The organism is Streptomyces sp. NBC_00557 (assembly GCF_036345995.1).
In the GTDB taxonomy this organism is placed as follows: Bacteria; Actinomycetota; Actinomycetes; order Streptomycetales; family Streptomycetaceae; genus Streptomyces.
In genome coordinates this window covers 8,145,175-8,201,378 of record NZ_CP107796.1, presented here as the reverse complement: position 1 = coordinate 8,201,378, position 56,204 = coordinate 8,145,175, and the positions used below count along the sequence as shown (strand labels likewise).

Annotated in this window: 50 protein-coding genes and 8 pseudogenes (2 of these 58 only partly in view); 27 read left to right on the top strand and 31 right to left on the bottom strand. The window is 69.1% G+C overall.

Annotation, left to right across the window (positions count from 1 at the left end; all coding sequences use genetic code 11):
* The 5 genes from OG956_RS36550 to OG956_RS36530 all read right to left on the bottom strand — a co-directional run.
* A protein-coding gene (locus OG956_RS36550) for a LacI family DNA-binding transcriptional regulator (RefSeq protein WP_330342311.1) crosses the window boundary here: on the bottom strand, nt 1–959 show its 5' portion. Its footprint begins 109 nt before the window's first position; 959 of the gene's 1,068 nt are visible here — the first part of the coding sequence; the start codon lies at nt 957–959; its stop codon lies off the left edge, out of view.
* A 44-nt stretch (nt 960–1,003) separates the two neighbouring features.
* Nucleotides 1,004–1,774 carry an amino acid ABC transporter ATP-binding protein gene (locus OG956_RS36545; protein WP_330342310.1) on the bottom strand — a complete coding sequence of 257 codons (771 nt, stop codon included), beginning with the start codon at nt 1,772–1,774 and terminating at the stop codon, nt 1,004–1,006.
* Complete coding sequence (locus OG956_RS36540; protein ID WP_330342309.1) at nt 1,771–2,520, bottom strand: amino acid ABC transporter permease; 750 nt, start codon at nt 2,518–2,520, stop codon at nt 1,771–1,773. The genes OG956_RS36545 and OG956_RS36540 overlap by 4 nt, the downstream gene beginning before the upstream one ends.
* Nucleotides 2,521–2,522: 2 nt before the next feature.
* Nucleotides 2,523–3,374: an ABC transporter substrate-binding protein gene (locus OG956_RS36535; RefSeq protein ID WP_330342308.1), complete on the bottom strand. Its 852-nt coding sequence runs from the start codon at nt 3,372–3,374 to the stop codon at nt 2,523–2,525.
* Nucleotides 3,375–4,675: 1,301 nt separating this feature from the next.
* A complete protein-coding gene (locus OG956_RS36530; protein WP_330342307.1) occupies nt 4,676–5,269 on the bottom strand; it encodes a TetR/AcrR family transcriptional regulator in 594 nt (197 codons plus the stop codon).
* Nucleotides 5,270–5,393: 124 nt separating this feature from the next.
* On the opposite strand from OG956_RS36530, the gene OG956_RS36525 reads away from it, so the two are divergent.
* A complete protein-coding gene (locus OG956_RS36525) occupies nt 5,394–6,503 on the top strand; it encodes an FAD-dependent oxidoreductase (protein WP_330342306.1) in 1,110 nt (369 codons plus the stop codon).
* A gap of 294 nt (nt 6,504–6,797) precedes the next feature.
* On the opposite strand, the gene OG956_RS36520 is transcribed toward OG956_RS36525, so the two are convergent.
* The gene (locus OG956_RS36520; RefSeq protein ID WP_330342305.1) at nt 6,798–7,706 is read right to left on the bottom strand and encodes a LysR family transcriptional regulator; all 909 of its coding nucleotides are present in this window, start codon (nt 7,704–7,706) and stop codon (nt 6,798–6,800) included.
* A 137-nt stretch (nt 7,707–7,843) separates the two neighbouring features.
* Between OG956_RS36520 and OG956_RS36515 the strand changes: the two genes are divergently transcribed.
* On the top strand, nt 7,844–8,662 hold the full coding sequence (locus tag OG956_RS36515) for an inositol monophosphatase family protein (RefSeq protein ID WP_330342304.1): 819 nt from the start codon (nt 7,844–7,846) through the stop codon (nt 8,660–8,662).
* A gap of 42 nt (nt 8,663–8,704) precedes the next feature.
* A complete protein-coding gene (locus OG956_RS36510; RefSeq protein WP_330342303.1) occupies nt 8,705–9,301 on the top strand; it encodes an NADPH-dependent F420 reductase in 597 nt (198 codons plus the stop codon).
* 201 nt (nt 9,302–9,502) lie between these two features.
* On the opposite strand, the gene OG956_RS36500 is transcribed toward OG956_RS36510, so the two are convergent.
* Nucleotides 9,503–10,081 (bottom strand): hypothetical protein, encoded by a 579-nt coding sequence (locus OG956_RS36500; protein ID WP_330342302.1) that lies wholly within the window; start codon nt 10,079–10,081, stop codon nt 9,503–9,505.
* Nucleotides 10,082–10,252: 171 nt separating this feature from the next.
* On the opposite strand from OG956_RS36500, the gene OG956_RS36495 reads away from it, so the two are divergent.
* Nucleotides 10,253–10,885: a TetR/AcrR family transcriptional regulator gene (locus OG956_RS36495; RefSeq protein WP_330342301.1), complete on the top strand. Its 633-nt coding sequence runs from the start codon at nt 10,253–10,255 to the stop codon at nt 10,883–10,885.
* A gap of 268 nt (nt 10,886–11,153) precedes the next feature.
* Here the strand turns inward: OG956_RS36495 and OG956_RS36490 are convergent.
* Nucleotides 11,154–11,321: pseudogene (locus tag OG956_RS36490) on the bottom strand (aldehyde dehydrogenase); the annotation flags it as partial.
* Between the two features lie 534 nt (nt 11,322–11,855).
* Here OG956_RS36490 and OG956_RS36485 point away from each other — a divergent pair.
* Entirely contained in the window at nt 11,856–12,737 is an 882-nt protein-coding gene (locus OG956_RS36485; RefSeq protein WP_330342300.1) for an alkaline phosphatase family protein, read from the top strand.
* A 603-nt stretch (nt 12,738–13,340) separates the two neighbouring features.
* Here the strand turns inward: OG956_RS36485 and OG956_RS36480 are convergent.
* The 4 genes from OG956_RS36480 to OG956_RS36465 all read right to left on the bottom strand — a co-directional run bounded on the left by OG956_RS36480 (nt 13,341) and on the right by OG956_RS36465 (nt 16,792).
* The gene (locus tag OG956_RS36480) at nt 13,341–13,874 is read right to left on the bottom strand and encodes a hypothetical protein (RefSeq protein WP_330342299.1); all 534 of its coding nucleotides are present in this window, start codon (nt 13,872–13,874) and stop codon (nt 13,341–13,343) included.
* Between the two features lie 192 nt (nt 13,875–14,066).
* Nucleotides 14,067–14,243 carry a hypothetical protein gene (locus OG956_RS36475; protein WP_330342298.1) on the bottom strand — a complete coding sequence of 59 codons (177 nt, stop codon included), beginning with the start codon at nt 14,241–14,243 and terminating at the stop codon, nt 14,067–14,069.
* 1,046 nt (nt 14,244–15,289) lie between these two features.
* A complete protein-coding gene (locus OG956_RS36470) occupies nt 15,290–16,456 on the bottom strand; it encodes an AI-2E family transporter (RefSeq protein ID WP_443065644.1) in 1,167 nt (388 codons plus the stop codon).
* 159 nt (nt 16,457–16,615) lie between these two features.
* Entirely contained in the window at nt 16,616–16,792 is a 177-nt protein-coding gene (locus tag OG956_RS36465; protein WP_330342297.1) for a hypothetical protein, read from the bottom strand.
* 512 nt (nt 16,793–17,304) lie between these two features.
* Between OG956_RS36465 and OG956_RS36460 the strand changes: the two genes are divergently transcribed.
* From OG956_RS36460 to OG956_RS36445, 3 genes are all read left to right on the top strand, one after another.
* Nucleotides 17,305–17,754, top strand: coding sequence for a hypothetical protein (locus tag OG956_RS36460; protein ID WP_330342296.1), 450 nt, complete (start codon nt 17,305–17,307; stop codon nt 17,752–17,754).
* Nucleotides 17,755–17,784: 30 nt separating this feature from the next.
* On the top strand, nt 17,785–18,243 hold the full coding sequence (locus OG956_RS36455) for a transposase (protein WP_443065643.1): 459 nt from the start codon (nt 17,785–17,787) through the stop codon (nt 18,241–18,243).
* Nucleotides 18,244–19,402: 1,159 nt separating this feature from the next.
* Nucleotides 19,403–19,546 carry a hypothetical protein gene (locus OG956_RS36445; RefSeq protein WP_330342295.1) on the top strand — a complete coding sequence of 48 codons (144 nt, stop codon included), beginning with the start codon at nt 19,403–19,405 and terminating at the stop codon, nt 19,544–19,546.
* Between the two features lie 95 nt (nt 19,547–19,641).
* Here OG956_RS36445 and OG956_RS36440 read toward each other — a convergent pair whose 3' ends face one another.
* Genes OG956_RS36440 through OG956_RS36420 form a run of 5 tightly spaced genes read right to left on the bottom strand, consistent with a single transcriptional unit; the run spans nt 19,642 to nt 24,585 of the window.
* Entirely contained in the window at nt 19,642–20,970 is a 1,329-nt protein-coding gene (locus tag OG956_RS36440) for an LLM class flavin-dependent oxidoreductase (protein ID WP_330342294.1), read from the bottom strand.
* Entirely contained in the window at nt 20,967–22,025 is a 1,059-nt protein-coding gene (locus OG956_RS36435; RefSeq protein WP_330342293.1) for an aliphatic sulfonate ABC transporter substrate-binding protein, read from the bottom strand. The genes OG956_RS36440 and OG956_RS36435 overlap by 4 nt, the downstream gene beginning before the upstream one ends.
* Nucleotides 22,026–22,070: 45 nt before the next feature.
* A complete protein-coding gene (locus OG956_RS36430; RefSeq protein WP_330342292.1) occupies nt 22,071–22,802 on the bottom strand; it encodes an ABC transporter ATP-binding protein in 732 nt (243 codons plus the stop codon).
* Nucleotides 22,799–23,692: an ABC transporter permease gene (locus OG956_RS36425; RefSeq protein WP_330342291.1), complete on the bottom strand. Its 894-nt coding sequence runs from the start codon at nt 23,690–23,692 to the stop codon at nt 22,799–22,801. Before OG956_RS36425 ends, OG956_RS36430 begins: the two co-directional genes overlap by 4 nt.
* Complete coding sequence (locus tag OG956_RS36420) at nt 23,689–24,585, bottom strand: TauD/TfdA dioxygenase family protein (protein WP_330342290.1); 897 nt, start codon at nt 24,583–24,585, stop codon at nt 23,689–23,691. Before OG956_RS36420 ends, OG956_RS36425 begins: the two co-directional genes overlap by 4 nt.
* 943 nt (nt 24,586–25,528) lie before the next feature.
* Here OG956_RS36420 and OG956_RS36415 point away from each other — a divergent pair.
* The 3 genes and pseudogenes from OG956_RS36415 to OG956_RS36405 form a co-directional block, all read left to right on the top strand.
* On the top strand, nt 25,529–26,293 hold the full coding sequence (locus OG956_RS36415) for an LLM class flavin-dependent oxidoreductase (RefSeq protein ID WP_330342289.1): 765 nt from the start codon (nt 25,529–25,531) through the stop codon (nt 26,291–26,293).
* Entirely contained in the window at nt 26,272–26,634 is a 363-nt protein-coding gene (locus OG956_RS36410; protein ID WP_330342288.1) for a hypothetical protein, read from the top strand. The genes OG956_RS36415 and OG956_RS36410 overlap by 22 nt, the downstream gene beginning before the upstream one ends.
* A pseudogene (locus tag OG956_RS36405) lies at nt 26,631–27,347 on the top strand (LLM class flavin-dependent oxidoreductase); the annotation flags it as partial. The gene OG956_RS36410 and the pseudogene OG956_RS36405, both read left to right, overlap by 4 nt.
* On the opposite strand, the pseudogene OG956_RS36400 reads toward OG956_RS36405, so the two are convergent.
* Nucleotides 27,314–27,472 (bottom strand): annotated as a pseudogene (locus OG956_RS36400) (IS256 family transposase); the annotation flags it as partial. The pseudogenes OG956_RS36405 and OG956_RS36400 overlap by 34 nt on opposite strands.
* A gap of 258 nt (nt 27,473–27,730) precedes the next feature.
* Here OG956_RS36400 and OG956_RS36395 point away from each other — a divergent pair.
* Nucleotides 27,731–28,602 (top strand): annotated as a pseudogene (locus OG956_RS36395) (IS5 family transposase).
* Here the strand turns inward: OG956_RS36395 and OG956_RS36390 are convergent.
* Both OG956_RS36390 and OG956_RS36385 read right to left on the bottom strand, forming a co-directional pair.
* Nucleotides 28,562–29,104 (bottom strand): nuclear transport factor 2 family protein, encoded by a 543-nt coding sequence (locus OG956_RS36390; RefSeq protein WP_330342287.1) that lies wholly within the window; start codon nt 29,102–29,104, stop codon nt 28,562–28,564. The pseudogene OG956_RS36395 and the gene OG956_RS36390 sit on opposite strands and share 41 nt — an antisense overlap.
* Nucleotides 29,105–29,293: 189 nt before the next feature.
* Nucleotides 29,294–30,118 (bottom strand): IS5 family transposase, encoded by an 825-nt coding sequence (locus OG956_RS36385; protein ID WP_330342286.1) that lies wholly within the window; start codon nt 30,116–30,118, stop codon nt 29,294–29,296.
* 355 nt (nt 30,119–30,473) lie between these two features.
* Here OG956_RS36385 and OG956_RS36380 point away from each other — a divergent pair, with 355 nt between their 5' ends.
* The 7 genes and pseudogenes from OG956_RS36380 to OG956_RS36350 form a co-directional block, all read left to right on the top strand.
* Nucleotides 30,474–30,728 (top strand): DUF6332 family protein, encoded by a 255-nt coding sequence (locus OG956_RS36380; protein ID WP_330342285.1) that lies wholly within the window; start codon nt 30,474–30,476, stop codon nt 30,726–30,728.
* Nucleotides 30,729–30,771: 43 nt separating this feature from the next.
* A protein-coding gene (locus tag OG956_RS36375) for an IS5 family transposase (protein WP_443065705.1) occupies nt 30,772–31,571 on the top strand; the annotation gives its coding sequence in 2 pieces (ribosomal slippage) (nt 30,772–31,107 and nt 31,110–31,571; 798 coding nt in all).
* 87 nt (nt 31,572–31,658) lie between these two features.
* Nucleotides 31,659–32,555, top strand: coding sequence for an IS5 family transposase (locus OG956_RS36370; RefSeq protein ID WP_330342284.1), 897 nt, complete (start codon nt 31,659–31,661; stop codon nt 32,553–32,555).
* A gap of 898 nt (nt 32,556–33,453) precedes the next feature.
* Complete coding sequence (locus OG956_RS36365) at nt 33,454–38,037, top strand: cation-translocating P-type ATPase (protein ID WP_330342283.1); 4,584 nt, start codon at nt 33,454–33,456, stop codon at nt 38,035–38,037.
* A gap of 700 nt (nt 38,038–38,737) precedes the next feature.
* On the top strand, nt 38,738–39,277 hold the full coding sequence (locus tag OG956_RS36360) for a hypothetical protein (protein ID WP_330342282.1): 540 nt from the start codon (nt 38,738–38,740) through the stop codon (nt 39,275–39,277).
* Nucleotides 39,278–39,759: 482 nt separating this feature from the next.
* The gene (locus OG956_RS36355; protein ID WP_443065704.1) at nt 39,760–40,074 is read left to right on the top strand and encodes a BON domain-containing protein; all 315 of its coding nucleotides are present in this window, start codon (nt 39,760–39,762) and stop codon (nt 40,072–40,074) included.
* A gap of 499 nt (nt 40,075–40,573) precedes the next feature.
* Nucleotides 40,574–40,720 (top strand): annotated as a pseudogene (locus OG956_RS36350) (integrase); the annotation flags it as partial.
* Between the two features lie 69 nt (nt 40,721–40,789).
* Here OG956_RS36350 and OG956_RS36345 read toward each other — a convergent pair.
* The 6 genes from OG956_RS36345 to OG956_RS36325 form a co-directional block, all read right to left on the bottom strand.
* Nucleotides 40,790–41,383: an SMI1/KNR4 family protein gene (locus OG956_RS36345; RefSeq protein ID WP_330342281.1), complete on the bottom strand. Its 594-nt coding sequence runs from the start codon at nt 41,381–41,383 to the stop codon at nt 40,790–40,792.
* Between the two features lie 118 nt (nt 41,384–41,501).
* Nucleotides 41,502–42,608 (bottom strand): alpha/beta hydrolase family protein, encoded by a 1,107-nt coding sequence (locus OG956_RS36340; RefSeq protein WP_330342280.1) that lies wholly within the window; start codon nt 42,606–42,608, stop codon nt 41,502–41,504.
* 748 nt (nt 42,609–43,356) lie between these two features.
* Nucleotides 43,357–43,689, bottom strand: coding sequence for a hypothetical protein (locus OG956_RS36335; RefSeq protein WP_330342279.1), 333 nt, complete (start codon nt 43,687–43,689; stop codon nt 43,357–43,359).
* A gap of 121 nt (nt 43,690–43,810) precedes the next feature.
* Nucleotides 43,811–44,233 (bottom strand): ATP-binding protein, encoded by a 423-nt coding sequence (locus OG956_RS36330; RefSeq protein WP_330342278.1) that lies wholly within the window; start codon nt 44,231–44,233, stop codon nt 43,811–43,813.
* Nucleotides 44,234–44,328: 95 nt separating this feature from the next.
* Complete coding sequence (locus OG956_RS40330) at nt 44,329–45,024, bottom strand: TspO/MBR family protein (RefSeq protein ID WP_443065703.1); 696 nt, start codon at nt 45,022–45,024, stop codon at nt 44,329–44,331.
* Nucleotides 44,960–45,682 (bottom strand): TetR/AcrR family transcriptional regulator, encoded by a 723-nt coding sequence (locus tag OG956_RS36325; RefSeq protein ID WP_330342277.1) that lies wholly within the window; start codon nt 45,680–45,682, stop codon nt 44,960–44,962. Before OG956_RS36325 ends, OG956_RS40330 begins: the two co-directional genes overlap by 65 nt.
* Nucleotides 45,683–45,771: 89 nt before the next feature.
* On the opposite strand from OG956_RS36325, the gene OG956_RS36320 reads away from it, so the two are divergent.
* Nucleotides 45,772–46,632, top strand: a complete 861-nt coding sequence (locus OG956_RS36320) for an SDR family oxidoreductase (RefSeq protein WP_330342276.1) — start codon at nt 45,772–45,774, stop codon at nt 46,630–46,632.
* 269 nt (nt 46,633–46,901) lie between these two features.
* Here the strand turns inward: OG956_RS36320 and OG956_RS36315 are convergent, their stop codons facing one another.
* The gene (locus tag OG956_RS36315; protein ID WP_330342275.1) at nt 46,902–47,300 is read right to left on the bottom strand and encodes a gas vesicle structural protein GvpA; all 399 of its coding nucleotides are present in this window, start codon (nt 47,298–47,300) and stop codon (nt 46,902–46,904) included.
* A 168-nt stretch (nt 47,301–47,468) separates the two neighbouring features.
* Between OG956_RS36315 and OG956_RS36310 the strand changes: the two are divergent.
* Together OG956_RS36310 and OG956_RS36305 are read left to right on the top strand one after the other, a co-directional pair.
* Nucleotides 47,469–47,582, top strand: a pseudogene (locus OG956_RS36310) (IS5/IS1182 family transposase); the annotation flags it as partial.
* A gap of 1 nt (nt 47,583) precedes the next feature.
* A pseudogene (locus OG956_RS36305) lies at nt 47,584–48,197 on the top strand (SDR family NAD(P)-dependent oxidoreductase); the annotation flags it as partial.
* A 486-nt stretch (nt 48,198–48,683) separates the two neighbouring features.
* Here OG956_RS36305 and OG956_RS36300 read toward each other — a convergent pair.
* Nucleotides 48,684–49,961, bottom strand: a complete 1,278-nt coding sequence (locus tag OG956_RS36300; protein WP_330342274.1) for a glycoside hydrolase family 3 N-terminal domain-containing protein — start codon at nt 49,959–49,961, stop codon at nt 48,684–48,686.
* 144 nt (nt 49,962–50,105) lie between these two features.
* A complete protein-coding gene (locus tag OG956_RS36295) occupies nt 50,106–50,522 on the bottom strand; it encodes an ester cyclase (protein WP_330342273.1) in 417 nt (138 codons plus the stop codon).
* A 392-nt stretch (nt 50,523–50,914) separates the two neighbouring features.
* Here OG956_RS36295 and OG956_RS36290 point away from each other — a divergent pair, with 392 nt between their 5' ends.
* From OG956_RS36290 to OG956_RS36270, 4 genes are all read left to right on the top strand, one after another.
* Complete coding sequence (locus OG956_RS36290; protein ID WP_330342272.1) at nt 50,915–51,055, top strand: hypothetical protein; 141 nt, start codon at nt 50,915–50,917, stop codon at nt 51,053–51,055.
* 1,010 nt (nt 51,056–52,065) lie between these two features.
* Nucleotides 52,066–52,317 carry a LapA family protein gene (locus OG956_RS36280; protein WP_330343039.1) on the top strand — a complete coding sequence of 84 codons (252 nt, stop codon included), beginning with the start codon at nt 52,066–52,068 and terminating at the stop codon, nt 52,315–52,317.
* A 208-nt stretch (nt 52,318–52,525) separates the two neighbouring features.
* Nucleotides 52,526–52,999 (top strand): SRPBCC family protein, encoded by a 474-nt coding sequence (locus OG956_RS36275; protein WP_330342271.1) that lies wholly within the window; start codon nt 52,526–52,528, stop codon nt 52,997–52,999.
* 931 nt (nt 53,000–53,930) lie between these two features.
* Nucleotides 53,931–54,575 (top strand): hypothetical protein, encoded by a 645-nt coding sequence (locus OG956_RS36270; protein ID WP_330342270.1) that lies wholly within the window; start codon nt 53,931–53,933, stop codon nt 54,573–54,575.
* Here the strand turns inward: OG956_RS36270 and OG956_RS36265 are convergent.
* Nucleotides 54,569–54,820, bottom strand: a complete 252-nt coding sequence (locus OG956_RS36265; protein ID WP_330343063.1) for a hypothetical protein — start codon at nt 54,818–54,820, stop codon at nt 54,569–54,571. The two genes, OG956_RS36270 and OG956_RS36265, sit on opposite strands and share 7 nt — an antisense overlap.
* Here OG956_RS36265 and OG956_RS36260 point away from each other — a divergent pair.
* Nucleotides 54,810–55,048: pseudogene (locus tag OG956_RS36260) on the top strand (long-chain fatty acid--CoA ligase); the annotation flags it as partial. The gene OG956_RS36265 and the pseudogene OG956_RS36260 sit on opposite strands and share 11 nt — an antisense overlap.
* Before the next feature lie 23 nt (nt 55,049–55,071).
* Here OG956_RS36260 and OG956_RS36255 read toward each other — a convergent pair.
* Nucleotides 55,072–56,204: the 3' portion of a PQQ-dependent sugar dehydrogenase gene (locus OG956_RS36255; protein WP_330342269.1), read on the bottom strand. It continues 898 nt past the right edge of the window; only the last 1,133 of its 2,031 coding nucleotides appear in the window; its start codon lies off the right edge, out of view — the gene reads right to left on this strand; the stop codon is at nt 55,072–55,074.

Here is a 56,204-nt window from a genome sequence, read left to right as displayed (position 1 = left end):
TCCGCTGCGGCGCGGCCCATGGCCAGCGGTGACTGGGCCACCACGGTGAGCGGCGGGTCGACGAGCGTCGTCCAGTCCAGGTCGTCGAAGCCGACCAGTGAGAGGTCGCCGGGGATGGCCAGCCCGCACCGGCGCGCCGCCATGAAAAGGCCCTGCGTGGTGACGTTGTCGGTGGCGAAGACGGCGGTGGGCGGCTGCTCCAGCTTCAGCAGGGTCTCCGCATGGCGCTGGGCCTGCGCCGTGTCGCTGAGCGGCGTGTACTGGATCAGCTCGGCCGAGGAGGTCGCCCGGTGGTCGTCCACGGCGGCGAGGTAGCCCCGGATACGGTCGATGGACGGACGGGCCGCGCCCAGCACCGCCAGCCGCCCCGTGCCGCCGCGCGCCACCAGTTCCGGGCTCTCCTCCGGGTCGACGCAGGCCAGCAGACCGACGCGCCGGTGGCCGAGCTCGAGCAGGTGCGACACCGCCTCGTAGGCGGCCGCCTCGTTGTCGATCACCACGCTGTCGGCGTCGAGCGTACCGATGGGCCGGTCGAGCAGGACGATGGGCACACCCAGTTCCTGCGCCCGCTTGAGGTGGGCGACGTCGGTGACCGAGGTCGGTGCCACGACGATGCCCTCGACCTGCTTGTCCAGCAGGACGTTGACGGCGGCGCGCTCCACCTCGAGCCGGTCGTCGCTGTTGGCCAGGATCGGCTCGTAGCCCTGCTCACGGGCCACGTCGCACAGGCCGCGCATCGCGGTGGCGAAGTAGGGGTTGGAGATGTCGGCGCCGACGAAGCCGATGCTGCGCGTGCCGCCGGAACGCATGCTGCGCGCCACGGCGTTGGGCGAGTACCCCAGCCGGTCCGCGGCCGCTTGTACCCGGGCGCGCAGGTCCGCCCGGACGCGGCCGTAGTTGCCCAGCGCCCGGCCGGCCGTGGCCACCGATACCCCTGCCTCGCGGGCGACGTCGGCCACCGTGGGACGCCGGCGCCCACTCGAGGCTCCTGTACCGGCCGACATCACAGCACCTGGGAGAGGAAGTTCTTCAGCCGCGGCGACGTGGGCGCGTCAAAGATCTGTTCGGGCGTCCCCGATTCCACCACGACCCCCGCGTCCATGAACACCACCGTGTCGGCGACCTTCCGGGCGAACCCCATCTCGTGCGTCACGACGATCATCGTCATGCCACCTCGTGCCAAGTCTGCCATCAACTGGAGGATTCCCTTGACCAGCTCCGGGTCGAGCGCGCTGGTGACCTCGTCGAAGAGCATCACCTGCGGCTCCATGGCCAGTGCCCGGGCGATGGCGACCCGCTGCTGCTGGCCGCCGGACAGCTGGGCCGGCCGGTGTCCCGCGCGCTCGGCCAGGCCCACGTCCCGCAACCGCCGGCGGGCGATCGCCTCCGCCTCCTGCTGGGGCATCTTCTTCACATGCCGCAGCGCGAGCGTGATGTTCTGCTCCGCGGTCTTGTGGGGGAAGAGGTTGAAGTGCTGGAAGACCATGCCGACCCGCTGGCGCAGCATGTTGACGTCCATGGTCGAGGTGTCCTCGCCGCCGAGCAGGATCTGCCCCGACGAGCGGGTCTCCAGCCCGTTCAGGCAGCGCAGCAGCGTCGACTTTCCCGAACCGGACGGGCCGATGACGCACACCACCTCGCCGGCCGGGGCGAGCAGGTCGGCACCGCGCAGTACCTCAACCGGCCCGAACCGCATCCGCACATCGCGGGCTTCCAGCGAAGTTCCCTCGTAGCGCCGCGAGTCGGGGGGAACTGTCACGTCCGGCGTCGTCATGCCAGCGCCTCCTTCGGATCGACGAGGGACGGCTCCTGGACCGCCGCGGCCGGGCGGGAGCCCTCACGCAGCCTCCGGTCGATGTAGTTGACCAAGTGGGTCAGCGGCACCGTCAGCAGCAGATAGCACAGGCCGGTGGCCAGCAGCGGGGAGAGGTTGCCGGTCGTCATCGAGTCGTCCTGACCGATGCGGAACAGCTCTCGCTGGCTGGTGACCAGGCCCAGGAAGTACACCAGGCTGGAGTCCTTGATGATGGCGATGAACTGGTTGACCATCGCCGGCAGGACCCTGCGCACGCCCTGCGGCACCACCACCAGGCGCAGCGACTGGCCGTGCGTGAGCCCGAGGGCCCGGCAGGCCTCGCCCTGGCCCTTGTCCACGCTCTGGATGCCCGAGCGGAAGATCTCGCCGATGTACGCACCGGACATCAGGCTCATGGCCAGGACGGCCACCGGGTACGGCGAGGTCAGCCAGCTGATCTGCGCGGAGAAAACGCCCTCGCCGACGATCAGGATGGTCAGTGCCGCAGGCAGACCTCTGAAGAGGTCGGTGTAGACCCGTGCGGGCAGACGCAGCCACCAGCGGTGCGACAGGCCCATGATCGCCAGTACCATCCCGATGACGCTGCCCAGCAGCGCGGAGGACACCGCGAGGACCAGCGTGTTGCGCAGCCCGTAGGTGAGCAGGTCCGGCAGCACCTGCCCGATCAGCTGCCAGTCGAAGAAGTTGTGCAGGAGTGCGTTCATGACTACCCCTTGGCGGTGTACGGGGGCAGCTGGCTGCCGGTGGGGACCGGATCCTGCGGGAAGTACTTCTTGTACAGCTTCAGCCAGGTGCCGTCACCGACCAGCTGCTTGAGCGCGCCGTTGAGCCGGCCGGCCAGCTTGGTGTTGCCCTTGCGTACCGCCCAGCCGGCGGGGAACGCGGTGGCCGGGATGGTGATCGGCTGCTTGAGGTGCAGGTCGGAGTACTTCTCGGCGATGCCGAGGTTCGGTTCGAAGTCGTTGAAGAATCCGGCGACCCGGTTGTTCTTCAGCGCCAGGTCGGCGGAGTTGTCGTCAGGGAACCTCACGATGTCCGCGCCCGGAAGGAACGTGCCGGCGTTGGCGTCCTCGATGGAGCCCTGCAGTACGGCGATCCGCTTGCCCTTCACGCTCGCGACGGCGGAGGTGATCCCGCTGTCCGGTCTGGTGAGGACGCCGAAATAGCCGGCGAGATAGCCGTCGGAGAAGTCGACCATCTTCTTGCGCGGCGCGGTGATGCCGATCGCCGCGGCGGCCACATCGAACTGCCGGTTGCTGACCGCGGGCAGCAGTCCCGAGAAGTCCAGCGACACGATCTGCGGCTGAAGCCCGAGCCTCTTCGCGGCTGCCGAGATGAGATCGATCTCGAAGCCGGTCAGCTTGCCGTTCTCCTCGTACGCGTAGGGCTTCATGTTGTTCGAGGTACCGATCTTCAGGACACCCGCCTGGGCGACCCCTGCCGACGTCGCGGACGACCCGCCCGTACCGGCCGCCGAACCGGCACTGCAGCCGGTAGCGGTGAGCAGCGACAGGGCGACCGCGGCGATCACCCCCCGTGCCGAACCGAACTTCGTCATTGCTCCTCCAAGCAGGCTGGGACATGGTGCGCGGGCTGACGTCCGATTCCGAGTCGTGGAACGGACGGTGGTGCGAGTGAGATGACATGGGCGCTGGAGCTGGAAGGCAGCGGCCGGCGTCCGAGACCGTGACACCTGAGTGATCGCGAGTGCAGCGCGCCGCCCTTCCCCTACATCGGAGAACGTTCTCCCATCCGGGGGGTGAGAGAACGTTCTCACTGGGCCTGTGAGGCGTCAAGTCCCCCTGTTCGGCTTTTTCAGCCGCACCGAGCCATCGCCGCGAAACCGGCAGGACACGCCGCGCAGACCCACCCCGCACTGGACTGGTTCACGACAGAAGCCCCCACGCCACCACCCCGGAAACCATCCACGGGATCCGGCACTTGCCACGGCGCCCTCCTCGCCGCCACCGGCGAGATGGACGCCTTACCCCTGCTCGGAGCCAGGCCTCTACGACCTCGCCGCCCCGATCCCCTTCGTCCAGGAAACCAACCTTCCGAGCCGTACCCGGGCGCGATCCGACCCACGACGAGCCGGCCCGGCTGTACGCCGCGCACCTGCGGCACCCGGAGGCGACATCAGGGCCTCGGAGCACTACCGAGTCCTGGACGGCATCGAGGAGACACTGACGCGGATCACGGACGCCGGGGGGTGATCCTGGGCATCCTGTCCGGAGCCATGGGAGGCACCGCGCGGACCAAGCCGGAGCCTGCGAGCCTGGGCAGCTACGCCATCTTCAGTGCCTACGGCTCGGACTCCCCAGACCGGACGCAAGTGACCTGGCCGGCCGTCCCCGAGGCCGCACGACTGCATGGAAGCGATTGACGGTCCACGACGTGGACGTGGTCGATGACACCCCGCTCGCCGCACAGGCAGCACAGGCCGCGCGCATGCCACTGCTGTCACGGTGACCAGCGGGGAGGCGATCGAGCCGACGTACCCGAAGGTCCGCAGCAGACCGGCGGCGGTGCGCGATCAACGAGCTGTTGACCGGGTTGAGCGCCGAGCCGACGTACAGCGGCGTGAGGAAACGCCATGAGCCCCCGACGCCGGCCTCCGCGCGCCGAACCCCCGATGCAGCGCAAAGTTCCGAAACGACCCGTCAGGGCTTGCGCAGATCGGCGGACGCCTCGTCACATCTCGTTGTCGGGCACGGCGACCCGCCCCGGGAGAAGTCGATCCGGTTCCGGTCGTCTTACGCCGGCCAACGGGGTATCGAGGGAGGACACCTCGCGGAGGGCCTCACCGAGGGTCCCGAGCGTGCACCGCCACCGCGCACAGCGGGGCGCCTGGCAGCCCGGTCAGTTGCTCGGATGGGAGGCTGCCCAGCCGTGTTCGAGCAGCGCGAAGACCTCGTCGGCGGCTCGGCGCGGTTCGGCATGCTGCAGGATGAGGCTGCGGGCCTCAAGGGCGAAACGGGCCAGGGCGGCGCAGCTGACGTCATCCTCGGGCGCACCCACCGCCTCGGCGACGGCCCTGGCCAGGGCCGCTTCGTGGCGCGTCCACATGCGGTGGGCGTAGTCGCGCAGCGCGGGGGTCTCCTGCACCAGGCGCGTGAAGTCGGCGAACCGCGGGTCGGTGGCGTGGACGGCGAGTTGGGCCTGTTTCAGCAGGAGGTGCTCGCGCAGCGCCTGCGGGATCGACTGGCCCGGGGGGCGTTCGCGCACGGCGGCGACGAGTTCTGCCTCCAGTTCGTCGTCCTGATCGAAGACCAGGGCTTCCTTGCAGGAGAAGTGTTTGAACAGGGTGGTCACCGAGACGTCGGCACGGTCGGCGACGTCCTTGACGCCGACCTGGTCGTAGCCGCGCTCGAGGAAGAGCTCAAGCGCGGCGTCGGCCAGGGACTGGCGGGTCTGGGCCTTCTTGCGCTCGCGGCGCCCGGTCGGTTCGGTCACTCGCCCACCGTACCTCGAAGTGCAGTCGCTGCAAAAGTTTAGTCATTGCGCTTATTTACCGAGTGTGCTTTCTTGGTCGTGCCGGGCCTCCCGGCGGCTCACCCACCTCCCGAGGGGCACTCCCATGAACCCTGCTCGTGATCCCCGCATCGCGATTGTCGGCGCCGGCCTCGGCGGCCTCACCTGCGCCCGAGTCCTCCAGCAACACGGCCGCTCCGTCACCGTCTTCGAACGCGAGGCATCCGCCGATTCCCGCCCGCAGGGCGGCTCCCTCGACATGCATCCCGACACCGGCCAGGCCGCCCTCGGTGCGGCGGGGCTCCTCGACCGATTCCACGCCCTCGCCCGCCCCGAAGGAGACGAGTGGCGCGTGCTCGACTTCGCCACCGCCGCCCTCCTGGCGCAGCAGGGGCCGTCCGCCGACGGCGGACGGCCGGAGATCGACCGAGGCCAGCTGCGTGGTCTGCTCCTGGACTCGCTCACCGAGGGCACGGTGCGGTGGGACCGTGCCGTCACCAGCGTCGCCCCGCTGCCGGACGGCACCTGCCGGCTGCTGTTCGGTGACGGTACCGCCGAGGACTTCGACCTGGTGGTCGGTGCCGACGGCGCCTGGTCACGCGTGCGCCCGGCTCTGTCGCCCGCCGCACCCGGCTACACCGGTGTCACCTTCGTCGAGACCGGGTTCGACCACTGCGATACCCGCCATCGCGACCTCGCGCGGCTGGTCGGCAACGGATCGATGCTGGCGAAGGGCGCCGGCAGGTCCTTGGTCGCCCAGCGCAACAGCAACGGCCACATCCGCGCCTACATCGCGCTCCGCGCGCCCAAGGACTGGCATGAGGCCGCCGGTGTCGACCTCGGCGACCAGCGGGCCGTGCGGACATATCTGTTGAGGTTGTTCGACGACTGGGACGAGAGCCTGCGCTACATCCTGCGCAACGGCGACCACGGGTTCATCCACCGGTCCCTGTTCGTCCTGCCCGCCCCGCACACCTGGGATCACGTTCCCGGCGTCACGCTGCTCGGCGACGCCGCGCACCTGATGCCACCCGTCGGGCTGGGCGCCAACCTCGCCATGCTCGACGGCGCCGACCTCGCCCACGCACTGGTCACCGAGTCCAGCGTCGACGACGCCGTCCGCGCCTACGAGAGCATCATGCTGCCGCGCTCGATCGAGGCCGCGACGGGCAGTGCGAAGGGACTCGACAACCTCGTTCCCGCGACGGCCTCCTGAAGCGACTTGTACCGACCGACAGACCGAGCAGGGCGAACAGGTCAGCGATCGTGAGCCACAGGCATCGATCCGGCCACCCCACGGCCGACGCAGCATGGGGGTAGGCGGCCAGGAGTCCGTCGAGACGTTCGTGTCCTGCCTTCTCGGCAAGCTCGGGCTTCGCGGCCCCGTTCAGCTCGGTCGTGCACGCCTACCGGCGGGGTTGGTTCTCTGATGCGGGTGCGGACAGCGGCCGGCCGTGCGGCATCGAGGTGGTCGCCTGGACGTATGGGTGAAGCAGCCGGCCGGCGCCGGCTACGACGACGCTCCGCCCATGGCCAGCGCGGTCCGCGCCAGCCCGCGCAGCCAGGCGTGGGCGTGGTCGGTGTCGTAGCGCTGATGCCATGACAGGTATACCGGCGCCGACGGCAGTTCGAGCGGGAGGGGGAGCACGGCCAGGCCGAGGCCGGCGACCGCGGACCCCGCGGTGGCTTCAGGGACGCTGATCAGGAGATCGGAGTCGCGCGCGAACTCCAGCGCGGCCGCTTCCGTGGGCGCGGTCGCCACCACGCGGCGGGTGAGGCCGAGCCGCGCGAGGGCGTCGTCGACGGCATTGCTGAGGTTTCCCCGTCGCGAGACGGTGACGTGCTCAGCGGCGGCGTACCGCTTCGCGGTGATGGTCCTGACACGAGTGAGCGGGTGCCCCTGCCTCACCACGATGACGAGGCGGGTCTCGCCCACCTTCTCGGCACGAATGTCCGGTGCGCTCGGCCGGTTGGCGTTCGCCTCCAGGTCGACCTCTCCACGCCGCAACTCGGGGGTGTCAATGCTCGATTCCGCGACGAAGCGCAACCGCACGCCCGGCGCCTGTCCGCGCACGGCCGAGAGCAGCGCGGGGCCGCCCAACGCGACCAGGGAATCGTGCCAGCGGAGTGTGAAGGTGCGCTCCAACGTTGCCAGATCGAGTTCACGGCTCGGTGCCAGCACCCTCTGGACCTGGTGCAGCAGCTCGTGCACCTGTTCCCGGACGGCGATCGCGTATGGCGTCGGGGTCATCGTGCGGCCGGTGCGCACCAGGATCTGATCCCCGGTCGTGCGACGGATTCGGCCCAGGCTCCGGCTCATCGCGGGGGCGGTGACATGCATGCGTGCGGCCGCCCCGGCCACACTGCCCTCCTCCAGCAGCGCGTCGAGCGCGGCCAGCAGATTCAAATCCAATTGCATGTGAGTAATCCTAGCCGTGCTTTACATGCATTTGAGGTTAATCAAGGGGCTGTATACCGTCGAGACCAGAGCGCTGAACCGAGCGCACAGTCCGGCTCGAACGGCCTCATCACCCCCTACTCACAAGGGAGTTCACCATGTCCGAAACGCTTCAGACCACTGACGCCGCCGCCTCCGACGCCGATCTGCTCGCCCAGACCGCGATCGCCGTGCGTGCGGCCGGTTCGGCGCTGCGCGAGCGCTTCGGCGAGGTGGTCCGCTACCAGAGCCGCGAAGAGCTGATGCACGCCCTCGCCGCCAACGACGACACGGCCCTCGACATCCTGCGCCCCCGCCTCACGCGCCTGCGCCCGGACGCCGGCTGGGTGGAGAACGAGCTCGACGGCGGGGCGCTGCCGCCCGGCGAATGGTGGGTCGTGGATCCGGCCGAAGGCAACGTCAACCACCTGCACACCCTGCCGGAGTGGGCGGTGACCGCCACCCTCGTGCGCGACAACCAGCCCGTGCTCACCGCGGTCCACCTGCCGTTGACCGGCGAGACCTACACCGCGCTCACCGGCGCGGGCGCCCACCTCGACGGGCGGCCGCTGCATGTCTCCCAGAGCGCGGACCTCGGCCTGAGCATCGTGGCCACCAGCCAGGCCCGGCCCGATGAGGACGAGCAAGTCGTGCGCCGCGTCGGCTCCTCGATCACCGCGATGCTCTTCGACGCGCTCGTCGTCCGCACCGCCGTGCCCGCGACCCTGCACCTGACCAACGTGGCCGCCGGCCGCATCGACGCCTTCTGGCAGTTCGCCGGCGCCCGCGCGGACCTGCTGCCCGGCGCACTGCTCGTCACCGAGGCCGGCGGACAGATCTCCGACGCCGAGGGCCGCCCCTGGACCCCACAGAGCGAAAGCCTCCTGGCCGCCGCCCCCGGCATCCACGCCCAGGCCGTCGCCACGCTCTCACGCTGACCGCGCACCACAACCCGCACCCACGACAAGGATCACATCACCATGACCACGATCGCAGTACTCGGAAACGGCCGCGTCGGCGGCAACCTGACCACAGCGCTCACCCGGGCAGGGCATGAGGTGACCGTGGCGGACCGCACACCGGGCGCCACCGCTGACGCTGCCCGGACAGCCCGGATCGTCATCAACGCCACCCCGGGAGCCGGCTCGCTGGACCGGCTCGCCGCCCTACGGGAGGAACTGCGCGGCAAGATCCTCGTCGACGTCTCCAACGCCACCACCGACGGACCGGACGGACTACCCGCCGACCTGATCTACCCCGGCTCAAGCCTCGCCGAGCAACTCCAGGACGCCCTCCCCGAAACCCGCGTCGTCAAAACCCTCAACACCATGCTCTTCCCGGTGATGACCGCGCCGGCCACGCTCACCCAGGCACCAACCGCGTTTCTCTCCGGCGACGACCCGCAGGCCAAGCAGACCGTCGGTGAACTGCTCACCGACCTCGGCTGGCACAAGGAGTGGATCACCGACCTCGGCGGAATCCAGACCGCCCGCGCCGCCGAGGCCGCGGTACTTTTCGTACCGCACGTGATTCGGTCCACCGGATTCGCGCCCTTCGCGATCTCAATCGCCCGCTGATCCGCTCACAGTGCACCGCTCCCTGCGGGCCCAGCGTCTTGGTGAGGGTGCAGGCCCAGCAGGAGCCTTCACCACCAACGAGATCCTGCTCGATCATGGCCGCGCTGAGCCCGGCGTACGCCACTCGGTCGGCGACGTTCTTCCCGGCCAATGACGATGACGGCGAACATGCTGTCGACGCTGGTGGTGTGGTCGGTCATGTCAGTTGCTCCCACCGGTGCTCCGGCTGGCGTTGTGTCCGAGGCGCAGGGCAGAGACGAGGAAGAAGATGCCGCCAAGCAGGGCGTAGCCGGCCAGACTGCTTAGCGAGGAGTGAGGGGCAGCGGCCTGCTGGAGGAACGAGATCCCGGCGAGCGTGGAGATGCTGCCGCTGGCGATCATCGCCCACTGGCCTCCGAGGTCGCGTCGCCGCAGAGCGACGAGGAGCTGGACGAGGCCCGCCACGACGGCCCAGACCCCCCACACGCGCAGGACCCCCGGTATGCCGGAGGTGACCGCGAAGACCAGTCCGACGGCGGCGATCAGGCTGATCGCGATGTTGACGTAGAGACCAAGAGCGGACCGGCTCGCTCGGGAGGAGCGGGCATCGACGACGGCGGCGCCCACGTCGAACAGCGGGTAGATCACGAGCAGGGTCGCACTCACCGGCCCGATGCTCGACGCGGTCAAGAAGAGCACGACGGCCCAGGTCAGGGCGAACCCGAAACGAATGAGGTAGAGCCGGCGAAGCGCTGACGCGACGGTGGCAGGGGCAGGGGCGGGGGCAGTAGTCGTGGTCATGACTGTTCCTTTCCAAAGAAGACCGCTGACTCTGGTCTTTGCTGACGTGGAGCGGGCAACGGCTGGCCGCCGGACTCCTAGTAGAAAGACCGTTCTCTCTCGCAGAGTGGAGCCTGACACGACTTCCCGGGCGGACGCAAGACCGATCGTTCTTTCTGCTACGGTGGGGTCATGGCCACACGGACACGACCCGCGCCCGGCACCCCGAACGGCGGCTCATCGGTCGAGCCGGTCCGGTCAGAGGCGCGAGAGCGGCTGCTGGCCACGGCCAGCGGGCTCTTCTACCGCGAAGGCATCCGGGCGGTCGGGGTCGAGCGGATCCTCGCCGAGGCCCCGGCCACGCGGGCGACGTTCTACCGGCACTTCCCCTCGAAAGAAGACCTCGTCATCGCCTACCTGCGCGGTGTCGACACCGACATGCGGGCCGGCATCCAGGCCGCCATCGAGGCCGCACCGTCCCCGGCCGACGCCCTGCGCGCGATCGGGACCGCCGTCGCCGACAGCCTGGCCTCGCCGGAGTTCCGCGGCTGCGCGTTCCTCAAGGCCGCCGCCGAGTACCCCGACCCCGAAGACCGGGTGCGCCAGGTGATTCTCGATCACCGCGCCTGGTACATGGCCACGCTCACCGAACTCTTCACGCAGGTCTTCGGGAACTCACCGCGTCGCGGCAAACCAGAACACGCCGCCCGGCACTTCGTCATGATGCGCGACGGCGCCATGAGCGGCGCCCACCTCGACGGCGTCGACAGCGTCGGCGCCGCGTTCCGCCGCGGAGTCGAGGGTCTGCTCACCGTCCTTCACTGAGCACCCACACCGCATCGGGCCAGGAAGCAACACCCAGCGACTTCGGCCGCCGGGGCCGGCTGACGTGGTCTCGCAGCCGTTCCGATTGCGCTTCACCACCGAGGCATTCCTGCGGGACGTCGCCTTGTCGAAGGTGAGCTTCAGCGGGGCCGCTTTCGAACGGGCTCTGGAGCCCTCGAAGCTGACTATGACGCAACCACCATCGACGGCCGCCCAGCTTGAGCTTCAGCATGGACTCCGCGCTGTTCTACGTCTCCGCCGCGAGGGAGAGCTCGGCGAATCCGTAGGCGGCTCCCGCAAGGGCCGGTTCCGGCTGCGTGGTCAGGCAGGAGTTGGTCAGGCTCCGATCGGACTGCTGGCAGAAGCCGCAGGCGACGTTGAAGGGCAGGACCACATACTCGCCGGCCTGGACCTGGCGGACGGCCGAGCCGACCTCACGACCTGCCGTACGCCAGGCCACCCAGGCATGCCGCAAGGGCGGCAGCGTATTCATCCTCCGGGCCGTCTTCCAACCCGGCCGGTGATTGGACGATCCCGGCACAGGCTCGTCGCGGGGAGCAACGCCCGGGGGCCGCGGGTGGCAGGCCTGCGGCACCCGTGACGAGCACCCGGGCTGCGTGTGAATGGCTCCACTCTGCCTCGGCCATGTACCACCCGACGGGTACGAACAGGCGCACTGGTCGCAGGTGAAAGAGGCCCGCAGACCGCTTGATCACAAGATCGCGAACTCCACGAGACCCGGGGCGCTCACGCCCGTTTCAGCGCGGTACCCGGGCATCCCCTGACACATGAACGCAGTGTACGACGTCACTTACCGGCTGACGACAACTGTTTGGCGGGCCTTCATCTCAGAGAAGCTGAAGACCTCGAGAGCGGCCTCCTAGTCTCCTACTGCCCGAAGCAAAGACGACCACCTGAGCAGTAGACAACCCCCCAGCGCTGTCCCAACCGCTCCCACAGGAGGTCCACCGTGTCCTTGCTCTCCCGCAGGAAGCGCTCGAGCCGGGCGCTTTCCCTCGCCGCCCTTCCCGCCGCCCTGGTCGGATTGTGGGCCGCTGCCCCGGCTGCACAGGCCGCCGCTCTCCCCGCCCCCGACCACGTGGTCGTGGTGGTGTTCGAGAACCACTCCTACGAGCAGGTCATCGGCAGCACGAGCGCCCCGTACCTCAACAACACTCTGGTGGCCGGCGGCGGCAACCTCACCCAGTCGTACGCCATCACCCACCCCAGCCAGCCGAACTACCTCGACCTGTTCTCCGGCAACAACCAGGGCATCACCAACGACAACTGCTACACACCGCAGTTCAGCAGCGCCGCGAACCTCGGCTCCGAGCTCATCGGCGCCGGCAAGACATGGGGCAGCTACAACGAGGGCCTGCCCTCCCAGGGCTCCACTGTGTGCACCAACTCCGCCACCAAATACGCCCGGAAGCACAACCCGTGGTTCGCCTTCAGCAACGTCCCGCTGAACACGGCGCACACCTTCACGCAGTTCCCGACGGACTACACGACCCTGCCCAAGGTCTCGTTCGTCACCCCGAACCTGTGCAACGACATGCACGACTGCTCCATCAACACAGGTGACACCTGGCTGAAGAACAACCTCGGCGCCTACGCCACCTGGGCCAAGACGCACAACAGCATCCTGGCCGTCACCTTCGACGAGGACGACAGTTCGCACAGCAACCACATCGCCACCGTGTTCTACGGTGCGCACGTGGCTCCGGGTAGCTCCACCTCGAACCGCTACAACCACTACGACACCCTGCGCACCATCGAGGACCTGGCCGGCCTGACCACCCACGCAGGGGCCGCGGCCAACGCATCCGACATCACCGGCATCTGGAACTGAACCTCGGTGGGCGTCAACTGCTCCGCACGTAACCGGCCACAGTGGTGAATGGCGTCAGGGCCGCTGCCTCGCAGGAGGCGGCGGCCCTGACGTACCGGGAGAAGTCGGGGGGCGACACCCTGTTCGTGGAGTACTTCTCCTGTCGGGCGGGGCGACGGCAGGATCGCATACCCGATGAACCTGTTCCTGGATGGCCGCGGAGCCCGGAGTGCGGCTCACGCAGCAGATCTCGTCCGGTTGTACGAGGCGATCACTCGCCGCCGACCAGTTCGGCGTAGCGCCGGCCGGGCCGCCGGCACGGGGCAGCGTGGTCGGCGCCGTAGACACGGCCGCGCAGCAACTGCTCGTCATGACCGCCCAGTTCGGCCTGACAGTCACCACTGACAACCAGGCCCGGTCCCCTCAGCCAGGCAACGGCAACAGCCAGCTCCCGGCCTTCCGTCCCGGCACGACCTGGTCCTGCTCCTGGCACTCCTGCTCGTCCCCGCGCGCGGCCTCGCCGGCCCCGTCCTCGCACCCGTCGCACAGCGTTGGACGCCACCGCGCCCCGGCCTCCGGTACGCCGCCGTCATTCCCGGCGTCGGTATGGGCGGGGCGCCGCTTCTACGGAGCCATGTCCAGCGCTTTGCTCGCTTCGTCGGTGAAGCGGGTGATCGAGTGAGAGAGAACTGCAGCCTTCACCGTATGGCGCTCGATGTACTCGGTCAGGGACTCGGAGGCTGACCGACGAGCGAGTCGCCATGTCACCAGGTTGTTGTCAACCACCTGCAACGCGTTGAGCATTGCGTCGGCAGCCGTCGCCACATCTTTCGGACCTTCCAGGGACAGCCGAGCGCAGGATGCCCGAAGCGTGTGGATCAGTTCGTCAAGGCGGCCCAGCAATCGCTTCACCTCCGCTTCGGCGCCTTCACGGACGAGGGCACGGGATGCCTGACGTGCGACCTCGCGCGCCTCAGTGATCGGAACGAGCGTCGCCGTGTAGGCGTCGCGGCGAATCTCGCGTCGCCATCGCGCGTGATCCATACGGGCTTGGTCGCGTGACTGCTGGCGAGCATGCCAGCCGGTGAGCATCGACGTCGTAGTGGCGCCGGCGACACCGACGAAGGCTCCGAGCAGGGCGGCAAGTCCTTGGTCCACGCCAGGCATTATCGGATGTTTCCCGGTGCCTGATGGGCACAGTGACGCCATGCGCGAGAGCAATGCTCAAGACCTGTGGATCGGCACCGGGTCGGATGCCAAGGGCGCATACCTTCCCAATGATCTTCTGACGGTCTCCGAGCAGGCCCCGTCGCAGCGCGGGTCGGGAAGGTGCGCCCGTGCTCAGCGTAGTCAGCTCGGCAGCACGGCCCGGCTGTCGCCCGCGACGGGACCCGGCTGACGAAGCAGTGGCAGGACCACCACGCCCCCTTCCCCCGATGAACGTTCCACCCGGCCCGGCTCCTTGATCGACGAGATCGTCAGGAACCGACCGAGCGCCAAGGTGGCGTCAACCAGCGCGACTGCCATCACACGCGTCGCCGACCCCACGCCTCGCCCCCCGCCTCTTCCACAGCGCCACTCGCCCTCCCCAAGGCCGACAGCGAACAGTCGACGACGACCGCGGGAACCGTCAACCCTGCGAAGGGCGAGCGTCTGGACCAGAACGCGTCACCCGCAAACGCTCCGGCCAGGCACGATGACCACCCTGGGTGAGGGCGGCGACCTCGGCGGTCAGGACCGTCACACGCCGACGGCCGCGGATGACTGGCGGGTGGTCGGCTGGCTCGTTCAGGCGGCTGCAATTGGTCGAAAACAATTCCCTTCGGAAGCACCAAGTGCTCCCCCGGCGGCCGAACCGGGAGCCGCGGTCCCGATCGGCGGCGACCTGTTGGAGCTGGGTGAGCCTGGTACTCGATGGACTCGGATTTTCGGAGGCGCGAACTCGACCGGACCCTTTTCCGGCTCTTCGACGGGGTCTACGCCTTCATCAGCGCCGCCGTCGATTCCTCATGGCCTGGAGCCATGCGGCACGGCGCCGGGCGGAAGCCCGCGACAGCCAGGCATCCTCAATGAGCTCGCTTTTTGAGCTCCTGCTGAGTGAGCTCCCTGCTCTGGCTCACCCGCAGCAACACCGACGGATGCCGTCGAAATGCGCTGTGGTGAAAAACGGCGAGCGGGGGTCCTTGCACAAGCACCTGCTGAGGCGCCCCCAACGGCGGCCTTCTGAGAATCGCCGCGTCTTCCGAAGACGCGCAGGGCGTAGGTGCTGCTGTCGAAGTCGCGCATACAGCCGCACCGGTCCTGCGTGGGGAAGGCTGGTGTGGCCACGGTGCGTCGCGGGGGTCGGCGCGGGCGGTGTCGCCTTTGCGACGGTCGGCTTGGGCGTGCACGGGCAGCGACGTTCTGGGCCGCCGGCTACTCGGCCTGGCCGTCGTCGCCGTCACTCCGGTGTCTTCCAGGCGTGGTGTGTCGATGCCGGTCCGAGGCATCCGCCGGTGAGTGAGGGCCTGGAAGCCGAGCCCAGAGAAGCCACGCCTGAGCGGGGCCGGTCACGCCAGTGGGGGCTCGGGCGGTCAGGATGCGTCGGTGCGGGGGAAGACGTACTCCTCCAGCAGGATGCCGATGGCGACGGCTGCTGGTACGGCGACCAAGGCGCCGATGATGCCCAGCAGCGCGCCGCCGACGAGGACACCCACGACCGTGACTACGGGGTGCACGTCGACGGCGTACTTCATCGCTCGAGGCATGATCAGGTAGTCCTCCGCCAGGCGGAAGCCCACGTAGAAGCCGGCTGTGGCACCCGCGACCGGCAGGGAGACCGACAGGGCGACCAGGCTCACGGCCACCCCGGCCACGGTCGAGCCGACGACCGGGATCAGATCCATCAGCGCCACGAAGAAGCCCAGCGCAGCCGGATAGGGCACGCCGATGGCCGCGCACCAGGCGAAGGTCGCGAGCCCGGCGATGCCCGACGTCGCCAGGTTGGCCAGCATGAACCGGCCCGTCCGGGTCAGGATCTCGTCCGTCACCGTCTCGACCCGCGCGCGCCTGCTCGCGGCGACGAAGCGGAATCCGAACTCCTTGATCTCGGGCAGGGCGACCATCAGGTAGATGGTCACGACCACGACGATGACCGCCGATGTGACCAGACTCAGCACTATCTTGCCCGCCCCCAGCAGCCCGCCGAGCACACTCGAGCCGCCGGACATCAGAGCGCTGCGGACCTTGGTGATCAGGTGGTAGCGGTCTTCCAGATGGCCGAGGAAAGTGTGCCGGTCGTGCAGCTGGGTGAGCCATTTCGGAATCGCCTTCACCAACGAGTTGACCTCGTCCGTGACCGGCTGGGCGATCAGAGCGACGAACCCCGCCAAGCACAGCAGGAACGCGAGAAGCACGATCAGAACCGCCCAGCCGCGACGTACGCGGTGCCTGGTCAGGAGGGCGACCAGCGGTTCCAGGCCGATCGCGATGAAGACGGCCGCCAAGAACAATGACAGCAGCTGTCCGATCTGCAGAACGGTGCGGACGAGCAGCCAGGCCAGAGTCGCACCGAGCCCCAGTGCAAAGCCGGCCCGCAGCCACGACCGGCTGCGTTCGAAGGGTCGTGACTGGATGGATTCGGGGCCTCCCCTCTCCTGCCCGCCACCTCTGGGTTCCCCGGCAGTGCTCTGGGTTCCCCGCACCGATCCCTTCACCGCCCGCCCACGACGGCGTGCGCGGGGAGTGTGGATGCGTGCCATGAGCAGCCCTCCTCGGCGCGCGTCAGACGGTCATTTTCGAGCCGCGGCAGGTGCCAGCGCCGTCTCCCTTCTTCCCGATCGTGTGTGTCTCAAGTCTTGTCCGCACGTCCGTAGCGGGTGATCGGGCAGGTGCCGGCAGCGGCGATCCCGGAGAGGTCTTCAGCGTCTGCGGCCCCGGACGGTCCAGCGGCCTCCCAGTCCCGCGAGGTGCAGGGCCAGAACCGTGAGACCGAGGAGCATGAGGTTGGTCGAGGTGAAGGTGTGGTTGGTCGTGATGTCCGCCGCGTTGATCAAAAAGGCGATGAAGAACAGGGCAGCAGAAACTATGGCCAGCATGGCTTTGGGCCTCCAGGTCGGGTGACGTCCGTGGTGCACTGCACTGCGAATTCCCGGCACCTGGCAAGTCACACCGGCGGTGACCAAACCCGCCGAGTGTCATCGACACCGAGGCGGTTGGCCGGAGCCATTTCCGGGACAGCCCGATGCTTCACGGGTGTGACCTGAGTACCGTGAAAAATGGTGGGCAAGGCGTGGGGTGTCCGGTTTCCCCTTCCATCATGAGGGTCCATTCCGGCCACTGTCCGGTGACTTCCATCGGGCACGGCATCTTGAGTCCATGACGCTGAGGAAGATGCCGCATCACCCCTTGGAGGACGCCTCGGCGGCAATTCGAGGAATGAGAGAAATACCAGCATCAGACCAAGGGCAGTAGCACCCGGATGACCGAGCGATTCTGCATATTATTTACCTCCCTTCCCAGCTCACGGCCTTTTCGAACGCAAGGGCGGGGCTGACGGCCTGTCGGGCGGGTAAGCGCGTACTCGACGGCATCGAGGAAGGGAAAAACCATGTCAGTGGAACCCGAACGTGCCGAAGCGAGCCCTGCTGCGGAACACGTAGCCGAAGCGATGATCGAGTTGTGGCGGCAGGCCCATGAGGACGTCGCCCCTACGGTTTCGGAGGAGCAGATGCGCATCCTCCTCTCCCTGGGCAGCAAGCCGGCGGATCCTCACCGGATTGCCGGGGACCTGTGCGTCAGCGCCTCGTCAGCGGCCCGGTTGCTCGACAATTTGGTTCAGCGCGCGCTGGTACGGCGCCTCCCGTCCGGCGAGTTCTCTCTCACCGGCGCGGGAAAGTGTGTGCTCGAGGCGACACGTCAGCGCCGTCGGCAACTTCTGGAACAGACCATGGTGACCGCCGCACCACCGGACCGCCCGGTACTGCGGGACGCGTTCAACCAGCTGTACGGGGTGGTAAGCCCCTTGGCGCGTGTGCCGCGTAGCCGCTCGCCGCTCTGATCCGAGCGTGGTGAGCGGTGCAACGCGGGCATGGCGCTGCTCGCCCCTTACGCCAGGGCGATCGAGGACGATGCCGAGTGGAGCGAGGCACTGTTCCTCATACCGGAGGCGGTGCCCGTGCGGGCCAGGAGACGCTGCCGGAGGGTGTGGTTGTCGCCCACGAGAGGCCGGCCACGCACGAAACCCGACAGTCTCGCGGCCGACAAGGGATACAGCAACAGTCCGTGCCGCACCTACCTGCGGCGCCGGGGCATCCGGCACATCATCCCGGAGAAGGCCGACAGTCAGGCCGCCCGCGTGCGCAGAGGCTCACGCGGCGGACGGCCACCCGGCTTCGACGAAGAGCGGTACAAGAAACGGAACACCGTGGAGCGGGCGATCAACAGGCTCAAGCAGTCCCGGGCCGTGGCTACCCACTATGACAAGCGCGGCTACGTCTTCCTCGGCACTGCCACTGCGGCGGCCCTGGTCATGTGGCTCCGTACATGATCGGCCGGACCTAGTCACGGGGTTCTGCGAGAAGGTCGTCCACCACATGACATCGAATTGTGGGGAGGTGCTCAGCGATCGCCTCACTCATCATGGCTTCCCCTTCGGGGTCCACGTCTGGGCACCCCTCGCGAGTGGCGGCATCCGGCCACCGTGCGTACGCCACCCAGGTGCCGTCATCGGCCTGGTGCAGACGTGATCCGTAGCTGCCGCAGTGCTTGTGCATCGCGCGTGTCACCCGGTGCCAACCAGCTGCGAACTGCTGCTCCTTGCCTTCGTGCAAACGCCACCGGTAGATCACCGCAAACATGACACGACCTCCCCCTTTGACCTCCGCGCCTCCGGAATCCGGTGGGCGTGCCCTGCATACCCACCACACTCCAGATCGGAACTGTACATGCCAGCCTATGGGGTTGGGGGCGGTCTCTGACGATCGCAACAAGGCCACCGCCGCAGCCGGCGGATCCGGCTCTGGACATGATCGCCGGACAAGTCCTAGTGGCCGAAGCCTTCCCGGTCGGCGTCAATCGCCAGTTCAGCCCCTCCTCCAGCGGCACTGACGGCTCCCAGTCGGCCAGGTCACGGGCGCGGGAGGCGCTGGAGAGCAGCCGCTGCACCTCGCTGCCCGCCGGGTGCAGCCGGTCGTGCGCGACGGCGCTCTCGGCGTCACGTCCGGAGGCCGCGATCAGCGCCTTGGCCAGGTCGCCGATGGAGATCTCCTGCCCGGCGCCGAGGTTCACGCTGTGGCTCACCGCCGGGTCGCCCGCGGCCAGCGCGAGCAACCCGGCGATCGTGTCGGTGGCGGAGGCGAAGTCCCGGGTCGGGGGTAAGCGAGCTGTACCTCGGTCCATGGAGCCGCTCCCCCGCCGAGCATGCAGAGCCCGTCGACCTGGGCATGTGTCATCGGAGACCACGACAGCGTGACGTACTACGCCGCTTCGATCGGCACTCCGGTCCTCCTGGGGACATTCCCGGAGCACAACCTGGACCCGCATCGGCCGGTGGCCGCACTCGGACGAACAGCTCCGAGGATCCGCCGCGCCCACAGCCTGCGCGCGCCCATCGAGCAGGCGATCCCCGCGCACGCCCCGGCGGATACCGGCACCTGTGTGAACAGACCCGTTCCGCTCCAGGCGGGTACGGAGCACTCCTGCGCCGCATGCTTTACGACCTCATCGGCATACCAGAGCCCGTCGAGCACCCGGCGCTGCTCGACCCGCTGCCCCTGCCGCCGTACTCGCCGGTCCGGCGCACGGCGCCCGTGCACGTGCTGACGCGCGTGCTCGGGCGCCCGCCGGCCTGAGCGGCATTCATCGCCGCCCAGGCGCCCGCGCCGCAGGACCACCTCCCATCTCAAACTCGGGACGGGAGTCGAGCGGACCGCCCAGGGAAAGCGGTTCAGCCATGGAACTGGTTCGCCGGTACCGGGAGACCGTAGTGCTCGCGCAGGGTCGTTCCCTCGTACTCCTCGCGGAACAGGCCCTTGCCCCGCAGGAGCGGCAGCACGTGCTCGGCGAAGGCCGCCAGGCCCGAGGGCAGGGCGGGCGCCATGATGTTGAACCCGTCCGCGGCACCACCCTCGAACCACGCGATGATGGTATCCGCGACCTGCTCCGGCGTGCCGACGAACTCGAAGTGACCGCGCCCGCCGCCGAGCCGGGAGATGATCTGCCGCACCGTCAGCTGCTCGCGCACCGCGAGATCGGTGATCAGGTCGGAACGGCTCTGCGCGCCTTCCAGTTTCGGTCTGGAGAGGATGAAGTCCGGTAGTGGTTCGTCCAGTTCGAAGACCGACGGCTCTGTCTCGAACACGGCGGCCAGCTGGCGCAGACCGTACTCCGGGACGCGCAGCTCATCGAACTCCCGCGCGAGCGCCCGGGCCTCCTCCTCGGTCGACCCGATGTACGGGACGATGCCCGGCAGAACGATGACACCGTCCGGGTCGCGCCCCGCGGCCCTGGCCCGTGCCTTGATGTCGGCGTAGAAGGCGGCCGCCCGCTCGTACGTCGTGTGCGCGGTGAAGACCGCCTCGGCGTGGCGGGCCGCGAAGTCCTTGCCGTCCTCGGAGGAGCCGGCCTGGACGAGCAGCGGGTAGCCCTGCGGTGGACGCTCCACGTTGAGCGGGCCGGCCACCTTGAAGTGCCTGCCCCGATGGTTCAGCCTGTGAAGCCGCTCGGGGTCGGCGTAGCGTCCGGTGGACTTGTCCGCGACGACGGCCTCGGACTCCCAGCTGTCCCACAGTGCCTTGGCGACCCTCAGGAACTCATCGGCTCGGGCGTAGCGTTCGGCGTGGCCAGGGCGGTCGTCGAGGCCGAAGTTGGCGGCCTCGTCGGCGCCGGCCGAGGTGACGATGTTCCAGCCGGCGCGGCCGCCGCTGACGTGATCGACGGAAGCGAGCCGGCGGGCGAGGTTGTACGGCTCGTTGTACGTCGACGACACGGTCGCGATGAGGCCGATCCTCCTGGTCGCCTGGGACAGCGCGGTCAGCAGGGTCAATGGTTCGAGCTGGCCCGGCGGACGGAACTCGCCGGTGCCGACGAGGGCCGGCCCGTCCGCGAGGAAGAGCGAGTCGAACTTGGCGCTCTCGGCCAGCTGCGCCAGCTCGATCCAGTGCCGCAGGCCGAAGGCGGCCCGGGGATTGCTGTGCGGAAGCCGCCAGGCTGCCTCGTGGTGGCCCGCTTCCATGAGGAAGGCATTGAGGTGGAGCTGTCGCCGTGTCGCGCTCATGAGGTGACCTTGAGCTTGGAGCTGTCGTAGCCGGCCGGGAGGAGGTTGTCGGTGATCGACTTGACGTCGACCTTCTTGGTGATCTGGCCCGCCTCCAGGAAGGCGTCGGCGAGCTTCTGCTCCAGTTCGATGTCCGACTGCTGCACCGGGGTCACCCGGTTGGAGTAGGCGGCCAGGGACGCCTTGGCGTCGTCCAGGGGAATGCCCTGCTCTCGCGAGAGCGCCTGTGCGTACGTGTCGGGGTTCTTGACCGCCCAGGCGAACTCCCGGGAGAGCCTCTTCAGGACGTCCGTGAGAGCCGCGCGTTTGGTCTTGTCCTTCAGTGACGCGTCACTGGCGACGTAGTAGCTGCTCGTCTGGTCGATCGGCGGCAGACCCTTCACGAGGATCCGCGCGCCGTGCTTGACCGCGATGGCCGACTGCGGGTTCCAGATCGACCAGGCGTCCACCTTCCCGGTGTTGAAGGCCGTCGCGGCGGCCGCCGGGTCGAGGAAGACCAGCTTGGCGTCCTTGGGGGTGAGGCCGACGCTCTTGAGCGCGTTCAGGGCCAGGCCGTGAGCCGAACTGCCCTGTGGGACGGCGATCTTCTTGCCCTTGAGGTCGGCAGCGGTACTCAGCTTCGAGCCCTTCGGCACGATGATGTTCTCGACCGCCTGGTCGGGCGTGAGTGAGCGGTTGACGGCGACGACCTTGAAGCCGTACTCCTTCGCGGCGCCGGTGATCGGCGGTACGTCGCCGACGCTGCCGAGGTCGATGTCGCCCGAGGCGGCGGCCTGCACGAGCGGCGGGCCGTAGGTGAAGCGGGCGAACTTCACCTTGTAGGGCGCGTTGTCGAACACGCCGGTGATCTTGGCCAGTTCCTGGCTGCCGTCACCGCCGTTGTCGCCGATGGTGAAGGTGTACTTGCTCCACTCGGGGTGCTTGGCGTCGCTCGCCGCGGCGGCGTTGCTCAGCGGCGCGGCCGTGTCCGACGACGCTCCTCCGCAGGCGACGAGGGTGCTCGCGAGGGTGAGCGAGCCGACGGCTCCGACGAGTCTGCTGGTTGTCTTGCGCATGGGATGTGGGCTGCTTTCTGTGCTGGGTGAGGTCTTGGGGGAAGGTCAGTGCTGGCCGGCGAGGCCGAGGTCTTCCAGGAGCCGGGCCCGGAGTTCCTCGCGTGCGACGCTCGCCTCACGGTCCGCGGCGGAGAGGTGCACCTCGTGCGAGGTGCCGATGCGGCCGTTGCTCATGACGACGATGCGGTCCGCCAGGGCGATCGCCTCGTCGACATCGTGGGTGACGAGCAGCATGGCAGCGTGGTGCTTGGCCCGCAGCGCGCGCACGAGGTCGTGCATGCGCAGCCGTGTGATGGCGTCGAGGGCCGCGAACGGCTCGTCGAGCAGCACGAGTTCGGGCTCCGAGACCAGTGCCCGGGCGAGCGACACCCGCTGGGCCTCGCCGCCCGAGAGCTCCTTGGGCCATGCCTTCTCACGGCCCGAGAGTCCGACCTCGGCAAGCACCTCGCGGGCCCGCGCCTCCGCATCGGCTCCGTACAGGCCGAGCGTGACGTTGCGCAACACCCGCTGCCACGGCAGCAGCCGATCGGCCTGGAAGACGATCGCACGCCGTGCCGGGACCTCCACCCGCCCGCCGTCGGGCCGGTCGAGTCCGGCGAGCAGCCGCAGCAGGGTGCTCTTGCCGCAGCCCGAGGGGCCGAGCAGGATCACCAACTCCTCGTCGGCGATGGTGAGGTCGAGGTGGTCGAGCACCACCCGGTCACCGAACCGGCGGACCACCTGCTCGACGACCACCCCGGTCTGCCGACGGGGCTCCGTCGCGATCACGCTGCTCATGACGCCTCATAACTGGGTCGCCACCGCAGCAGCACCCGCTCGAGAGCCCGGACGAACTGGTCGGCGAGCAGACCGAGGAGCGAGTAGATCACCAGCCCCACGAAGACCTGGTTGGTCTGCAGATACGTCTGCCCCTGAGTGATGAGGAAGCCGAGTCCCTTGTCGGCGTTGACCGTCTCGGCGGCGACGAGTCCCAGGACGCTGTAGGCGAGGGAGAACCGCAGGCCGACCAGGAACCCCGGCAGGGCTCCGGGCACCAGCACGCGCGTCACCAGGCGCCAGGTGCCCGCGCCCGTCGTGCGCGCCATCTCGATCAGCCGCTGGTCGACGCCCCGGATCGCGGCGAACAGGTTGAGATACATCGGGACACCGGCTCCGAAGGAGATCAGCAGGACCTTCGTGAGTTCGTCGATGCCGAACCACACGATCATCAGCGGCAGCACCGCCAGGAGCGGGATCGTGTTGAGCACCTGCACGAGGCCGTTGAACAGGTATTCCCCGCTGCGCAGCAGCCCGCCGAGCACTCCGGTGACGATGCCCACCGTCAGACCGATGGCGAGGCCGATGCCGGCCCGCTGCAGCGAGACGGCCAGGTCGGGCCCGAGGACGCCCTGCTGCCACAGATCGGCGGCGGACTTCACGATCGAGGTCGGTGCCGGTGCATAGGTCTTCGCCAGCACTCCGGCCCGGGCGAGCACCTCCCAGGCGACGAGGATCGCGACGGGAGTCGTGTAGATGCCCAGCGGCCAGCGCAGGCGTTCGCGGAGTGTGCTGAGCGGCGTTCGGCGTCGGGCGTCGCGCGGTAGGAACACCTCGCGTTCCGGCGCGCTCGTCGTCGCGGTGTCCGGGCGCTCGGTGCCGGCGGGCGCCGTGAGGCTGAGCTCGGTCATGCCGCCGCCTCCAGCACGCTGCTGTAGTGCGTGGCGTCGCCGACGAGTTGCTCGCTGTGGCGTCCGTCGACGCCGACGGGAATGTCTCCCGCCACTGTCACCCGGTTGAGGCGGCGCGGGTGGTCGTCGTAGTTGTCCACCCCGTAGTGCTGGGTGATCCGGTTGTCGAAGATCAGCAGCTGGTTGGGCGACCAGGTCCAGCGCAGGATGTTCTCCGGACGTGTCACGTACGACTGGAGGATGCGCAGCAGATCGGCCGACTCGTTGCTCGACAGGCCGACGATGCGCTTGACGAACCCGCCGATGAACAGTCCGCGTTCGCCGGTCAGCGGATGCACCCGCACGACCGGGTGCTCGGCCTCGTAGGGCGTCGAGACGAAGACGCGGTCGTACTCCTGCCGCTGGGCCGTCGTGGACGCGGGGCGCGCGTAGTCGTACTGGTTGGTGTGCACCGCGCGCAGCGAGTCCGCGAGGGCGCGCAGCGGTTCGGGCAGATCGCGGTAGGCCGCCGCGGCGTTCGCGATGAGCGTCTCGCCGCCGTACGGCGTGGTCACGACCGACCGCAGCGTGGTGGCCTGCAGCGGGTTGACCACGAAGGAGACGTCCGTGTGCCACTCGTTGGCCTTGGACGTCTCGCTGTCGACGGCGAGCACGCTCGTCGTGCCTTCGGCGGCCGGGACGTTCGGGTGAGCGGTGGTGAGCTCGCCGAACCACCCGGCCACACGCTCCTGACCGGCATTGTCGAGGTTCACGTCGTTGAACACGATCGCCTTGTGCTCGTTGAGGGCGTCACGGAGCGCCGTGACCGTCAGGGGGTCAGGCGGCGCGGTGAGGTCGACGCCCTCGACGACCGCGCCGATACGGCCGGTGAGTTTGCGGATGGATGGAGACATGAGGGGATCCCTCCCGGGCAGACGCGGCACGCCAAGGGGTGCCGGCAATCGGGCGTTGGGCAATTGGGCTGGTACTGCGCAGGACTGATCGAAGACACCCGGAACGCTGGCCTGAGCGGACCGCGAGAAGAGCGCGTGGCCGCAGGACCGCTACAGCCGCGTTCTCAGCGACCGCGTCGGCGTGCGTGCACAGGCTCCCGGCTCATAGAGAAGGAGAGGAGGCGGCGAGCCCTCAGCAGGTGGACACGACGATCCCGCGGGGAGGCATCGCAGTGTCGGCGGCTTCGCAGCGCCGCTGCCGGGCACACACCATGGGCGCACACCGGCCGGTGCCGGGGAGCGCTTCCCGGGTCAGCGACAACAAAACGCGCTGGAGACGTGCGCCAGATCGATGTGGCGCCGCCGGGTCAGGTCCACGCGCGGGTTCATGGTTCGGGAGTTCAGCAGATGCCCACCAGACTGGTCAAGAACTGCCAGGACGGGTCTTGCATTGCGGACACCGAGAACGTGTCCACTTCTTCGGGAGACGCTCACGCCACCTGTGCAGCGGCGCCCAGGCCGGGTCGGGATCGATGCGCAGCGGCTTGGTGGAGAGGGTGAGGGAGGAGCCGAGCCGGAAGGTGCGGTCTCGGTCTGGTGAGCGCTGGCGCACCGCGCTGAGGTGCCCCTCCGCCCTGTGCGACCTTGACACTCACCGGGGCGGGCGACGTACGTTGAATGGGAAATTTTCTGACGGGTGGAGGCTCTGATGCACGTGCTGGGCGCGGCACCGCACGGTGCGTGCACTGGTGCGCGGCTCATCACCCGGCGGCATGCCGACTACTGCCGTACCGCCTCCGCCGTCTGTCCTTCCGTACACGCCTGACCCCTGCCGGCCGTCCCGCCGGCCGTCTCGTCGTGGCCCTGTGGCCGCGAGTCCCCGTGTTTCCCGGAAGGAACCCCATTGACCGGCACTGCCCTGCACCTCGCCGTCGAGATCGACGGCGATGGTGCCCCACCCGCGGCCTGGCGCCGCGCCGCCCACTCCCCCGATCAGCTGCTCACCCCGCGCCGCGTGGCCCGGGTCGCCGCCATCGCCGAGAACGCCGGGTTCACGCTGATCACCCTGGATGACGGCGTGCTGCCGCCCGGAACTTCACCGAATCCGGTGGGCCGTGTCGGCGCGGTAGAGCGTGCGGCCTTCGTCGCCGCGTCCACGAGCACCATCGGAATCGCTCCCGTCGTCCCGGTCACGTACGCCGAACCGTTCCATGTCTCCAGCCAGTTGGCGTCCCTGGACCACATCTCCGGCGGTCGCGCCGGGTGGGTGGTGGCGGAGGAGGAGCGTCCCGAGGCGGCCCGTGCCTGGGGGCGGCCTCCGGTCGCCGACGCCGCCGCGCGGGCCCGGGAGTCCCGGGACGGCGTGGAGGTGGCTCGCGCCCTGTGGGACTCGTGGGAGGACGACGCGGTCATCCGGTCCGTGGCCACCAGCCGTTACCTCGACCGCGAGCGGCTGCACTACATCGACTTCACGGGCGAGACGTATGCCGTCAAGGGCCCGGCGATCGTGCCGCGTCCGCCTCAGGGGCAGCTTGTCGTCCTGGGCCGACCGGACCGGGTTCCCGCCGCACAGCTCGACGTCGCTCTCGTCGGGGGCGCGACCTCGCGTCGGTCGGCACGGCCGCGGCTGCCGCCGGTACGCCCCGCGTGTTCGCCGAGGTCGACGTAGCGCTGAACACGCCGGACGCCACGGCCGCCGAGCGTGTCGCCGACCTGGAACGGCACACGTCGTGGACCGACCGGGGGCTGCTGCGGCACGTCGGCTCGGCGGACCAACTGGTCGCGCTACTGATCGAGTTGAGCCGCCACGTCGACGGCGTACGGCTGCATCCGCTGGTACTGGACGAGGACCTGCCCGTCCTCTCCCGACTCGTGCTGCCGGCCCTGTCCGAGCGGCGCCTCGTCGCCCGCCCGCTGCCCGGTACGTCCCTGCGCTCGACCCTCGGTCTGGAGCGCCCTGTCAATCGCTTCGCCGCCGCTGCCGTGGCCGCCCAGGAGGACGCCCGATGAGCCGCACCGATCCCCTCGACGTCCCCCGGCCGCACGGCCAGCTGCACTTCGGGGTGTTCTTCCAGGGCGTCAACCACTGGACCATCTGGTCCGCCCCCGACAGCGGCTCCCAGATCGACCCGGCCTCCTTCCGCCGGGTCGCCCAGACCGCCGAACGGGGCCTGTTCGACGCGTTCTTCCTCGGCGAGGGGCTGCGGCTGCGCGAGGTCGACGGCGGGATCCACGATCTGGACGTGGCGGGGCGGCCGGACGCGATCACCCAGCTCGCGGCACTGGCCGCGCTCACCCGCCACATCGGCCTGGTCTCCACCTCCAACTCCACTTTCAACGAGCCCGCCGACCTCGCCCGCCGCCTCTCCGGCCTCGACCTGCTCTCCGCGGGCCGCGCCGGCTGGAACGTGGTGACCACGGACAACGCCTGGACCGGCGCGAACTTCCGCCGCGGCGGCTACCTCGACCACGCCGACCGCTACCGGCGCGCCGAGGAGTTCCTCACCGTGGCCCGCGCGTTGTGGGACGGCTGGGAGGACGGAGCGATCGCCGGCTCCGCCGGTGCACGGGAATGGTCGGTGCCCGGTGCCGTACATCGCGTACGCCACCGGGGGCCGCAGTTCGACGTCGACCTCGTCCCGACCCTGCCGCGCAGCGCCCAGGGGCACCCCGTGATCTTCCAGGCCGGTGACTCCGGCGAGGGACGCGACTTCGCGGCCCGCAAGCCGAGCGCGCCGTCGCCGACGGCCAGGACCGGGGCCCGCATGCCCCTGCGTGCGCAGTCCCGAAGTAGGCCCGCCCACGCCTCGGATGACTCGCGGTAGCCGTCCATCGCGATCAGTTTCTTAGTGAGCGTTTGGTTAGCTTATCGAATGGTCCATGCCGATTTTCGGCGTCCAAACCGAGCGCGCAACCAAACGATCCGCCGGAAAAGGGGCTTCTGTCGCAATCAGTAGACCCAGTTATACGCCGGTTTCCTTATGAGAACTCCCGTCTCGTTTAGAAATCTACCGGTTCACAAGGAATCGAGAACACACGCCCCGCTGCAACCGACACCCCCGCACACACCCTGCTCAGGCCGGCCACCACCGAATACCCAGGCATCATGCGGCCTTCACGGCCCTACCCCAGCGACCTGTCCGACGCCGCTGGGAACTCATCCGCCCCACCCTCGAAGCCTGGCGCCAGGCCCGCAACGGCATCCGCAAGCCCACCCACGACCTGCGCGCCCTGATGAACGCCATCCTCTACGTTGACCGCACCGGCATCCCCTGGCGCTACCTCCCCCACGACTTCCCGCCCCACCAGACCGTCTACGGCTACTTCGCCCACTGGGAAGCCGACGGCATCTTCGACCAGCTCACCGGCCTGTTACGCGGCAAAGTCCGCCAGGCCGAAGGCCGCACCAGCGCGCCCAGCGCCTGCCTGATCGACAGCCAGAGCATCAAAACCTCCGCCACCGTCCACCTGACCAGCCAAGGCGTCGACCCGGCCAAGAAAATCATCGGCCGCAAACGGCACATCGTCACCGACACCCTCGGCCTCCTGCTGGCAGTGGCGTCACCGCCGCCAGCGTCCACGACTCCGCCGCCGGCGCCCAACTCCTGACCCAAGTCCGCGAGCGCACCCCACCATCACCAAAGCCTGGGCCGACAACGGCTACAAGACCAAAGCCGTGGAACAAGCCCCCACCTCGGCATCGACCTCGAAATCGTCCAACGCGACCCCGCCGTCCGCGGCTTCCACGTCCAGCCTCGCCGCTGAGTCGTCGAACGCACCCTCGGCTGGCTCATGCACCACCGCCGCCTCGCCCGCGACTACGAAACCCACCCCCACCGATCAGCAGCCGTGACCCAACTAGGAGCTGTTCTGAATTCAGATCACTGGTGGGTTGCTTCGGCTCCCGGGAGGCTTCCGGCTTCGAGGGGATTGACCTTCACGGTTCGACATCGAGGCGGGGCGACGTCAGCTGGTTGAGGGGGACCCTGCCGTCCAGTACGTCCAACGGTGTGGTGACCACGGGCAGGCGCCGGACGATGTCGTCGTTCAGCAACCGCGTCTGCGCGAGCACTGCCGTTTGATCCCAGTAGATGCGCTCGCTCCGCACACGCGGGCCTCGGAAGTCCACGACGGCGATGACGGGTATACGGACCTGCTGCCCGGTGGGTGCCGATCCAGGCAGAATCCAGGGCACCTCGATGTCGTGGGTGAACGACACGATCATTTCGTCCACGAGGCTGTCGTCTCCCACCGTGCGGGATATCGAACGCACAGTGAAATCGTCCGGGTTCCGTCCAATGAACCAGCGTGCGTAGAAGTCCTTGACGCCGTCGTACCCACTACCGCCCATGGCGGTCGGCACATGGACGACGATGGGGTCGTCGTCCATCGTGGCCATCGTAGCCTCCACGTCCTGCGCCACGAACTCGCCGGCGGTGTGGGCTTCCCAGATACGCTCCATCGTTGCGCGATCAGCCATGCCCGCTCCTGACAGTAGGCGTCTCGGCTGTGCGGGTGTCTCGGGTCTCGGGACAGCCATACACCGCTGCCCATTGCGCCGCATCCCCTTCTGGAAGCGAGGAAGACAACGCAGATTCAGGATAGGCAGGTGTGGGTCCGCGCGCACTCTTAGTGAGCGTTTGGTTCTCGGTTGTCTGTTTCATTTGGCTTAGCTGTCACGCCAGTTGGTGGTGGCTTCGTCGGTGAGGCGGCGGGTCATGAGGTTGATGGCGGCGAGTTGGATCATGGCTGCTGATCGGTGAGGGTGGGTTTCGTAGTCGCGGGCCAGGCGGCGGTGGTGCATGAGCCAGCCGAGGGTGCGTTCGATGACCCAGCGGCGAGGCTGGACGTGGAAGCCGCGGGTGGTGGGGTCGCGTTGGACGATTTCGAGATCGATGCCGAGGTGGGCGGCTTGTTCCACGGCTTTGGTCTTGTAGCCGTTGTCGGCCCAGGCCTTGGTGATGGTGGGGTGGCGCTCGCGGACTTGGGTCAGGAGTTGGGTGCCGGCGGCGGAGTCGTGGACGCTGGCGGCGGTGACGGCCACGGCCAGCAGGAGGCCGAGCGTGTCGGTGACGATGTGCCGTTTGCGGCCGATGATTTTCTTGGCCGGGTCGATGCCTTGGCTGGTCAGGTGGACGGTGGCGGAGGTTTTGATGCTCTGGCTGTCGATCAGGCAGGCGCTGGGCTCGCTGGTGCGGCCTTCGGCCTGGCGGACTTTGCCGCGTAACAGGCCGGTGAGCTGGTCGAAGATGCCGTCGGCTTCCCAGTGGGCGAAGTAGCCGTAGACGGTCTGGTGGGGCGGGAAGTCGTGGGGCAGGTAGCGCCAGGGGATGCCGGTGCGGTCGACGTAGAGGATGGCGTTCATTAGGGCGCGCAGGTCGTGGGTGGGCTTGCGGATGCCGTTGCGGGCCTGACGCCAGGCTTCGAGGGTGGGGCGGATGAGTTCCCAGCGGGCGTCGGACAGGTCGCTGGGGTAGGGCCGTGAGGGCTGCATGATGCCTGCGTATTGGGTGGTGGCTGGCCTGAGCAGGGCGTGTGCGGGGGTGTCGGTTGCACCGGGGCGTGCGTTCTCCATCCGGTGTGAACCGGTGGGTTTCTAAACGAGACGGGAGTTCTCGCAAGGAAACCGGCGTATAACTGGTCTACTGATTGCGGCAGAAGCCCCTTTTCCGACGGATCGCTTGGTTGCGTGCACGGTGTGGTCGCCGAGAATCGCCATGAACCATTCGATAATCGAACCAAACGCTCACTTAGAGGTCATCTCAATTGGCAAGTGGGCCTCAGCAGGTGAGAGTCAGGTGCTGTTCGGCCCAGGCGCCATGGCTTGACCGTGATGTGAGACTTGCAGCATGGACATGGGGCGTGAGTCACGCTGGGAAAAGGACGCAATGACGGTAGAGATCGTTTTCGCCCTGGTGACTGCCGTCGCGCTGGCTGCGGCGGTCTTCGTCGTCGCTCTGGCTCTCGCACTAGCCTTTGGCATCTCTGGTTCAGCGGAGAAGGGTGTGTTGGTGGGGGGTGCGCTGCTCGGAGCGGCGGCCGGAGTGTGGCGTCTGGTACGAGTGCTGCGTCGGTTCGACGCCCAACGCCGAAGAGGCCACTGACTGCGGGCCTTCTCCTCCAGGTCGGTAGCCTGCCGACGTGGGGATCGTTGAGCGGCTGGTGCCGAATGAGTTGTGGAAGTTGTTCCAGCGGGTGGTTCCGGAGGCGCCGTCGCGGCCGCAGGGTGGCGGCCGGCGCCGCCACGGTGACCGGGAGGTCCTGGCCGCGATCGTGTTCGTGGCCACGTCGGGCTGCACGTGGCAGCAGTTGCCGTCCGCGTCGTTCGGGCCCTCGGGAGCGACGGCTCACCGGCGATTCGCCGAGTGGTCGAAGGCCCGGGTATGGGCGAAGCTGCACCGCCTGGTGCTCGACGAGCTCGGCTCTCGCGGAGAGCTGGACTGGTCGCGCTGCGCGATCGACTCCGTGAACATGCGGGCCCTGAAAAGGGGGAACTGACGGGTCCGAATCCTGTCGACCGCGGCAAGTACGGCTCGAAGATCCACTTGATCACCGAGCGCACCGGACTGCCCCTTTCTGTGGGGATCTCCGGCGCGAACCTGCACGACAGCCAGGCACTCGAACCGCTCGTGCGGGGAATCCCGCCCATCCGCTCCCGTCGCGGACCGCGCCGGCGACGTCCGGCCAAGCTGCACGCCGACAAGGGCTACGACTACAACCACCTGCGCCGATGGTTACGCACACGCGGCATCCGGCACCGCATCGCCCGTAAAGGCATCGAGTCTTCCGAGCGACTCGGCCGTCACCGCTGGACGATCGAACGAACCATGGCCTGGCTCGCCGGATACCGCCGACTGCACCGCCGCTACGAACGCAAAGCCAGCCACTTCCTGGCTTTCACCAGCATCGCCTGCACCCTCATCTGCTACCGCAGACTCACCAATTGAGATGACTTCTTAGGCGTTTACCGAGTTCGGATCACGAGTCTGGACGTTCTGCTGCCGTGGCTGGATCCGGGGCGGTACACAGGCGGGATGGCTCGGGGTGATCTCACGGACGACGAGTGGGCGGTGATTGAGCCGTTGCTGCCGCTGGGCGAGCGCGGTCCTATTCCTGGCCTGCGGCGACTGGTGAACGGCGTGATGTGGCGGTTCCGTACGGGCAGTCCGTGCCGGGACATGCCCCCGTACGGGTCCTGGTCCACCGACTACGGGCGGTTCCACCTGTGGGCGGGTGCGGGGGTCTTCCAGGCGCTGATGGAAGCGGCGATCGTTGAGGCCGCCGCCCGGGGGCAGGCGGAGCTCGGGCTGGTGAGCGTGGACTCCACGTCTGCCCGGGCCCACCACCGCGCCGCCGGGATGATGCTGGACCCGGAACTGCTGGAGACGCTGGAGAAGGCCGTCGCCGAGGGAAAGGGGCTTCTCCGTCTCCGCCCTGCCAAACTGGGCCGTTCCCGTGGCGGGTTGACCAGCAAGGTGCACCTGTCGGCGGACCGCCGCTGCCGTCCGCCGTCCTTCGTTCTCACGCCCGGCCAGGCTGCCGACAGTCCCCGTTTCACCGCCGTTCTGGAACGCATCAAGGTGCGCGGGCCGGTGGGCCGCTCCCGCACCCGCCCCGACGCGGTCGCCGCGGACAAGACGTACTCGTCTCGCGCCAACCGCGCCTACCTGCGCCGACGCAAGATCCGGGCAGTGATCCCGGAGAAGACCGACCAGGCCGCCAACCGCAAGAAACGCGGCTCACGTGGCGGACGCCCCGTCAGCCACGATGCGGCCTCGTACAAGGAGCGCAACAGGGCCGAACGCTGCATCAACAAGATCAAGGAATGGCGCGGGCTCGCCACCCGCCACGACAAGACCCCGGCCGGCTACCTGGCCGGACTCCACTTACGCGGAGCCGTCATCTGGCTCCGCAGCCTCCAGCCCGTCTAAAGATCTGAACTCGGCACACGCCCTAGCCGCCATCAGCCTCATGACCCGCCGCCTCACCCACGAAGCCACCCTCAACTGGCGTGCCAGCTAAGCCAAATGAAACAGACAATCGAGAACCAGACGCTCACTTACAGCCCCCGCCATCACCACGATGCCGAGGATCGTCCCGAGAGGCCGGCGGGAGCCGTTGGCGTTCGCTTCAGCGGCTCGTGGCGGCTTCGGATTTGGAGGCTGCGGGTTCGTCGAGCCTGACGGTGTGCGCGGGCGCCTGCTGCGCTGACGGGGGCGGAAGGGCTCCCCCTTGGCGAAGTACGGCGTAACCGATGCCGATTCCGGCAGCAACAGGCCACTCGAGCACGCCCGCAAGGGCGAGGGCGCCGAGGCCGGCGTACAGAGGGAGTCCGCCTTTGGCGGGCAGGATGCGCTGGGCGGCGGCGACAGGAAGAGCGACTGCCTTCCGTGCGGCGTGGGCGACGCTGTCGAGCGGGATGGTGATGGTGTGCCCTTCGTGTTCGCGCGCCTCCTGCTGGGGTGTTCCGCCTGTAGCAGCGGTGTTCCCTGCGGCGGGGCTCTGAGTCGTCGCTTGGCCCATGTCATCACTCCGATGCTCTCGTTGATTTTCCTACGTTATGCCGGATTCCTATAGATTTCAGGTCAACGTTCGCCTGCTGGGATCGGCGGCCACGGTGGCTGGGGACAGCGCACTCCGGGGCGCCGGCTGAGTGAGGGAGTCACGCCGGTGTTCCGAAGCCGTGGGGTGATGTCGCTGGGCCGTTGGTTCGTGGCGGAGGCGCCTGCGGCGGTGACTGCGTCTGCCGGGGTGCTCACCTCGTATGCCGGCTGTGCGCCGGTCGGGGTGTCGCGGGTACGAGAGCGAGGGCGGCAGACAGCCGCGTGGGTGGGCAACGCCGTCCTGGGCGAGGTGGTCAGGGCAGCGGAAGTGCTGCGGGATGCGGGTCCGGCCAGACTCCGCAGGACGGTGTGGTCGCGGCCGGGCAGGGCGCACATCGAGGTGCGGGGCCTGCTGGGTGGGACGAAACAGCGGGAGCGGCTGGCTCGAGGGCTGGAGTCGGCGCTGGCCGAGCTCTCGGGGGTGCGCTGGGCGCGGGTGAACGCGGCGCTGGGCCATGTGGTGGTCGACGCGACCGAGGACGGGTTCGATCTCCCAGGACTGCTCGATGTGGTGTGTGCGGTGGAGCAGGCACACGGTGTCGCGAAGCAGCCGTTCACGCGGGATCGGCCGAATGCGGCATTTGATGACGTCCCGGAGATGTTGGCCAAGGTGGCTCTGGTCTCCGACTGCGTGGGACTGGTCGGCACCTTGATGGGCTGGACGGCCTCGATCGCTTGGTTGCCAGGGGCTGTACGGGTGCCGCTCATCGTGGCCGACACCCAGCCGCAGGTGCGTCGGTGGCTCGTCCGACGGGTGGGCCATGCCCATGCGGACGCGTTCTTGGCCGCCGCCGGGGCGCTGGTGTACTCCATCACCGGTGGGATGACGCCGCTGGTGCTGGACGCGCTCCAGCAGTGGTTCAAGCTCGGTGAGGCGCGCAGCAGACAGGCGGTGTGGGAACGCCGAGAGGACGAGTTCGTGGCCGACGGCACCGGTCTTCCGCCGCAGACGGCCGAGCCCCTGCCTCGGCCGGGGGCGATGCCGGCGGGGCCTGTGGAGAAGTGCGCGGAGCAGACGTCGCTCGCCGCCCTGCTGGGTGCGGCCGGGGTGGCCGCCTGGACCCGGAATGCGGAACAGGCAGGTCGGGCACTTCTGGCGACGGTGCCCAAGGCCGCCGGGGCGGGGCGTGAGGCGTTCTGCTCGGTGCTGGGTCGTGACCTCGCGCAGACGGGGGTGGTGCCGATGAATCCGGCGGCGCTGCGCCGGCTGGACCGGGTATCCGCGGTCGTCATCGATTCCCCGGCCTTGTGCGTTCCCCGTGTGCGGTTGCTGTCGGTGGCAGCCGGCAGGAAGCAGGACGAGGCAGAGTTGTGGCAGGCGGCGCAGAAGGTGCTGACCGGTCTGACGCTGAAGGACATGGCCGATCCGGGGCCATGGGCAGCGGGCGGCTGGCGGCTGACGCGTGGGCCGGACTCCCTGGACCAGCGTCCTGACGCTGAGTCCGGTCTGCATCTCGAGGTGCATGACATGGATGGTCGGGGGCTGGGGCGGATCGTGGTGGGATGTGATCTCGATCCGCTGGCCGACGCCGTGATCGCCGCAGCGCGCGCCGGTGACCGCCGCCTGGAGATGACCCGGCACTCCAGCGTGGCGGAGTTGCTGCGGTGGGCCGATTACGCTGTGCCCCCGTCCACGACGCTGGCCGATCGGGTACGGGCCCTTCAGCAGGACGGCCACGTGGTCGCGCTGATCACCTGCCACGACGGCGAAGCGCTCGCGGCCGCTGATGTGGGAGTGGCTCTTCTGCTTCCGGCGGCGTTCCCAGGGCCGGCTCCTGCGGCGCTGTGGTCGGCGGATCTCGTGTGCGGCCCCGGACTGGAGCACGTGTGGCGCGTGCTGTCCGCCGTGGATGCAGCGCACCAGGTCAGCGTGGCCTCGGCGCGTCTGTCCATGGGTGGGTCCGCGCTCGGGGCGTTGATCGCAGCGGCCGGTGCCCGGCGCCGTATGTGGGGTTTGACGATGTCGCCCGTTCACTGCGCCATGTTCCTGGCTCAAGTCGGCGGCGTCCGGGCGGCCAGGCGCCTGGCCCGGCGACCCTGCCCTTCCGGTCATGTCCGGGGCGCCTGGCACGCCATGGACGCGGACGACGCCTTCCAGTTGCTGCGCCCGCTTCGCCATCGCGCCGACACGGCGCTCGCAACGTCTGATGGGGCTGCGCCGACAACACTCGGCCGGACGCGGCGCCAACTGGGCAGAGCCACCACTTCGGTGGTGAAGTCCTTGGGTCTGACCGCGCAGGCCCAGCATGCCGGTGAGCTGTTCGGCGCGGTGTGCGAGGAACTGCGTGACCCGCTGACCCCGGTGCTGGCTCTCGGTGCAGCGGCGTCCGCGGCCGTCGGATCGAACATCGACTCGCTGCTGGTGGGCGGGGTGATGGCCGGCAACGCCGTGATCAGCGGCACCCAGCGGATGCGAGCCGAACAGGCGCTGAAGGCCCTGCTGACGCACGAGAGCATCACCGCCCACCGCCTGCGCCGGGCGCTGGACAGCCCCGGCCAGGACTTCCACGTGCTGCTGGAGACGGCCGACTTCGATCCCGTCGACGCCAGTGACCTTCAGGTGGGCGACGTCATCGCGCTCCACCCCTCGGAGGTGGTGCCCGCGGACGCCCGACTGCTGGCCTGCGACGGTCTCGAAGTCGACGAGGCGGCACTTACCGGGGAGCCCGTTCCCGTGGCGAAGCACCCCAGGGCCATCCCGGGGGCGGACCTGGCAGAACGGTCCTGCATGGTCTACCAGGGATGCACCGTGCTCGCGGGCACCGGCATGGCCATCGTCGTCGCGACCGGCGGACAGACCGAGGCAGGCCGCGCCGGCGACCTGGCCGGCAACGCCATCAGTGCATCCGGCATCGAGGGACAGCTCGCCGCGCTGACCCGGGCAGCCCTGCCCGTGGTCGGCATCGGAGGCGCAGCGGTCACCACCCTGGGGCTCCTGCGGGGCCTGCCCGTACGCCAGGCCCTGGCTTCCGGTGTCGCCGTCGCGGTGGCTGCCGTCCCCGAAGGCCTTCCACTGGTTGCCACCGTCGCTCAGTCGGCGGCCGCACGACGGTTGTCCCGCTACGGCATCCTGCCCCGCTCCGCACGCACGCTGGAAGCTCTGGGACGCGTCGACGTCATCTGCTTCGACAAGACCGGCACCCTCACCGAAGGCCGCCTGACCCTGACCCGTCTTGCCTCCGCCGAGGAGATCCTTCCCCCCGACGCGGAGGAGGCACGCCGCCTGCTGCGCACCGCAGCCCGCGCCTGCCCGGCCGCCGACGCGCCCGTGGCCCACGCCACCGACCGTGCCGTACTGGAAGCCGCCGAGAAACACGAGGTCCGAGACCCCGACTGGGCGCGGGTGGCGGAACTGCCTTTCGAGGCCAGCCGCGGATACTCGGCCTCCGTGGGAACCGACGCCGGCCGCCCGGCCCTCGCCGTCAAGGGAGCACCCGAGGTCGTCCTCCAGCGGTGCACCACCGCCCTCGAGTCTGTCACCGGCTCCGGGGAGGACCCGGACGACGAAGCCGGCAGTGGCCATCGTCTGGTTCCACTCGATGATCGACGGCTGGCGGCCGCTCACCGCATGATGCGACAGCTCGCCGACCAAGGCCTGCGTGTCCTTGCAGTCGCTCAGGCCGCCGTACCCCCGGTGGGGCCGTCCACCGACGATCCGGGGCAGGCCGCTGCACAGGCGGGCAACACCCTGCGAGCCGACATGCTGGACCATCTGGTCCACGATCTGACGCTGCTGGGATTCCTGGCCATCGCCGACGCCCCTCGCCGCACGGCTGCCGACGCGGTGAAGCGACTCACCGACGCGGGTGTACGCATCGTCATGATCACCGGGGACCATCCCGCCACCGCCGCCGCCATCGCCGGCGACCTGGGCATCCCCCGCACCCGGACCATCGTCACCGGTGCCGACATCGACTCCCTCACGACGTCCGACTGCACGACAGCCATCGAGGGAGCCGGCCTCTTCGCCCGCGTCTCACCCGAGCACAAGGTCCGTATCGTCCGAGCACTGCAGCAGGCCGGACATGTCGTTGCCATGACCGGCGACGGCGTCAACGACGCGGCCGCCATCCGTCTCGCAGACATCGGCATCGGCATCGGCACGCACGGCTCGACTGCCGCGCGCGCCGCCGCCGACCTCGTCCTGACCGAGCCGGACCTCACGCGCATCCTCGACGCCCTGCACGAAGGCCGCGCCCTGTGGGCCAGCATCCGCGACGCCGTCGCCATCCTCGTCGGCGGCAATGCCGGCGAAGTCGCCTTCACCATCCTCGGCACCGCACTCGCCGGCCGGGCCCCCCTCGGCACCCGCCAACTCCTGCTGGTCAATCTGCTCACCGACATGCTCCCGGCCCTGGCCGTCGCCCTCGCCCACCGCACCAGAGCCACGCACACCGCCATGGACCGGCCCGCCCCCGCGCCCATGGGGCCTGCCCTCGCGCGTCTGCTGGCCATTCGGGGCACCGCCACGGCCCTGGCCGCGGCCCTCGCATGGCAGACCGGCCGGTTCACCGGCCGTGCCCGCCGAGCCGACACCATGGGACTGGCAGCCCTGATCACCGCGCAGCTGGGCCAGACCCTCATCACCGACTGGCGCAGCCCCCTCGTCCTGGCCACCACCGGCATCTCGACGACAGCCCTCCTCACTGCCGTGCAGACCCCTGGGCTGAGCCAGTTCTTCGGCTGCACACCTCTGGGGCCCATTGCCTGGGCCACCGTCGCCGCCAGCGCGACCACCGCCACCTTCGGCGCCGCCCTCGCCCCCCGGCTGTTCACCACCGACCCACCATCGCCCACTCCCGCCGCATGACGCACGCGGCACCACCAGGGCCCTGGCCGCCGGCCATCGGGGCCCTACCAGCGCGTTTCACTCCAGGGCAGACCGCTGCCCGAGCCGGCTGTCGCCGTCCGGGCAACTCAGGCCACCTTCCGTTCACCATCTGTTGTCCAAGGTGAGGGGTAGGAGCCATTGACGCGCCTCAAGAAGGGACTGTCCTGAGCAAAACTGGCAAAACAAGCCAACCTCATGGCTTTGACCGGCTCAAGGACACCGCCGTGCCCCTCACCCTCGTCATCAGATTGCCCCGCACCACACTGGTTCCACAGATGCAGTCGCTTGTCCGTACCCTCACCCCCCTTGCCGGACCTCTCCTCGGCATGGCAATCGACGCCAGCGGCCTGGGACTCCCCGCCCGCCTACTCCTGCACGCCGCGCTGCACACCGCCCAGCAGCAAGGGAACCTGAACAGCGGACAAACCGAACCTGCCCCGTCGGTCGCCGCGGCGGCTTCTCCTCAGCCCGTCGGGAACGCACACAGCCGGATTCGGACGCATACAGCCGCGTAGGGCGAACATCTCCGTCACCGCAGCGCGACCGCTGGCCGCGAAAGGTGAGCGATGCGAAACAGGGCACTCGGGACACCCGGCCACTACCCCCACACGGCTTGACGGCGTGACATCGGGGAACTCCGAAACTGGCAACTCTGCTAGACGCGCGGAGGGAGTTCGATATGAGCCAGGTCCAAGCGGGTTCATCGGATCTTCGTCAGCCATGGCAGGCCGTCGGCTCGATGCTCAGCCGCTTGCCCGGAGTGAAGCAGGTGAGCAAGGCCGCCGACAGCGCACTGGACTGGATCGGAGCCATCTCTCCGCGCGGCCGCCGGATGGCGGTCTACACCGGGGCCGGGGTGCTCGGCGTCGCCGGGGTGGTGGAATGGCCCCTGGCAGCCACCGGTGCGGCTGTCGCATGGCTCACCCAACCGCGTCCCCCAGGAGACGCACGCGTCGACACAGCAGAGGACGACGCGATCCCAAGCCCGCAGGGCGACATGGCGGAAACCGGGGCGCGGCCCGCGATGGCGGACCGCGGCACCGCCCCCTCGGAAGCCACCGGCACGGAGCGCTATGGTCCCGGCGACCGACTGGCACCGTCCCATTTTCACCATGATCATCCCGGACGCCACACTCACGAACAACCCGCGAAGGTCGGTGACCCCGTCACGGCATCCGCGCTCAAGCAGGTCGCGAAAGCCTCCGAGCACCACACCTGACCACGCGGTTTCCGAAGAGTGTCCCTGCGGGCCAGGTCGAGGATCGCTGCCCGCCAGGCCCTGCGGGCCGGCCGATCCGCCCGGCTGACGCCTGGCGTGTCGGTAGCCGGCTCGCGCCCTGGTTCGCGATCTGGATTCCTTCTAACCTGGAATTGATCCGTCACTGGGCGATGCAGGACCGTGACTCCTGCAGACCACACGCCGTGATCGTCGGCCCAGCCGATCTTCCGGTCAGCCTGTTCATGGGTGAGCCAGACCGCCAGGCCGCCCTGGCGACCGCCCGAGCCGACCCCGGCTTCGACCCGATGGTGCCCGCGTCAGTTGGTCGGATGAAACCGCAGTGCCCGGCAAAGCCCGTCTATGGCCCTGCGGCACGTCAAACGGCTACCCGTGGTGAGCTCCGGGGGCGTCCCTGAAGGCGTGGTCAGCCGCGGGGACCTGCGAAGGTCTTCCTTCGTCCGGACGACGAACTCGCTGACGAGATCCGTCGTGACATCGTCGACGTCCTCTTCCCTGCGCCGATCGAGCCCATACACGTGACGGTCACCGAGGGCGTCGCGACCCTGACCGGGCGTGTCGGGGAATCCGCTCGGGTCGACGTTGCCATGCGCCTGGTCCGGGGCGTGGAAGGCGTCGTGGGTGTGGACTGCCGTCTCACCGCCGCGACACGGCATGACCCGCCGCCGGCAGTTTATGAACGAACGCTCGGTGGCATTCGCAGTCAGCGACAGCCGTCGACGCCACCCCTTGCCCCCGTTCGGATTCCGCCACTCGGGCCGATCCGCTTCCATTCCTGATCCCATTCGGCCAGGCGGCGCCGCAGGAACCGTTCAGGATCAGCCGGCCTCCGGCGCGGCCCAGACCGCCACACCGGCGAGCGGTGCCACGAGAGCACCGGTCAAAGCCACGGGGAGCGTCGCCCCTGCGCCACTGGGCGGCGAAGAGACGATCCGCCCGGTGCGGTCCGTCCAGACGGTGAACCTGCTGTCCGCAGGGGCCGCCCGGAAAGATCTTCGCAAGCCTCGTGGGCACCGAGCCGTCCCTGACGATCCAGCGCACGGTGGCCCAGACCTGGCCGTCGTCGTTGCCGGAGCCCGCGGGCGCTCCGGCAGCTTCCCGCCCGGGAGCCGCGAGGCGTGGATCGCGGAGGCCCCGGAGGAGCCGGGCCGCACCGGCTTCGTACCCGGACTACTGGAGCGAGAGCGGGCGCAGGAGGGTGACCCGGCGCTACCACCAGGCCCTCGGCGGCCAGTCCGCCCCCTGCACCTGGCCAACTGGAACCATCGCAGTCATCCCGCGCAGATCCGGGTCCTGCACCGCTACCTGCGCTGGCGGAACGCCAACGGCCGCCGCCCCGACGTGCTCGCCGCCCAGCGCAAGGAACGCGCCCGCATCCGCAGCGAGAAGGGCATCCGCTGGGGCGGACGCCCCCTCGCAGCCTGACTGCCCAGTGATCATTGCTGGTGAGAGCGATTGGCCGCCGCCCGCCGCCCTGTCAGGCCCCTGAAGCTGCTAATACCAGCGTTCGCCCGTGGTGGGGTCCAGGTCCGCCTCCAAGCGACGCTTCTGCTCACGCCAGTTGACGAAAGTGTGCTCCTTTGGAAGGACGACACTGATCGTCTCCTCCTGGAATTCATCATCGGTGAGCAGTCTGCGCAGGAACTCCGCCATCCCGAAAGGATGGACCTGGAAGGTGGGATTCGTGTGCCGACCGCATACGAGCACGGGCCATCGGTCGGGATCGTCGGCAGTGGTCAGCCAGCAGTAGATGTCTGCGCCGCTCGTGACACCCCACGCCACGATGGAATCGGGGTCCACGTCCAGGGCCGCTCTACCACCGAGCATTTCCCATGTGCCGCGGGCGTTGGCTGTCTCCTGCCGCAGGCCGGACCCGTCCGAATAAGCGTCGGATCGCGGAACGGGCAACAGTATTCCAACTTCCCTGCTGACGCTGCCTGCCCCGTACGCCTCCATGAAGGCGACATAGTCCGCCGGAAACCCGCTCCCCCAGATCTCCTCGACCGCACTCCAGTCGATCCGCTCATCCACGCCGTGCGTCGTTGGTAAAACTTTCGCGAGCGCTGTCACCTGGGAATTTTCGCCCACTGTCACTCCTTCACCTGCCTCTTCGAGGAGCCACAACTTATGTGATCGCACTCCCTGTCAAGACGGATGGCCTGGGTTGACGCGGACGTCAACCCGGCGAACCATCCCGGTCGCGGCACTAGCCGGCGATGTAATCGATCTCGGGGTAGCGCGGCGAAGCACCCCACAGCAGATGCCCGGTGTCCGGGCGGCCGCGCAGGTGGAGGTCGAAGAAGGCTCGCATGGTCGCCCGTACGGCAGCCACCGCGCGATCGGCGGGAATCGCTCCGATCTGCAGCGTCTTACGCACCGCCTCGGGCAGTTGCGGGGCGATGGCCACAATGTCGGTGAAGCAGTTGTGGTCGGCGTCCGCGAGGCGCAGGCAGCGGTGCCAGTCGCTCAGGTGCGCCCAGAACGGTGGCCAGGACCCGTCCTCGTTCAGCCCGTCGTGGACCGCTGTGTCCATCAGCAGGAACGGCCGGGCGAGGCCGTCCTCGACCACCGGCCCGTACAGCGCGCCGTCCAGATCGACGCCGGCCCGCACCCGCTGGTCCAGATGCATCATCGCCGCCGACGCGGCGCCGCCCCGCGAGTGCCCGAAGGCGCCCACCCGTGTGAGGTCGAGCGTCCCGCGCAGCCCGCGCGGGAGTGGACGCCCCTCGGCGTCGGGGTTGCCGCCCTGCTCGAGCACGGTCAGCTGGTCGAGGACGAATCGCAGATCGGCGGCGCGCACGGCGACCGCTGCCGTGCGGGCCTCGTCGCTCGCGTCGTCGGGGCGGTTGACGACCACGCGGCCGTCCGGGAACTCCACCTCGCCAGAGTCGTAGGGATGGTCGACCGCGACCACCACATAGCCCCAGGACGCCAGTTCCTCGATGACCAGTGTGTTGAACGTGCGGTCCGAGGCGTATCCCGGAGAGTGGAGCAGTACCGGCCGGCGACCCGGCCGCACCGGCGCTCGGTCCGCGCTGTGGGTCTCCGGAAGCGCGTAACCGTCCACCGCTCCCCCGAAGCGGGCTTTCAGGGCCCGCTCGGCACCCGCCGGCAGCCAGGGCAGCACCGCACGGTCACGTACGTCGGCGGCCGGGTACGTCACGGTCACCATCACCTCGCGAGGCTGCCCCGACCAGGGGTCGGTCCGCGACGGGTCGACCAGATGCAGCTCTACGCCGCCCACCGGGGCGGGACCGGACGGCCCGGCCAGCCGGATGGGGATGAGACCGGCCGCCACCGCGGACGTGGGCACCGACAGGGGAACGGCGGCTGCGGCGGCTGCGAGGCCTCCGACTATGAAAGAACGGCGATCCGGGCGTACGGGAGGCACTGCGCTCCTTCCGTGGCCGTACCCGACGCACACCAACAAAATGGTAAAGGAAGCGTCATCGCCCGGCCTGCTCATCGTCAAGTCCCTTGAAGCCTAGATCACTTGGTGCCGAAATCCGGATCACCTATCGCTTCTCACCGTTCACTTACCAGGGAACGCCCACGCCGCCGTCTCCATCAGCGCCGTGCTCTTCGTCTGGCTCCCGGCGCCCTTCGGCAGCACCGCCACCAGACCGCCGGTGCCACCGTTGTCCCCGCGGGCAGTTCAGAACCAGCGAAGACGCAGGCGCAGGCGCAGGCAGCGAACTACGCCACTGACCGGGCCTGTTGCGCAACGGTGACAAGGCCGACGGCAGGCTGCGCGGTGGCAGGCGCGACGAAGGCTCTGGTCCGCCCTCTTCATCGCCAGACGGACTGAGCACACGCGCGGTACTGGCCTTGGCCAGCGGGGACAGCTGCTCGGGCCGCTGCCCAGTCCATCCGACCGTCTCTTTCAGCGAAGGGAAACGGACGTCCAGCCCTCGTCACCGCTCGTACGGGCCGCTGTCGTCGCCGGCGTCGGCATCTCCGCGATCGTCCTGGCCGGCCCCTCGGCCTGGGCGAAGGCCGACATCTGCTGCGCGGCGGGCCCCGCGCACCGTAGACGTAGGCAAGCCGATCCGCCTCACCGGTCATGGCGAGGACGACAACTCCACCTGCACCAGGTTCTGCGTACAGGAGCGCTCCGTCCACGGGGGCTCGCGTTCGCTGACGTGCTCGCGCGGCGACTGCAACGGCGGAGGACGCCTCACCATGTGGAGGCAGGCCCGGCACGGGGGCTTCGTCCGCACGAGCACCGTCATGGCCAGGACAGGCGACACTACCGTCTCCTCGGCGCCACGGACCGCGACGGCGCCGTATCCGCCGGGCTCGTAGCCGTCGGGCAGCCACGCTGGAGCCGGCACCTCACCGGCCGCCACCTGGCGGAAACTCTGCTTGGCCGCCGGTGTCGGTCGGCTGGTCATCCTGCACTTGCTTTCCGGGCGTGGGCACAGAGGCGCCAAGGGCCGGCCCGGGGCGGCCCGTGACTGCGGTGCCGGGCGAGAAGGCCGGGTCCCCGGCCAGGGGGTGCTTCGCCGGAGCGGCTCAGGACGGCCGGGCGGGCTTGGGCGGTCGGAAACAGGCGGTGACGTCTTTGCCGTGGGGGCAACGGCGGGCCTGCCAGCGATCGGCAAGGGCATCGACCAGGAACAGCCCGCGCCCGCCCACGGCGCTGTCACTCGCCCCGCGCCGTTCAGGCAGCCGGCTGGAGGGGTCATGCACAGTGACGTGCAGGCATTCCTCGTCCCAGGTGAGGATGAGCTGCGCGGTGCTGCCGGCATGAAGATGGGCGTTGGTGACCAGCTCGGACACGGCCAGCACCACGGAGTCCACCAGATCCGGTGCCCTCCGCTCCCAGCCGAGATCGGCCAGATGCGCGCGGGTCCAGTCCCGGGCGGCCTTCACACCGCTGCTCAAAGGCAGCGATCGCGCCCATCCGACTGCCCTCAGTGATGGATCCTGCGCCACGTCTCTCCTCCAGCCCGAGCACCTGCTCATCCCGTCTGCCCAGCAAACGGCAACGCGAACATGTACCGGCGCGAGGCCTGCCGGTGAGCTTTCGCTCAGGCCCTGCCGCACCTCGACACCGTCATGGCCCCATGGTGGTGCCGGGCGAGGGCCGCGCTCAGTGCCGTGGCGAATAGGCACCATGCGTGCAGGGCAGCAGGATCTTGGCTGCCCTGCAGTCGGTTCGCGCGGTTCGACGCATCAGCTCCCCCATCGCCCAGGCCGAGCAGTAGTGTGCTGACAAGACCGGCCCTGGGACTGCGCAGGCGGAAAAACAGCCGGCTCCGTCCGGCATTCAAGGTGAGGTGGGCTGCCAGGCTCGCGGCCAGGTGCACTCGCTCGCGCCGCTCGCAGGAGCCGCCCAGCGCTCGGCCGCCGGCGTAGGCGATCGTGGCGTACAACGGTGTCCAGGCGGCACCCGAACGCCCAGGCAGTGGCTGCCGGACGGGCTTGCACAGGGATCTGTACCAGACACTGCCGGCATCGACAGCCCGCCCTGCGACCGCGGCCGCGACGGTGACGGCCGCCCCGGTGACAGTAACGGTGCCAGCCGGCCGAGACCGCGCCTCTGGCCGCCATGCTCGCTGATCAGTCTCAGTTGTTCGTCGCTGACGACGAAGTCGCTGTCGCTGGCCGTGGTCCTCGTCGCCCGCGGCCCTCGGCCTGTCCGGGGCGGCTGAGGACGGATCACGCCTGCGGCGTGTCCGCCGCCAGGCGGGCGAGCCATTCGCGCAGCAGGCACTGCTCGGCAGCGCTGAGGACCTCGACGTCGTCGCAGAGGGCGGCGTGCAGCGCGCGGGCCGCCGCGGCGGGGCCGGACTCCTCTCTGGGGACCAGCGGTTCGGCACGGGTGACGGCAGCGATCATGGACTCGCGAAGGACGGTCAGCAGCGCGGGATTGCGGCGTTCCGCGGGGGTGGAGTGCCAGGTGGTGACCGCGCCCTGGCCGGTCGCCTGGATGATCTGGGCGGCCAGTTCCTCGTCGACCCGCAGCCATCCCGCGGCCGCGAGCCGACGCACCCGGCCGCGGAGGATGTCCAGGCCCGCGCGGTGCGCCGCGTCCGACCCCGAGCCGGTGGCCCTGTTCATCAAGGCGAACAGTTCCGGGCGCGAGACGCCGAACTCCACCACCATGTCCCAGGCGCGGCGCAGTTCTTCCACCGGGTCCTTGGGGGCCGGGTCGAGCTGCGCGCGCTTGGTCTGCAGGAACTGCGCATAGCCGTGTTCGGCGACCGCCTCCAGCAGCCCGTCCTTGTCGCCGAAGTAGCGGTAGATGGCCGGCGGCTGCATCCCGGCCGCGGCGGCGACCGCGCGGGTGCTCACCGCGTCGGGACCACCGCTCTCCAGCAGTTCGACGGCCGCCTCGACGATGCGCCGACGGGGGTCTTCGGTGGTGTGACGGACAGGCATGTATCGATGATATCGCAGGCTTGCTTCCAACGTTAGTTTCAGTGTTATCGTCAAAGTGATTCCATTGGAAACATCAATTGGAGAGCCCTGTGATCATCGTGACCGGAGCCACCGGAAACCTCGGCCGCCGCATCGTGGAGCGCCTCCTGGAGCGCCTTCCCGCAAACCACGTCGGCGTCAGCGTCCGCGACCCCCGCAAGGCCCGGGACCTCGCCGACCGCGGCGTCCGCGTCCGGCGGGGCAGCTTCGACGACCCCGCCTCGCTCCTCCACGCCTTCGAAGGCGCCGAGCAGCTGCTGCTCGTCTCCCTCGACCGCACGGGCGAGGCGTGCGTCACCGGACACCGCGCCGCGATCGACGCCGCCGTCGAGGCCGGAGTCGGCCGCATCCTGTACACCAGCCAGATGGGTGCCGCCCACGACTCCCGCTTCCAGGCATGCCGCGACCACGCCCAGACCGAGGACCTCCTGCGCGCCACCGGTCTGCCCTGGACCGCGCTGCGCAACGGCTTCTACGCCGCCAGCGCCCTGCAGTTCCTGGAGCCCGCCCGCCACACCGGCGACATCGCCCTGCCCGCCGACGGCCCCGTCGCCTGGACCGGCCACGACGATCTCGCCGAGGCCACCGCAGCGATCCTCACCGACGAGGGCCGCTTCGAGGGGCCCACCCCGCCGCTCACCGGCCCGGCGGCGCTCGACTTCGACGCCATCGCCGAGACAGCGGCCCAGGCCACCGGGCGGCCCTTCACCCGCACCGTCGTCCCCGGCGACACCTTCCGCGAGCAGGCCCTGACGCACGGCACCCCCGCCCCGATCGCCGACCTGATGCTGAGCATCTTCGCGGCGGCACGAAACGGCGAGTTCACCGCCGTCGACCCGACCCTCGCCGAACTGACCGGTCGAGAGCCCGCCGCCTTCCGCACCCTGCTGGAGCGCGCCTGGGCCGAATAGCCCCGGTGGGGCGGCGCACCCGGCCGCCGGGCGCGCCGCCCCCGTGCCCGGCACATCCGCCGCTCGACCGGGTGCACGGCCAGACCGACGGGCACGCGGTCAGCCCATGCGGTCACAGCTCCAGGCTCTGTTCCGCCAGGACGACGCCAGCCGTGCGCCCGGCAGCACCGGGTGGCGAGCCAGCCGGGTGGCGCCGGGCCACATCTCGCGCTGTGATGGTCAGGGCGAGTGCGAGGCGCGGATGATTGTGTAGGCGTGACATCTCACCCTCACTCCCCCCTGCTGTGTGTGCCACGCTCGCCCTGCCGCTCACGGCCCTCCTCCCGTGCCTTCTGGAAGGCATCGGCGATCGTCTCCGCGGCGCCGGACAGGGCGCCCTTGGTCTTGCCGCGGGCGCCGGACTCCGTGAGCTGTCCCGTGAGCTCCGGGAGCCCGGCCGGCTTGCTCGGTCCCGCTTCCAGGTCGAGGCGGTTGCACGCCTCGGCGAAGCGGAGGTAGGTGTCAACGCTGGCGACCACAACGCGTATGTCGATCTTGAGTATCTCGATACCGACGAGGGAGACCCGGACGAACGCGTCGATCACCAGCCCGCGGTCGAGGATGAGTTCCAGAACGTCGTACAGGCCGCTGGTACCGCCCCCACCGCCCTGCTGTGTCGCTACGGTCATTGCGACCAGCCCCTTGCCCTCTGTCTCCGCATGGTCCCGTCGGCGCTGTCTTCTATGCGACGCAGGCTGTTCCCGAGGGCGAGTAGCCCCCACCGCCCGCACACAAACACATGTACGAACTAACTAGAGCAGGTCTCTTTAGTCACTACGCTCACCGGTTGATCGGGTATGCCTGTCCGGTTTTTGATCACTGATGCGACGTGGGACCGGATCAAGCCGCTGATGCCAGCCGATCCGGTCCGCGGACGGCGGTGGGCCGGCCACCGCCGCACGCTCGAGGCCAGCAGCGGGTGACCTGGCGACCGGGCAGGACACCGCCGAGGCCCTGAGGACCGTGCCCGCGGTCCACATCCTCGTCAACAACCTCGGCATCTTCGGCAGCGCCGCCCCGTTGGAGATCGAAGACGCCGAATGGCGCCGCTGCTCCGGGGTCAACGTCCTGTCCGCCGTCCGGCTCATCCGCGCCTACCTGCCCGTCATGAAGGAACGCGGCTGGTGGCGGGTCCTCAACCTCGCCAGCGACTCCGCCGTGGTCATCCCTGCCGAGGTGATGCACTACGGCATGAAGAAGACCTCGCTGCTCGCCGTCTCCCGCGGATTCGCCAAGAACACCGCGGCACCGGCGTCACCGTCAACTCCGTCATCGCCGGTCCCAGCCACACCAGTGGAGTCGAGGAGTTCGTCCGCGCACGCCTCGGCGGCAAACCGCCTTGAGACGAGACAAGGCGCAGCGCGCGTTCATGGTCAAGTACTGCCCCCAGTCCCTCATTCAGCGCCTCCTCGAGCCCGAGGAGATCGCCAACATGGTCGTCTACCTCCGCCTCGCCCCTCGCCTCCGCCACCACCGGCAGCGCCCTGCGCGTCGACGGCGGCTGCGTCGACTCCGTGCTCCCCTGAACCGCCGGCCATGGTGTCCCCGCCCACTACAACGACCAGGGCGGGGGCAGGGGCGTGGAGCGGGGGCAGGGCGGGATGCCGCCCGGCGGTGGACCCGGCTGGTTGGCCACCGCCCACGCGCAACTCCGTCTCGCTCGGCCGTCGGCCGCGGATTTCCGCCGCGCTGGGAGCAGGCGGGGAGCCCCGGCCGGCTCATGCCTGCCCGGTCTGCCTGTGGTTCGCAGCCTCCGCCCGAGCTTGTCCTGCCCGGCTCGTGCAGCGGCACCTCACCGGCCCGGCCCCGGCCGGCCGCATGGCCCGGTGAGCCGGAAGCCCGCCCCGCCACCCGCTATGACGGTGGCGGAACCGCTCAGGCGGCCCGAGAGCATCGCCGAACGCGACCAGGCCCGACCATGAGGAACAAGCCGTGAGGTGCCGGTTCGCAAGTGATCGGCCACGTCGCCCTCCTCGGAGAAGGGCTCGCAGTCGCCACTCGCACGCTGGCCCTCAGGAGCAGAGATTGACGTGCCGGACGGCCAGAACGTGCCCCGCCGCGTCGATCAGGCGGCTGCGGGAGAGATGTCCGCCGGCCACCGCATCCGTGATCGCCGTGGCGATCGAGGAGGTCTGGGAGCTGATGTTGCCCTTCAGATCGAACATGACCATGTCGGCGCCGGAGCGCAGGGCTTGGACGGCGGCCGTCGAGACGCTGAACCCGGCGGCCGAGATGGCCTTGGCGCTGAGCGAGTCCGTGAGCACAAGGCCCTTGAAGCCCAGCTTGCCGCGCAGTTCGGAGTTGATGACGGTAGGTGACAGGCTCGCCGGTTTGGTGGCCAGGCCCGGCACGGTGTTGTTGGCGACCATGATGGCCGGGGCACCGGCTTTGATGGCCGCGGTGAACGGCGGGACGGCTACCTTCTGCAGGGTAGACCAGGGCAAGGTGCGGGCGGGGCCGAAGTCGGAGTTGTAGCTGGAGCCGCCAAGGCCTGGAAAGTGCTTGACGACAGGTATCACGTGCCCGGCACGCAACCCGTTCAGGTACGCGACACCGTCCTTGGACACCACAGAGGTGCTGCCGCTGAAGGACCGCCATCCGTCGGGGTTCGTCTTGCTGGGGGCCACGTTCCGGCCGTCGACGTCGACCACTGGCGCGAGGTCCATGTTGACCTGGGCAGCCGCCATCTTGGTGGCGACCTTCGTGACGTTCTGCTGAATCTGGGCCGGGGTCCAGTGCGCGCCCATGTAGGAGGCCCAGGGCAGGGACCCGACGAGGTTCGACATCCGCTGGATTCCGCCGCCCTCCTCGTCGGTCATGACCAACAGGCCCAGGTGACCCGGCACATGGGATTTGAGTGTGTTCAGCCGTGAGCCGAGGTCGGACGGCGCCTTGCTGCCGAAGAGCAGCACACCACCCGCGCCGGCGCTCACCTCGGAGGTGACGTCGGACACCGAGGTTTCCGACACCGGGACCGCGATGGTCAGCATGGCCAGCCGGCGGTTCGACCACCCGGCCAGCTTCGTACTGTTGGTGCACGCGGTGGCGGCGGTGGTGAGGTCCGGAACGAAGGACGAGTGGGAGCGGGTGGGCGCAGTGGGCGGGACGGGCGTCAGACCGGGGCCACTCGTGGAGTGCGAGGTCGCCTTGGGGGTGCCCGCGCCACAGCCCGCCAGGAGCATCGCCGCGACGGCTGCGGCCGTGCTCAGCCTTGCTGCGTTCCTGGCCCGGCCGGAGACCCGCGTCGGTGCTGTCGCGCTTCTGGAGTCTCGGTACGAAGGGAGATTCATCGCCAGGTCTCCTTCGGGATGTCGCGACGGTACCCGTCGCGCTGAGGGCCGTAGAGCATGAGAGGGGCACTACGACGTGACATGCGCGCCGGCCCACATTTGTTCGCTTGTCTGTCCACGGTCGGGATACGCACGCCCGCCAGGTCACATCTCAGCGAGGCCGAGTCGGCGGAGCATGCCGCCTCCGTCGCTGCGGCCCCAGCGCTCGATGAGCTTGCCGTTGCTGTCAAAGCGGTTGGTTTGCACATCCCGGTAGCTGACCGTCTTGCCGGTCGGCGGCTGTCCCATCAGCTGTCCCCTATGTGTCCCGATGATGGTGCAGGCGAAGGCCAACTCGTCGCCGGCGGCCATGAGGTGATCCACCGCCACGTGCAGGTCGGGGAAGGCTGCTCGCAACGCGCCGAACAGGGCGTCGTACCTGTCGGGCCCTGGCATCTGTCCGGGACCTGGGTCGTGGTCGAACGAACCGCGCGCCACGATCTGCTCGAACGCGTCGAGACGGCCGTCGGACACGGCCTGGGCGAAGGCGGTCCGGGCGGCGATGTTCGTCTGCTGAGACATGGGCGCTCCTGGGGTACGTGTGCACCATCGGCCCGTCCGCCAGGCACGGATCCACGTATCCATGGCCTACGGCGACCGTACACCGACCTCCTGCCCCCGGCACTTCCATGCCTACCACCTGCGGAAACGGCGGCCTGACGTCGAGCGAAAGCTTCAGGCAAGGCCGATACTGGCACGTGCGAGCCTGAAGGACGCTTCTGCTGGTGGTTCTGGCAACGCATACGGGACACCAGCAGCGGATGTCCTCCTGGGCGGTGCCGGGACCGACCAGGCTTCTGCTGGCGGGTGATCTCACCATGTCCGGGGTCGACGCCACGATACTGACAGAGCCATGATCGCAGGCGCCTTGCTCGGCGCGCTCTCCCGAGAAGCTGCGGTGCCGTCGTACGCTCATGGCAGCCGCAGCCGCAGCCGGTGATCTGGTGACCGTGCCCTTCTTCGTGCTGTCCACCACCGTGCCCTGGCTGATGCTCTCCTCCTTCCTGATGCAGGTGTGCGTTCAGGGAACCGGGGGCGTCATCCCGCCCACCTGACGGCAATGAGCCCGGGCGTGACCTGCCAGCGTCAGGGTCGCCGGGTGGGCGACAGTGTTCGCGAGGACATCAGGGTGGCGATGGCCGAGGCCGCGCCGGACAGTGTGACGACCAGCCCTGGGGCCGCGACTTCGCCCAGCGCGCCTCCGGCTGTGGTGGCCAGGCCTTGTAGCGTCGGCGTTTCGGTGCGGCGAGATCGGATACCTGAACGGGCGCCGAGGCGGCCATCGCGTACGGCGGTTACTCCGCCGCCGCCCGCATGTGGTGTCGGCTCATGCGCGCCGCCATGGCGGAACTCCACAGCGACCACCGCGACTGTGAGCGCGCCGTGACGCGCCGGAGATGCGGCGTGCAGCGACTGGAGCGACTGGAGCGACTGGACCCGGAAATACCGCCGTGGCCGATCTCATCGTCTGCGAAAGCGAGTTCGTCGAGGACGGCGCCGCGCAGCCTGCGAGCTGCTCGTCACCCCACAACCGTGCCGGGCCGGGGAGTTGCCGCCGCGCGCTGACAAGCGGCCGGCGTGGCCGACGCCGGCTTCCGGCTGACGGGGGACTGCAGGGATCGAACGGCGATGTGTCCAGGCCTGGCAACGGAAAGTCGCCGGGTCCCGGTGATCTGCAACGGCCGTGGCCACCAGGGTGCGAAGACGGCGGCGCCGCGGGCGGATACCTCCGCCTGCACTCGGCCGTCGGCGAGTTCTCGCTCCTGGCCGCTGCCGAGCCCCTCCCCGACAAGACCGCCCTGGCGTTCCACCGCCGCGCCCGCGCCGACTTCGCCGCCACGGCATCCACGGGCACCGGATCGTCGGCACCGACAACCACGCCAACTGCCACGTCCGCGATCTTCACCCGCTCGCTGGCCCCCGGGCCTCCCGTCCGGCCAGGGAGGCTCCGCCGGCCGCACCGGGCCGGGACACGAACAGCAAGAGGACCGCCGCCGATCACTTCCCGTCGGTCGATCGCGAACGTCACCGAGCGCGGTACGGCATCCCGAAGCACGATGACTTCATGGCCGACAAACACGCTTCCTCTCCGCATCCGCGGAAGGGCTTCCCCGTCACAGCGCGCACAGTGACCGCGGCCCTGCTCGCGGTGATCGCTGTCTGGTTCATCGCCGTCAACACCGCCAAGGTGCACATTCGCCTGTGGGTCTCCACCGTCGTGGCACCCCTGTGGCTCGTCCTGGCGATCGCCCTGATCCTCGGCGCGGTCATCGGCTGGCTGGTGAACCGACGCCAGTACAAGCAGCTGCGGCGCTGAAGTGGTTTTCCGATCTGCAGCGCCTGACGATGTGACCCGCATCCTTCCACTTCCGTCTGACCTGCCCGGTCGCCCCGCCCGCGCCGGGGCCCTCGCCGACGCAAGTCCGGCAGGCTCCACGCTGACAAGGTGAGGAGCCCGGGTGGGTGGGTGGTGACACACCGGGTACTCGCTACGTGCACTGGATCCCATACACGGAGGCACACTGATGAGCATGATCAAGACAGCGGTGGAAGTCGACGTGCCTGTTCACACCGCCTACAACCAGTGGACCCAGTTCGAGAAATTCCCGGACTTCATGGAAGGCGTCGAGGAAGTCAGGCAGCTGGATGACCGCCACAACCACTGGACCACCAAGATCGGTGGGGTCCGGCGAGAGTTCGACACCGAAATCGTCGACCAGATGCCCGACGACCGCATCACGTGGCGTACCACCAGCGGCGACACGAGTCAGAAGGGCACAGTCCGCTTCGAGCGCATCGACGACATGCACACCCGGGTGGAACTCGCCATGGAGGTCGAGCCCAGCGGAGCAGCGGAGAAGGCCGCCGACATACTCGGAACGCTGGACCGGCGCGTCCACGGAGACATGAAGCGTTTCAAGCAGTACATCGAGAAGCGCGGCGGAGAGTCCGGATCATGGCGCGGACGGATCACGCCAGGGAACAGCGACACCGTCTGATGGTCCAGGATTCACCGGTCCCCGCAGGTCGTTCACTCCGTGATACAGGGGGACTCCGGTGAGTGAACAATGGCGTGTTGAGGGCCCGGTGACCGGAGGTCGCCGGGCCCTGGTGGTCTCTGAGGGTCAGGGTGCTGTCCCCTGAGCCAGGCCCGCGTGGAAGGCTTGGGACCCCGGGTCCGTGGCGAGGTGGTTGTCGTGTGAGCGAGGGGGCTGGCAGCTTCGCCGTGGAGAGCAGATGGTCGGAGGGTGGTCATCGAGGAGGGCGATTCCCCCTGACCGTCTGGGCGGTTCGTGCCGGCGGCTAGACCCAGGCCGTTGACGCACCGGCACCCCTCGCCCCCGACCCGGCACCCCATCGAGGGCCACCCCGCGAGGACGGGTCCGCTCACTCGTTCCACCGGTCTCCGCCTTCCCGGCAGGCCTTCACAACTCGACGGCCAGGCGTCCGGGTGGGTGGCATCGATCAGCACCTGGTGCTCTCCAGGCGGTCGTCGGGTTGCTTGAGCCGGACGATGTTGCGGCGGGCGACCGCAGGGTCGGCGCACAGGCGCCGGCGGGACGTCCCAGCGCAGCCCCGCGTAACCAGCGACGAACTCCGTCCCGTGGAACACAGCATCCCCGACACCGGCCGCCCACCGGAGCCCACCGTCCCCGCGCACCGACCATGTCGCCGCCCGGTGTAGTGCGTGTATCCAGCCCCACGCTGTCCCCTCCCCCATGCCACCGGCACGGCACCACTCGGACTCTGCCAACTCCCAGGCTCACGTGCCGACTTCATCCTGCCCGTCCGCACCCGCCGACACGCGCACCACGCCGAGGCGGGGCGTCGGGGAACGACACGGGGACCGGCCGCAACGGCGGTGTCCTGGGACCCCGCCCGGTCACTTCTCCTCTCACACTTGTCAGTGGCGCCTCGTACGGTCCTCCCATGGGTATCACCTCGGCCTGGTGCATCAGCGCCCACGACGATGACTTCATCACCGCTTTGGCCCCTCGGCTGCTCCCACTGATCGCTGCGGAGCGGGACGAGCCGTTCGCTCGAGAACGCTGGGAACGCTGGCGTCGGGAGCCTCTGCCGGACTTCCGAACCTGGCGGAACCCCTTCGGTCAGTTCCCCGGAAGAGAGGCGGACGCACTGGACTCCTTCCTGGACCTGACCGCTTCCGGGAAGCACGTGCAGAAGATGTACGACGGCCTGTCACCCGACGACGACTTCTCACTGCTCACCCACGTATGGGACCTGGTCACCGACGCGGAGGACATCTTCGTTTCGGTCCAGAGCAAGGAGTACGCGCTGAGATCTTTTCTCCACGCCATCGGCCCCGCCCGGGCCGCCCTCCTGCCTGGCTGGTGCGGCAACTTCCTCCTCACCTCCGCCGAGGTGCGCCAGACGCTTCCTGCTGTCGAGCGGGCACTGGGCTTCACGGCGGAAGAACGTGCGAAGGCCACGGACCAGGACTGGCTGGGCTACGGCGACGCAGAGGAGAGCGTCCTGGACGGTCCGCTGCGGATGTGGCGGCAGGCCGCGGCGGACGCACGCGGCCTGTGCGGGGTGTCCGTCACCATCTACTGAGGACGCGTCCAGCGGAGCGTCACCGGGCGGCCAGGCGCGGTGCAGGTCGCCGGGCCCTCGGTGAGCAGCGCCGGGTCGAACTGCGTGTACGGCTGCACGACCGCGTACCGGTCGGCATCGCACAGCCACCGTGGCACGACAGCCGGCAAGCCGCCCCGCAAGCAGCAGGTGCGGATCTGCTCCTGGTGGTCCCAGCGGGCCTCGCTGCTGCCGTATCCGGCGAACGCGGCCGGCTCCGGCGGCAAGCGCGTCTCCCCCGGGGTGCTGGAGGAGCGGGTGCGCGACCCGGACCTGCAGATTGAGGTGCGTCGGGCGGTGGAGGCCGCCAACACCCTGATCTCGCAGGCCGAGTCGATCCGCACGTTTCCGTATCCTGGCCCAGCTATTCGTCGAGGAACGCGGTGGGCTGACCCCGTCCCTGGAGCCGAAGGGCAAGGCCAATCGAGAACGCCCACGCCAACGACGTCGAGGCCCACGGGTCGGGCCTGACGGCCGATCAGCTGATGCTCACGCGGAAGATCTTGTCCGATCCGTCGGGCTGGTTGCCGTTGTTGTCGCAGTTGGTGGTCGACAGCCAGAGCTGATCGGCTCCGGGGACCTTGGTGACGGTCCGCAGTCGGCCGTAGGTGCCCACGTAGTAGGCGGTCGGCGTGCCCACGCTCTCGTTGTCGCCGTTGATCGGGATCCGCCACAGCCGTTCGCCACGCAGGGACGCCATGTAGACGACGTTGCGGACGATGGCGATACCGCTCGGGGAGGCCTCCGAGACGTTCCAGGTGGCCTTGGGGTTGGTCATCCCGGACACGCTGCACGTGCCCTCGCAGGTCGGCCAGCCGTAGTTGGCGCCCGGCTTGATCAGGTTCAGCTCGTCCTTGGAGCTGTTGCCGAACTCCGCTTCCCACAACCGGCCGTTGCGGTCGAAGGCGAGGCCCTGCGGGTTGCGGTGGCCGAGGCTGTAGACGTAGTTGCCGAACGGGTTGCCGGGGGCGGGCTTGCCGTCGGTCGTCATGCGCAGGAGCTTGCCGTTGAGGGAGTTCTTGTCCTGCGCCAGGTCGGGCGTCTGGGCCTCGCCGGTGGAGACGTAGAGGTAGCCGTCGGGACCGAAGAGGAGCCGTCCGCCGTTGTGGTAGCGGTTCTTCTTGATGCCCTGGAGCAGGATCTTGTAGTCGCTGAGCTTGGTGCCGTCATACGTCATGCGCACCACCCGGTTGCCCTCGGACGCGGTGTGCATGAAGTAGACGTAGTGGTTGGTGTCCCACTTGGGGTCGACGGCGACGCCGAGCAGTCCGCCCTCGCCGTTGGTGGTGACGGCGTTCGGGACGGTGCCGACCTGGGTCTTCGTGCCGTCCTTGGTGACCTTCCAGACCCGGAAGTCGTCCCGCTCGGTGACCAGCGCGCTCTTGCCGTCGGGCATCCAGTAGGTGCCCCAGGGGATGGTCCAGCCGGTGGAGAGCGTCGCGATCGAGGACGGCACTCCGCCGTCGGTCGCGCACGCCTTCGTGGTGAAGGAGACCGTGTTGCTGGCCTCGGAGACGTTGCCGGCCGCGTCCCGGGCGACGACGTTCAGGCTGTAGGGGCTGTTGCAGGCGAGCCCGGTGAGCGTGGTGGACGTGCCGCTGGTGACCGTGT

Excerpts from the sequence above, each read along its gene's own strand:
- OG956_RS36465 (WP_330342297.1), bottom strand. The coding sequence starts at position 16,792 with ATGCTGGCCATAGTTTCTGCTGCCCTGTTCTTCATCGCCTTTTTGATC.
- OG956_RS36520 (WP_330342305.1), bottom strand. The coding sequence starts at position 7,706 with ATGCAATTGGATTTGAATCTGCTGGCCGCGCTCGACGCGCTGCTGGAG.
- OG956_RS36510 (WP_330342303.1), top strand. The coding sequence starts at position 8,705 with ATGACCACGATCGCAGTACTCGGAAACGGCCGCGTCGGCGGCAACCTG.
- OG956_RS36470 (WP_443065644.1), bottom strand. The coding sequence starts at position 16,456 with ATGGCACGCATCCACACTCCCCGCGCACGCCGTCGTGGGCGGGCGGTG.
- OG956_RS36315 (WP_330342275.1), bottom strand. The coding sequence starts at position 47,300 with ATGACCGTAGCGACACAGCAGGGCGGTGGGGGCGGTACCAGCGGCCTG.
- OG956_RS36535 (WP_330342308.1), bottom strand. The coding sequence starts at position 3,374 with ATGACGAAGTTCGGTTCGGCACGGGGGGTGATCGCCGCGGTCGCCCTG.
- OG956_RS36295 (WP_330342273.1), bottom strand. The coding sequence starts at position 50,522 with ATGTCTCAGCAGACGAACATCGCCGCCCGGACCGCCTTCGCCCAGGCC.
- OG956_RS36290 (WP_330342272.1), top strand. The coding sequence starts at position 50,915 with ATGGCAGCCGCAGCCGCAGCCGGTGATCTGGTGACCGTGCCCTTCTTC.
- OG956_RS36425 (WP_330342291.1), bottom strand. The coding sequence starts at position 23,692 with ATGACCGAGCTCAGCCTCACGGCGCCCGCCGGCACCGAGCGCCCGGAC.
- OG956_RS36475 (WP_330342298.1), bottom strand. The coding sequence starts at position 14,243 with ATGGCAGTCGCGCTGGTTGACGCCACCTTGGCGCTCGGTCGGTTCCTG.
- OG956_RS36385 (WP_330342286.1), bottom strand. The coding sequence starts at position 30,118 with ATGCAGCCCTCACGGCCCTACCCCAGCGACCTGTCCGACGCCCGCTGG.
- OG956_RS36545 (WP_330342310.1), bottom strand. The coding sequence starts at position 1,774 with ATGACGACGCCGGACGTGACAGTTCCCCCCGACTCGCGGCGCTACGAG.
- OG956_RS36445 (WP_330342295.1), top strand. The coding sequence starts at position 19,403 with ATGCTTTACGACCTCATCGGCATACCAGAGCCCGTCGAGCACCCGGCG.
- OG956_RS36370 (WP_330342284.1), top strand. The coding sequence starts at position 31,659 with ATGGCTCGGGGTGATCTCACGGACGACGAGTGGGCGGTGATTGAGCCG.
- OG956_RS36455 (WP_443065643.1), top strand. The coding sequence starts at position 17,785 with ATGGCGCTGCTCGCCCCTTACGCCAGGGCGATCGAGGACGATGCCGAG.
- OG956_RS36300 (WP_330342274.1), bottom strand. The coding sequence starts at position 49,961 with ATGAATCTCCCTTCGTACCGAGACTCCAGAAGCGCGACAGCACCGACG.
- OG956_RS36380 (WP_330342285.1), top strand. The coding sequence starts at position 30,474 with ATGGACATGGGGCGTGAGTCACGCTGGGAAAAGGACGCAATGACGGTA.
- OG956_RS36525 (WP_330342306.1), top strand. The coding sequence starts at position 5,394 with ATGAACCCTGCTCGTGATCCCCGCATCGCGATTGTCGGCGCCGGCCTC.
- OG956_RS36500 (WP_330342302.1), bottom strand. The coding sequence starts at position 10,081 with ATGACCACGACTACTGCCCCCGCCCCTGCCCCTGCCACCGTCGCGTCA.
- OG956_RS36440 (WP_330342294.1), bottom strand. The coding sequence starts at position 20,970 with ATGAGCGCGACACGGCGACAGCTCCACCTCAATGCCTTCCTCATGGAA.
- OG956_RS36435 (WP_330342293.1), bottom strand. The coding sequence starts at position 22,025 with ATGCGCAAGACAACCAGCAGACTCGTCGGAGCCGTCGGCTCGCTCACC.
- OG956_RS36335 (WP_330342279.1), bottom strand. The coding sequence starts at position 43,689 with ATGACCAGCCGACCGACACCGGCGGCCAAGCAGAGTTTCCGCCAGGTG.
- OG956_RS36360 (WP_330342282.1), top strand. The coding sequence starts at position 38,738 with ATGAGCCAGGTCCAAGCGGGTTCATCGGATCTTCGTCAGCCATGGCAG.
- OG956_RS36280 (WP_330343039.1), top strand. The coding sequence starts at position 52,066 with ATGGCCGACAAACACGCTTCCTCTCCGCATCCGCGGAAGGGCTTCCCC.
- OG956_RS36495 (WP_330342301.1), top strand. The coding sequence starts at position 10,253 with ATGGCCACACGGACACGACCCGCGCCCGGCACCCCGAACGGCGGCTCA.
- OG956_RS36390 (WP_330342287.1), bottom strand. The coding sequence starts at position 29,104 with ATGGCTGATCGCGCAACGATGGAGCGTATCTGGGAAGCCCACACCGCC.
- OG956_RS36515 (WP_330342304.1), top strand. The coding sequence starts at position 7,844 with ATGTCCGAAACGCTTCAGACCACTGACGCCGCCGCCTCCGACGCCGAT.
- OG956_RS36540 (WP_330342309.1), bottom strand. The coding sequence starts at position 2,520 with ATGAACGCACTCCTGCACAACTTCTTCGACTGGCAGCTGATCGGGCAG.
- OG956_RS36270 (WP_330342270.1), top strand. The coding sequence starts at position 53,931 with ATGGGTATCACCTCGGCCTGGTGCATCAGCGCCCACGACGATGACTTC.
- OG956_RS36420 (WP_330342290.1), bottom strand. The coding sequence starts at position 24,585 with ATGTCTCCATCCATCCGCAAACTCACCGGCCGTATCGGCGCGGTCGTC.
- OG956_RS36460 (WP_330342296.1), top strand. The coding sequence starts at position 17,305 with ATGTCAGTGGAACCCGAACGTGCCGAAGCGAGCCCTGCTGCGGAACAC.
- OG956_RS36275 (WP_330342271.1), top strand. The coding sequence starts at position 52,526 with ATGAGCATGATCAAGACAGCGGTGGAAGTCGACGTGCCTGTTCACACC.
- OG956_RS36325 (WP_330342277.1), bottom strand. The coding sequence starts at position 45,682 with ATGCCTGTCCGTCACACCACCGAAGACCCCCGTCGGCGCATCGTCGAG.
- OG956_RS36430 (WP_330342292.1), bottom strand. The coding sequence starts at position 22,802 with ATGAGCAGCGTGATCGCGACGGAGCCCCGTCGGCAGACCGGGGTGGTC.